Below are 57,671 nucleotides of genomic sequence, written 5' to 3'. Positions count from 1 at the left end.
TTCTGTCATGAACGGGATCATCGGAGCTGCTGTCTTGGCGATGGTTACCAGTGCATGGTACAGAGTCATGTAAGCATTGATCTTATCCTGCTCCATTCCCTTTGCCCAGAAACGTTCACGGCTTCTTCTTACATACCAGTTACTCATCTCATCTACAAATTCCTGAAGTGCTCTTGCTGCTTCCGGGATCTTGTAGTTAGCCAGGTCATTGTCAACTGCCTGAACTGTTGTGTTTAATCTGCTGAGGAGCCATTTGTCCATAACAGGAAGCTGGTCATAGTTCAGTTCATATTTGGTCGGGTCGAAGTTGTCGATGTCTGCATATAATACGAAGAATGCGTAAGTATTCCACAGTGTACTCATGAATTTACGCTGTCCTTCCACAACTGCCTTGCCATGGAAACGGTTCGGAAGCCATGGAGCACTGTTGATGTAGAAGTACCATCTGATGGCATCTGCGCCGTATTTGTTCAGTGCATCGAATGGATCAACTGCATTTCCTTTGGACTTACTCATCTTCTGTCCGTTCTCATCCTGAACATGTCCCAGAACGATTACGTTCTTGTATGGTGCTTTGTTGAAGAGCAGTGTGGATTCTGCAAGGAGTGAGTAGAACCATCCACGGGTCTGGTCTACTGCCTCGGAGATAAAGTTTGCAGGGAACTGCTGCTCAAATAATTCTTTGTTTTCAAAAGGATAATGATGCTGTGCGAAAGGCATTGCTCCTGAGTCGAACCAGCAGTCAATAACCTCCGGTACACGATGCATTTCTCCACCGCACTCCGGACACTTCAGTGTGATCTCATCGATGTATGGGCGGTGAAGCTCTACTGTCTTGGCTCTCTCATCACCGCTCATCTCGAATAATTCCTGACGGCTTCCGATGGAATGCATATGTCCGCATTCACACTGCCAGATGTTCAGTGGTGTTCCCCAGTAACGGTTACGGCTGATACCCCAGTCCTGAACGTTTTCAAGCCAGTCGCCGAAACGTCCTTTACCGATGCTCTCAGGGATCCAGTTGATTGTATTGTTATTTCTGATCAGGTCATCCTTAACTGCTGTCATCTTGATGAACCAGGATTCTCTTGCATAGTAGATCAGTGGTGTGTCACATCTCCAGCAGTGTGGATAATCATGCTCGAATTTCGGAGCATCGAAGAGCTTGCCTTCTTTGTCCAGATCTGTGAGAACCATAGGATCTGCTTTCTTTACAAAAACGCCTGCGTATGGTGTCTCTTTTGTCAGGTTACCCTGTCCGTCTACGAACTGTACGAATGGCAGTTCATAGTTACGTCCGATTCTGCTGTCGTCTTCACCGAATGCAGGTGCGATGTGAACGATACCTGTACCATCACTCATAGTAACGTAGTTATCACAGGTTACGAAATGAGCTTTCTTTTTCTGTTTTGCTGCTGCCTCTCCTGCACATGCAAAAAGCGGCTCGTATGCTTTGTATTCCAGGTCTGTTCCTTTGTAGGTTTCCAGAACTTCATATGCTTTCTCGCCTTCTTCTTTTGCAAGTTTGCCAAGGACTTTGTCAAGGAGTGCTTCTGCCATATAATAGGTATATCCGTCTGCTGCCTTTACTTTGCAGTAAGTCTCATCCGGGTTTACGCAGAGTGCAACGTTGGACGGAAGTGTCCATGGTGTTGTTGTCCATGCAAGGAAGTAAGCATCTTCACCAACAACCTTGAATCTTACAACTGCGGAGCGCTCTTTTACAGTTTTGTATCCCTGGGATACTTCCTGTGCGGAAAGAGGGGTACCACATCTTGGACAGTAAGGAACGATCTTGAAGCCTTTATACAGAAGCTTCTTGTTCCAGATTTCTTTTAATGCCCACCATTCGGATTCAATATAATCGTCATAGTAAGTTACGTATGGATGTTCCATATCAGCCCAGAAACCAACAGTAGAGGAGAAATCCTCCCACATTCCTTTATATTTCCAGACGCTTTCCTTACACTGTTTGATGAATGGCTCCATACCGTATTCTTCGATCTGCTCTTTGCCATCCAGACCAAGTTTCTTCTCTACTTCCAGCTCTACCGGAAGTCCGTGGGTATCCCATCCTGCTTTACGCGGAACCATGTAGCCCTTCATTGTACGGTATCTCGGAATCATATCCTTGATTACACGGGTAAGTACATGACCGATGTGCGGTTTGCCGTTTGCAGTGGGCGGTCCATCATAGAATGTATAGGTTTCTCCTTCTTTTCTGTTCTCCATACTTTTCTCAAAGATATGGTTTTCTTTCCAGAATTCTTCTACTTTTTTCTCACGGTCTACAAAGTTTAAGTTCGTATCAACTTTCTGGTACACAGTAATTTACCTCCTGTTTAAATTATTTGTATCAGACACCTGAAAATATGCAGGACGTTTATATACGCTGAAAAATATTTCCAGTGTCCTTTAAGAACGAAAATAAGCCCATAAAAAAATCGCCCTTTTGTAAAAGGACGAAGGTTTATTGACGTTCGCTATACCACCTGTTACATTGTACGGGCATCCTCTGCCGATACATGAATCTTTTAACGGGGATTTCCGTCAGCTCTTACCTGTCTGTACACCCTTCAGAGCTGCAACTCCGGAGTGATCTTCACTGCATTTACTCACCACCGGGCTCACACCCTCCCCGGTTCGCTGTCTGCTTTCCCCTGCAGTTACTCTCTCCATCAACGTTTTTGTGGACATATCATTTATTTAACTATGCGGATTCATTATAAGGTCACAAAATTCACTGTGTCAAGTATTTTTTTGAATATTAGGGTAATCCTGTTACTGTTTAATAACACTGGTTACTGTCAAACTCCCGAACAGTAACACACTGTTAACATACTATCATATAAATTTTACACAGGCATTGTAATTAATGATATAATAAGGTAGAATATTTTGTCCGAACGTCATTCAAAACAATGGACCAGGATATGGAAAGCAACTACTATGTATATTTAATGAAGGGTAATTTCAAATGTTTAAAACAAAATTTCATAAATTAATGAAACGTTTCCTCACCGGAATGCTTTGTGCAGGGATTCTGACCTCCCAGCCTGCAGTCACTTACGCTGCCGAAACCTCTGCCACTCCTGAAGCCGGTCATTCAGAAACCTATTCACAGGCCTCAGATATCGATTCTGTCAAAGGATGGCCCACAGGTCCTAATATCGAGGGACAGTCCGCAGTGCTGATGGATGCAGTCACTGATACTATTCTTTATTCCAAGAATGCCAAAGATAAGCTATATCCCGCCAGTATCACTAAGATCATGACCGCTCTTCTGGCCTGTGAATATCTGGATATGAACGATACGATCACCATGTCGCAGGAAGCGGCTTATGGGATTGAGTCCGGAAGCTCCAGCATTTACGCAGAAACAGGAGAGGTTTTCACAGTAGAGCAGGCCCTGATGGCTCTGATGCTGGAATCCGCCAATGAGATGGCTCTTGCTCTGGCAGAAAAAACAAGCGGTTCTGTAAAGAAGTTTGTTGAACTGATGAACCAGAGGGCAGCTCAGCTTGGCTGTAAGAACACCCATTTTAATAATCCAAATGGTCTTCCGGATGAGACGCATTATACCACCGCAGGTGATATGATGAAGATTGCTAAGGCAGCCTGGTATAATCCCAGATTCCGTAAATTTGTGACCACACAGGTTTATGAGATTCCTCCGACTAATAAGCAGTCTGAAACCCGTTATCTTCTCAATCACCATAAGATGATGCCCGGACAGTCTTATGCATACGATGGGGTTCTGGGAGGAAAGACCGGATACACCGATGCAGCGGGAAGTACGCTTGTCACCTATGCCAAGAGAGGAAATTCCATTCTCATTGCAGTTGTGCTGAATTCTACAAACGGTGCTTTTCCTGACACAACTTCTCTGCTGGATTACGGCTTCGACAATTTTGAAAAAGTAGACTTGAATATAGATACCGATCCGGTACCGGCAGTATTTCTCCCATGCGAAAAGCACCTGTTAAAGGACTGGAATAATCTGTGTTCCTTCTATTATATGAGGCATGTGTACGTAACTGTCCCCACAGGAACCGATGTGAGCCAGCTTGTAAAGAAGCAGAAACTTCTGAACAATTCTGTCGGTCCAAAGAGAATTAAAAGTAAATATTATTTAGACGGCCATATGGTCGGATATGGAATGCAATATGAAAAGGAGATCCTTTCAGATCTCCTTCTCAACGCTTCTTTTTAGTTTTCGCCTGAGGCGGAGGACTTCTTTTCTTTCACGAAGTTCCTCCGCTTCTTCTGTATCTGTGAAACGCAATGTCTTCACAGCGAAATATTTCTCATCTTCTGTTTTTCGGATGCGGATCTTGCCTCTTATCAGTCCATGTTCTTCACAATTGGATATGCTGTAATAAACCTTTGGATTATTCATAAACCATCGGAGTTTGCGCTTTGCAGGCAGATGACAGACCGGACATCTGGTGCTGGTCACCTCGCGGTCTTTCATGATTCGCTCTCTTGTGGCAAATTCTCTGGATACATATTTGTCATGATCCGGATAGGAAATATGTATCTCGTCTTTTTTCTTCTTTGGATTCTGGTAAACATCCAGTGACGGATGATTGATGATGATTATGTTATTTATTTTCTCCAGGACTTTCGCTGTATACCAGGCATCTGCAAGCGCCCGGTGAAATCCCCTGGATTTCTCTATTTTCAGCTCATCGATCGCATGCTCCAATGCACACCTGTGTGTACCGTCATCATAACTGATACTGTATAGTTTCTGCACATCATAATAGGTCACAGGTCCGGGAAGCAGATCCAGCAGGCCATAGAACTTCATATTTCTCTGAAGTTCCATCACGTCCTGATTTCCCCAGGTAAAAAAGTACCAGTCTTCTCCGCACCAGTCAATAAATTCCCTGACTGCCTGCTCAAAGGGCACGCCTTTCATAAGATCTTTATAATCTACATGAATTACCTCATGGATGCTGTCATGAATCCATTTATAGACCTGTGGTTTGATCAGTCGGTGAAAATGATCCGTTATTTCTTTTTTGCTGTTTACTTTTACAGCCCCAATCTCGATAATCTCAAATGGAAGCCTGTCGTTACGTGTTTTCTTTCCCGAAGGATTCTGATTCCATTCCAGGTCAAAGACAATATAGTTCATTCATCCGGTCCTTTTTGTTTATTACTTTTTCGCATTTATTTTCCATTGCTGATAAATATATTATTTCACGATCTTCAGTTCATACTGTCTGGTTCCCAAACCAATCTTCTCTGCCTGATCCAATGTTGCCTGCCATTCAATGTTCGGGTTGGAATCTTTGAAATGGTCATGGTGGCAATGCCAGTCAGGTTTTGCCAGGTGTTCTCCAAGCTGGCTGTTCTCGATCGGAGTTGCTTTCAGACAGGCATCTGCGCAAGCCTGATCCAGAGCAACCGGGTCGAAGCTCGCAAACATTCCGATATCAGGAAGGATTGGTGCATCATTTTCGCCATGGCAGTCGCAGTTCGGGCTGATATCCTGAACAAGTGCTACATGGAAATGCGGACGTCCATGACAGACTGCCTGTGCATATTCTGCCATCTTACGGTCAAGAAGTTCATTCGCACTGCTGTTTGGATTGTATACTGCATCAAAACCACAGGCTCCGATACAACGGCCGCAGCCTTTACATTTATCATAATCAATGACTGCTTTTTTATTCGGATATGTAATCGCATCACTTCCGCACTCTTTTGCGCAGCGACGGCATCCGCGGCAGAGTTCTTCGTTTACTGCAGGTTTTCCGCTAGCATGCTGTTTCATCTTACCTGCGCGGCTTCCGCATCCCATTCCGATATTCTTCAGAGCACCGCCGAAGCCGGTTGCTTCATGTCCTTTGAAGTGGCTTAAGCTGATAAAAATATCTGCATCCATGATCGCATGTCCGATCAGTGCAGTCTGACAATATTCACCGTTAACTACCGGTACTTCTACTTCGTCTGTACCGCGTAAGCCATCACCGATGATGATCTGGCATCCTGTTGAAATGCTGTTAAATCCATTGAGATTTGCGCACTCCAGATGCTCCAGTGCATTCTTGCGGCTTCCCGGATAAAGAGTGTTGCAGTCTGTGAGGAACGGAAGTCCTCCCTGCTCTTTACAGAGATCAGCTACTGCTTTTGCGTAATTTGGACGCAGGAAAGCCAGATTGCCAAGTTCTCCGAAATGCATTTTAATAGCCACGAATTTTCCATCCATATCAATGTCTTTGATTCCGGCTGTAACGCAGAGTTTCTTCAGTTTATCAAGCTGGCTGGTGCCAACCGGACATCTGAAATCAGTAAAATAAACGGTTGATTTTTCCATCGTTTTTTCCTCCTGTTTTTATTGATCAAAATTTGATTTTTTTATTTTACCACAAGATGCAGGTTCTTTTCGAGATATTTTTTTTGCTTACATCTGTTCGTAAAATTTTGTCACCTTTTTGTATTCTGCAGGCAAAGTGATCTGCTCTACCACAACATCTCCATCTTCTGCATTGTGGTAACGGTAAATGTAAACGCCCTCCTGGATCTCATCTCCTTCGATCAGAGAAACTGCCAGATATCCCTGTCCTTCAAATTCAAAGGTATCCATGATTGCAAAATCCCGTTCTGTTCCGTCAGATACCGGAATGCTGATTACTTCATATTCTTCCATAGTATATTTTCCTTTCATTCATAAGCAGTCTTATTCTTATTTTCGCTGTTTTTTATTGTAGCAAAGAGTGTTAATTATATCAATCCTATTTAACCGAATCAAGTAAGTCGTTACTGCTCACTCCGTTCACAGTAACAGTAAGGCCCCTGCGGGTTACAAAAAGAAAGACTGCACCTCCAATGAGCACAGCCTTTCCGGTTTGGTATATTTTATTCAGTTCTGCTTACAATTGCTTATGCCATGATCGGTTTTAATGCTTCTGCAAGCTTCTCTTTCTCAGCTTCTGCATCTTCCAGGTTCTTGCCGAGAGTTGTGTAATAGATCTTGATCTTTGGTTCTGTTCCGGATGGGCGGACAACTACTGTCTCGCCGTTATCCAGCTTGTAGATCAGTACGTTTGCTGCAGGAAGTCCTGTTTCTTCCGGTTTCTGGTAATCTGTTACTTTTACAATTGCATGACCTGCAATCTCTGTGAGAGGTTTGTCACGAAGTCCCTGCATCAGAGCTGACATCTTATCCATTCCGCTTAATCCCGGGAATTCAAAGCTGTCTACTTTGTTCAGGTAACGTCCGTACTGTGCATAGATCTCTTCCATTCTCTGTTTCAGGGAACTTCCGATGCTTCTGTAATATGCAGCCATTTCACAGATCAGCATAGATCCGATAACAGCATCCTTGTCACGTACATATGGTCCTGCAAGGTATCCGTAGCTCTCTTCAAATCCGAAGATAAATCTGTCTACTTCATCTGCTGCTTCAAGCTGTGCGATCTGATCGCCGATCCACTTGAATCCTGTAAGTACGCTTCTGAGTTCTACTCCATAGTGCTCTGCCACTGCATCTGCAAGTGGTGTGGAAACAATGGATTTCACTGCTACCGGGTTCTTTGGCATTGTGCCTTTTTCAATGCGGCCTGCACAGATATAGTCAAGAAGGAGTACACCTACCTCATTACCTGTTACCAGCTCATAGGAACCATCCGGGCATTTCATTGCGATACCAACACGGTCTGCATCCGGGTCAGTTGCAAGCATTAAGTCTGCACCTGTTTCTTTTGCGAGATTTAATCCAAGCTCCAGAGCTGCAAAGATTTCCGGGTTCGGATAGCTGCAGGTTGTGAAGTATCCGTTCGGATATTCCTGTTCCGGAACGATTGTGATATCTGTAATTCCGATATCTTTTAATACCTGAGTTACAGGTACAAGTCCTGATCCGTTTAACGGGCTGTAAACCAGTTTCAGTCCTGCTGTCTTGCAGAGACCCGGACGAACCTGACGGGATTCGATAGCTTCATAGAGAGCCTGCTTGCAGTCATCTCCTACAAAACGGATCTTTCCCTGTTCTACGCCTTCTGCGAAGGACATATATTTCGCACCTGTAAGTACGTCTGTTTTCTGGATCTCTTCATATACAATGGCAGCTGCATCGTCTGTCATCTGGCATCCGTCAGGACCGTATGCTTTGTATCCGTTGTACTTAGCCGGGTTGTGGGATGCTGTTACCATAATACCTGCATTGCAGTCATAGTAACGTGTTGCAAAGGAAAGTGCCGGTACAGGCATCAGTGCGTCATAAATTCTGACATTGATATCATTTGCCGCCAGTACGCCTGCTGCTGTTTTTGCAAATACATCACTCTTAAGACGGCTGTCATAGCTGATGGCTACTGTCTGATTACCGCCCTGTGTTTTTACCCAGTTCGCAAGTCCCTGTGTTGCCTGGCGAACTACATAAATATTCATACGGTTGGTTCCGGCTCCGAGAACTCCGCGAAGTCCGGCTGTTCCAAATTTCAGCGCTACTGCGAAACGATCTTTGATCTCTTCATCATTTCCTTCGATTTTGGATAATTCCGGATTAAGATCCGCATCCTGCAGATCTGCTGCCAACCAACGTTTGTATTCTTCCTGATACATTTTGACCACTCCTGCCTTATTTTTTAGATTTTTTAAGATATTTCCATAATATCATAAATCAGACAAATCAGCAACAAAACAGCGAGATTTCGGTCAAATTTTAAAAGTTACTTTCTTTTCTGTTTGTCTGCTCTCTGCAGGCATTTCCTATATTGGTCAGGCAGAGCACTGTGGCGATCAGGAAAATTCCGGGGATCAGAATGATCCACCAGGAACCTGTCATTAATGCCTTATCTGACAGAGACAGCATACTTCCCCATGTGATAACCTCTATCGGAAGTCCAATGCCCATAAAGCTTAAAGTAGCTTCAGAAATCATTGCAGTTCTTACATTCATGACTACCATAAACATAATGGATGAGAAAAAGTTCGGCACCAGATGCTTCCACAAAATACGGAAGAATCCCGCTCCCATACATCTTGCAGCGATGATATACTCACTGTTTCGTATCTGCCGTACCTCTGTGCGTACTACTTTCGCAATACTGGTCCAGCTGGTCACACCGATCACAAAGGACAGACTCAGGATATTTGCATCTCCCATAATAGCCTGCAGCAAAATGATCAGGAGCAGAGTTGGTATACTTAAGAATATTTCTGTAAATCTCATGATCAGTTCATCAAGCCAGGCAGGTGCCACTCCACTGAAGGCACCGACTACCACTGCAATAAAAGTAGAAATAACTGTGGCTAATCCACCGATCAGGATCGAGATTCTTCCTCCATACCAGATCATGGAAAAAATATCCCTTCCCATAGTATCTGTTCCAAAAAGGAACTCCCTGTCAGGAGCTTTATTATAGTTTAACAGATCCATATAAGTAGGATCCTTTGTCATGATCAGTTCCGCACACAGGCAGCCCAGTACGATAAGAATCAGGATTGCTGCCGAAACAACGGGTTTTCCCTGATACCACTTTTTCTTTGATTTGGGAATTACGGTTTCTGTCTTTCTGTTTCCTGCCAGTTCAAATAAATGATTGGTCATCCTTCTACTACCTCCGATTTCTCGGTTATTACTTCATCCTTCATACGGGGATCTATCTGTTCATTAATAGTCTGACTGACGATATTACAGAAAATAACCAGGATTCCTGACATCATACAAAGCAGCATCAGCAGATTGTAATCATGATATCTGGCACTCTCATAGGACAGAGCTCCGATTCCGGGATAAGAGAATACACTTTCTACCACATAGGTTCCTCCAAGTACATGGGGGACTGCAATGGCCATAATACTCAGATAAGCAGGCATTACATTTCGGACACAATGTCTGAACATAAGCTTTTTCTTATCCAGGCCTTTTGCCTTTGCCAAAAGTACATAATCTGCGCGAACCTCTTCAAGGATCTTATTTCGGATCATGTAAGCATAATACCATAAATGCTCCATGACCACGATGGTCAGAGGCATGATCAGATGCAGCACTCTGTCACCGATATCTCCTGCATTTCCTGTACTGTAAGCTCCACTGCTTGGCAGGATCTTAAGATTTACGGAAAAAACAAGGATCAGGACCAGAGCCATCCAAAACTCAGGAATACAACTGGATATGGTTCCCAGCTTACACAGGATCCGGTCTGCCAGCCGGTTTTCGTACCAGGCACACAGGATTCCCAGGAGCAAGGCTCCGGCAAACATAATGATAAATCCGATTCCTCCAAGCACAAGTGTATTACCGATACGGCCGCCGATCACGTCCACTACATCCTGTTTATATTTAAATGAAATTCCAAATTCTCCATGAAAGGCATTTTTTACCCACTTCACATACTGCACAGAAATCGGTTCGTTCAATCCCAGTTTTCCCATAGCCCATTCACGTTCTTCCGGACTCATCTTCTCTGTACGGTCACCATAATAGGAAATCAGCGGATCTCCCGGTGCAAGACGGGCTACATAAAATACAGCTACAGACAATATAAATACTGAGATCAGGAATATCAGGCATTTTTTACCATAGTAGACTAACTTTTTTTGTCTCATTATATACTGCACCCCTTTCCTTCAGCCGGAAGCATTGCAAAATGTCCGGGTGACACTTCTGTCCACACGCTGTTTTCCATTCCTTCGCCATCATAATACTGCAGGACTCTTTTTCTTTCCCTGATGGGGTCAGGAACAGGAATTGCAGACAGCAATGTTTTTGTATAAGGGTGCACCGGATTGGAATACAATTCTTCTGATGGCGCCAGTTCTACCAGTTTTCCATGATACATAACTCCCACACGGTCACAGAGATACTCAACCATAGCCAGGTCATGAGCTATAAACAGAAATGTAAATCCATGCTCCTCCTGCAGATGACGGAACAGATTGACGATCTGGGCCTGTATGGACACATCCAGAGAAGCTATCGGTTCATCAGCCACCAGAAATTCCGGTTCCATACACAGAGATCTGGCTATGGCCACTCGCTGTCTCTGTCCCCCTGATAATTCAGATGGATAACGGTCCAGGAAACTGTTCTCAAGTCCTACATATTCCATCTGAAAAGCAGCTTCCTTCACAAAGCTTCCTCTCGGAGGTGTGATATGCTGGATTCTCATTGGTTCCGTAATAATATCTGACACCTTCATTTTCTGGTTCAGACTGGATGCGGAATCCTGGAATATCATCTGGCGGCGGGTCTGCAGCATTTTTTTATGCTTTTTGAATTCCTTTTTGTCGCAGATATTTACATCTTTATACCAGATTTCTCCCTGAGCCGGCTGATATATATTCATCAGACATCTGGCAACTGTGGACTTTCCTGAACCGGATTCCCCTACCAGACCAAAGATCTCACCTTTATGGATCTGAAATGAAACATCATCTACAGCCTTTACCTTGATCTTTTTTGTCAGATGAAACTGCTGAGTCAGATGCCTGACATCCAATAAAACTTCTTTACTCATGCGCTGTTCCTCCCATAGGTGATTTGATCTGCGGTGCTCTTGGATCCAGCAGCCAGGTTGCCGCATAATGAGTATCTGTTATCTTAAACATAGGCGGCATTTCTTCATAATCAATATTCAGGGCATATTCATTTCGACATGCAAAAGCATCACCTTTCGGCGGATCTATCAAAGTAGGAGGCATGCCGGGGATGGTGTACAGGCTTTCTTTTCCATTTGCAAATGCAGGCAGTGATCTCATCAGTCCCCATGTGTATGGATGTCTGGGATCATAATACACTTCCTCTGCTGTACCGATCTCTACGATCTTGCCTGCATACATGACTGCCACTCTGTCTGCCACACGTGCAACAACTCCCAGATCATGGGATACCAGTATGGTAGCTGTTCCAAGCTTCATCTGTATTTCCCGCAGAAGATCCAGGATCTGTGCCTGTATGGTCACATCCAGTGCAGTAGTTGGTTCATCTGCAAATAAAATATCCGGATCTGCTGCCAGAGCGATGGCCATGACACATCTCTGACGCATTCCTCCGGAGAACTGCCAGGGATACTGATGATATCGTTCCTTTGGATGGGAGATACCTACCAGTTCCATAAGCTCCAGAACCTTCTTATTTACCTGTTCCTTCGTGTAGTTCTTATTGTGGATCACCACTGCTTCCCCAATCTGTTTTCCAATTTTAATAGTTGGATTCAGGGATGTCATAGGATCCTGAAAGATCATAGAAAAAACTCTTCCACGCAGTTTCTGCATCTCCTTTTCCCTGTAACAGGTGATATCCTGTCCGTTCACACAGATGCTTCCCTCTTTTATTTTTGCGCTTGGTGGCAAAAGCTTCATGATACTTTTGCAAAGCACACTCTTCCCGCATCCGGATTCTCCAACTATAGCCAGCACCTCTCCCTTTTTTAATGAAAAAGATACATCTCTTACTGCCTGGACTTCTCCGGCAGGACCGTTAATGCTGACTGAAAGATTTTTAACCTCTAATAAATGTTCCATTTTTAATCCTTTTTCCACTCGTGTAAAAAGGGGGCACCTCTAGTGCCCCCGTCACAACCTTTATCTCTTTTTATTATTCAATAGTCCAGTCTGCTACATTCCAGAAGATTCCAACTCCATGATGTCCCATAATTGTATCAGGATCGATTCCTTTAATATTGCTGTCAGCAACATAGTTGGCATCAATATAGCAGATCATTGCATAAGCCGGATCCTCTGCCAGAGCTTTCTGGAAATTAGCATAGGCTTCTGCACGAACTTCCGGATCAGCTGACTGTCTTGCTTCTGTCAGATACTTGTCAACGTCTGCATTAGAATAGCCGGAGTAGTTTGCTCCCTTATCTGTTCCGAATACTTTGTATGTATGGTCGTCAGCGTCAAATGGGCTTCCCCATCCGATGAGAAATGCCATCTGTCCTGCCCAGTCTGTCTGTGCAGGGATCTCTACTGATACATCCATGCCGATCTCTTTCAGTTCCTGTGCTGCGATCTGAGCCATATCAATACGTACCTGATCTCCTGCACTTACGCTGATTACAAATCCCACTTTTTCGCCGTCACGATAATAGAATCCGTCATCACCCATCTCGCATCCTGCAGCTTCCAGAATTTCTTTTGCTTTTTCAGGATTGTAATCATAATGCTCTACATCTTCATAATTGTAGATATTTCTCTGAAGAGGTCCATAAGCCGGCATTCCCTGTCCAAGGAGAACTGCGTCGATGATCGCCTGACGATCAAGTCCATAGCACACTGCCGGGATCAGATCACGGTTTTTCTGCCAGTATTCATTTCCAAAGTTAAACATGATTCCACGATAGTCAGAAGTCTTCATATCGTAGCATGTATATGCCTCATCATCTGCAAAAGCAGCTGCATCCTTTGGTGTTAATAACGCCAGATCAAGTTCTCCGGATTTTAACTGAAGTGCTTTCGCATTGTCATCCGGTACGATCTTGAATACAACTTTATCAATGGAAGGCTCACCCTTAAAATAGTCTTCGTTCTTAACCAGTGTGATCGCCTGTCCCTCATCCCAGGATTCGATCTTGTATGGACCTGTTCCTACCGGATTACGGAAGAAATCAGAGGTCTGCATATCTTCTCCCTCAAGCAAATGCTTAGGAAGAACTGCCATTGTCATATAGTCAAGGAATGCAACGTTTTTGTCCTCAAGCTTGAACGCAACCGTATGATCATCAATAACATTGATCTCTTCTACGTCCTCGTAGTTGGGTGCATTCTCAGAACCATTTTCCGGATCCATGATCGCTTCAATAGTAAATTTAACATCCTCTGCTGTCACAGGTTCGCCGTCCTGCCACTTGGCATCTTCTGCCATATGGAATGTATAAGTATTGGTTTCATCATCAAAATCCCAGCTCTCTGCCAGTCCCGGAACTACCTGATTATCTCCGTCATGTGCAGTTAAACCGTTGAAGATCAGAATATTGATCTCTCCATGTTCATCCATAGCAGGATTGATCCTGGTATAATCTCCGCTTCCGTATACCAGTGTTGTTTCTTCCTCTGCCAGTACAGGCACTGTTGTTCCGGCACTGACCAGTGATACAGTCAGAAGCACTCCGGCCATTGTCAATAAACCCTTTTTCATTTCATGTTCCCTCGCTTTTTCTTTATTGGTAACTGGCTTTTATGATATCAGACAATTCTGACATCAGTAAGCCCTGCGGGGGGATATTGACATATTCCTTTTTGTGCCTTATATATGCCATATATGGCATACCTGCAGCAGTATCATTACTCTCCATCGCAGTGCGATCCTGCCCGGAGTGTTATTTATGTTATAGGAACATTACAGAGTAATTTCCTATAATATAAATAACACTCCGCCTTTAGTATTTCACTAAAAGCGAAGTGTCCTGATATTAATATAATTTTGCACCAGCCGGAATATGGTCATCTACCATCAGAAGATGAAGTTTTTCTTCGCCCTCTTCTTCATGGATTGCACTAAGTAACATTCCACAAGATTCAATTCCCATCATTGCTCTAGGTGGCAGATTTGTGATAGCTATAAGTGTCTTACCTACCAGTTCTTCTGGTTCGTAGAATGCGTGAATACCGCTTAAAATGGTACGTTCTACGCCTGTTCCATCATCCAGAGTAAACTGTAAAAGTTTCTTTGACTTCGGCACTGCGACACACTCTTTTACCTTTACTGCACGGAAATCGGACTTGCTGAAAGTCTCAAAATCTACCTCATCTTTGAACAATGGTTCGATTTCTACCTTTGAAAAATCAATCTTCTCAACTGGCTTTTCTGAAACCGTTTTAGCCTGCGCAACGTTGTTTGCTTCGTTCTTAGCAGCGCCCTGGGACTTCATTGTCGGGAAATTATACCTTATTTTTTATAAGACTTTATATTTCTTTATTTCCCTGTTTTTAAAGCACCTATATCTATCTCTCCATTTAAGGTTCTTCATAACTCTGCATAACTTGTCGTATGTTTGTCGTAAAGCTGTCGTAAATACTTTTTTACTATTTTAAGCAGGCTTCATATTTTCAAAATATGTATTAAATTTGCTAATCTCTGTCTGCTTCAAATCGTCAGTTGCTTCTGCATACACATCTAACGTCGTTTCCACATCTGAATGTCCCAGAATCTCCTGCATCGCTTTGACGTTGACACCAGCTTCACACATTCGGGTTGTAAACGTATGTCTCAACGAATGATTACTAAATGGAGGAAGCATGACCTCTCCACCTTTATCCATCACCTCATAGTTACAGTCCCGAATAATTCTTTTGAGAGCCTTATTAAGTGTTCCTTGATGTTGCGCACTGCCAAATCGATTAATAAAAATAAAATTCGTATATCCATCGATAGTAACGTTACAAGTCAATCCACATTCTTTTTGATATTCTTTTTCCATCAAAAATGCCTGTTTTACTTTTGGCAACATAGGAATTGTTCTTTGACCAGCTTTGGTTTTTGGTGTATTAATGGAAAATCCACATCCTTTATCAGTTCCCTTGTCATAATAAACTAATGTATGATTTACATTAATAGTACCCTCATCCAAATTAATGTCATCCCATCGAAGTCCTGTAATTTCCCCCACTCGCATACCAGTCCATAAAAGAGCCTCGAAAATAGGGTACCATTTATGGTACTGTCCTTGTTTTTCCAAAAATGATTCAAAAACTTTCTGCTCTGCAAATGTTAAGGCTCTTCTCTTGCTGGAATCTTTGTTATGCGCTCTCTTTAATTCCTTTAAAGCATTGTCAGATGGATTATATCTCAGATAGTCATCTTCAACACCCAGTTCTAATACCTGATGCATAACTGTATGAACAGCATCTATTGTAGATACCTTCAAATGTCTGCTATCCAGCAAAGAATTATAAAAAGCTCTTACATCAGTTCTCTTCAAATCAACAACTTTGATTTTTCCGAAATCTTCCTCGACAAATTGCCGATACATATACTGATAATTCTGAAAGGTATTATCCTTCAACCCCTTTTTCAGATTAACCCATCTATAGTATAAGTCATTAATTGTAAGGCTATTTTTATCTGCTTTTATACCATCTAAAATATCTCTTAAAACATCATTCTCCTTCTCTCTCAACTCTTCAAGAATCTTTGCATAGGTTGAATGACGTTTTCCCTTTTTATCTGTCCATTTATACTCAAAGGTTCCATTTGCTCTTTGATATTCGCCCTCTTTCAGAACTCGATTTTTATTGTCTTTTCTCCTGACCATTATAATTCTCCTCTTCATTTATACCAAAGAGGATGCAGGTTCATATTCATTATAATATTTCCCCATCCTCTTTGTCCAGTTCTAAATTTATATAGAGTATAATTTCTCTAAATGGGCTTCCATTTTTTTCCTTTTAATAAGCCTTTTGCTTCCACACCACAAAACTTCCTGACAATCTTCACCATTAGTCAAATCACGTAACTTATTTACTCCAATTCCAAAATATGCAGAAGCCTCTTCTAAAGTCAGATTTGCCTTTTCCCATGTCGGAACTAAAATTTCTCTCATAATATAGCTCTCACCTTATTTTCTATTAAAAATTATTACTCTTCAAATGGGTTACTGTCAGTTTCTATAAATCCATCTACATTATCTTTTCCATGTGCCCTTTTTTTCAAATCTTCATAATTGGTATATTCTGATGTTGGAATTTCAAATGATTTATACTCTGCTCCATCTTTATACCGATACTGAATTTTATCCAAACGCCTTAAAAGCTGTTCTATCTTATCTCTCCCCCTGTCACCTTCTTCAACTAATGATTCATAAATTTCATCTGGTGGATATACAGAAGTAATAATCACTTTATTCCACAAACAGTAACAATTGGCATATCTACAATGAATTTGTGCTCTGGAATATTGGTCTAATATAACCAGCAACTCAGAGAACCGTATATTGCCCTTAAATTCATCCATGAAAAGAATTTCCGGTGCTCCCTGATCTATATAATAGTCCATCCCCCCATTATCAAAATCTGTTGCAAAATATACGTTTTCCTCTCCATATTTTTCGCACAGTTCTTTATAATAATAACTTTTTCCTGTTCCACTTTCCCCAACAATCCAAATACATTCCTTGTCAGTTTTTATCAGAGGTGTTTCTCTCATACGTATATCAATAAATTCTGAACGTATCATCTTCTCATACTTTCGATAAGAAAAATTACTTCTCATAATCTCAGATGGAGTTCTTCCTTGTTTGAGCAATTCTTCTATTGCCTTTAAATCCGACCTTGTTCCCCGAACGTCTTGTATGCAGTCCATATCCAGAGTATATAAAACCTCTTCGCCTTTTTCCTCATGTTCACCTAACTTCAGCATATAATTGGTTAATTCTTTTTTCCCTCCACATTGAGGTTCTACATGAGAATTAAACATTGTTTTTGATACCTTCCTCAAGGTAGTTGTATTTCCATATAAAGCCACATGCGCATGATAACATCCATCTGCACTCAAACATACTGCAACTGCGGCTTCTCTGTCATCTTTGTCTCCTACCCATGCATCCTGTAACATTTCTGCTAATTTTTCTGGATTTTTATAATCCTCTTCTTTCCATCCCGCATTTTGCATATTTGCAATATGTACTGTTGCAATCCAGCACCGACCTCTGACATTTGTTGAAAAATTCCCCATTATTATTCACACTCCTGTTCTTAATCACAATTTACTTGTGACTAAACTCTCCCGTAAACTTCAATAAAACTAACCAAATTCACAATCACATAAGAAAATTGGTAATACTAGAAATTTTCTTATAGAAGCGAATTGCTTATGGCTTCGCCAACGCAATCCGCTTCACCCACCATTAATTTTGTAACAAACCTAATATCTTTTTCTTTGAAATTTTAGGCAAAACCAACGCTCGCAGATTTTGTCCATCAATAAGTACAATTCCCTTTCCCATACCAAATTGTAAATTTTCTTCACCTTCCATATGTTCGCCTGCAAATAACCCTTTTCTACCATCAACTGTCAATCTTCCCAAACCGACATATATATGAAAATTATCTGCACTTCCGCTTGATGCAGGAAAAATACTTGCTGTATATCTTTGCATAGAAAGCCACAAAAAACATTTTCTGGAACGTCCAAGCATTAAAATTGAGGACATAATATTTCTAATTTTATCCGCTTTTGCTTTCCCATCCTTTGACATTGAGTAATGTGTCAATAAACCAGCGATTTCATCAATAAGAAGAATTTTATAGCATTCCTCTCCACCTTCTGGTGTATTCATAAATTCATCATAGAATCGCAAAATTACATCATATGCATCCTCAAATTCGCCAAAACGCTCTTTATCTGTAATTTCTTCAAATTCATGGCTTGCTTTAAAATCAACAATATACAACTTACAATATTGGCTTTTCAGCTTATAAATCCAATAAAGAATAGACGTGCTTTTACCCGACCCAGACCCACCCACAACAATTAAATGCCCTATCGGCGCATAAATAGGGATTTTCACACCTACATCTGAATAGAATTTATAATCATAACCCAACATCAACCTATCCATCTGAGTTTTATCCGTCTAAATCGTTTTCATCCATGTCGTCGATAGGATTCTCATTTGTGATAGTTAATTTTTGCTGTCTTTGATTCTGGATTATATTCAATATACTGTTTTCTTTTTCATTTCGAGCATATTTTATTTCCAAATAAGGTATATTGAGATCGAACCGAACATTCCAGTCTACAATAACGTTCTGCTTATATTCGTAAATTTCCAGATACCTCTTCACAACATTCAGAATCATATGTTCCAGTACATCCTTCTCATTTTCGTCTGCATATGGCACAACAATTTGAACACAAGGCAATCGCGAAATTTTAGTAAAACACATCATTGGAGCAGTTGGTGTTTCCGACAGTTCGACTATTCTCTTAAAACGTTTTTCCCCAATTATATTTTTCACAGTATTCCAAATATCTACTTTAATGCCAGCATCCATCGAAAAATCTTCCTGTTCGCGATCATTGACAGCCTCTCTAAGTTTAATGACAGCTTCATTAAAACTGCAACCTGTCCAAATCATAATCGCCAAACAAAAAATACCAAATACCCCTGCAAATGTAATTCCAAGTAACATTGCACTTGAAATAATCCATAGTACAAACTTAATCATTTTGCTTACTCCCCTTTCTATCAGCGGGGGTAATCCCCCCACTCACTAATTTAATTTTTCAATTTTTTTAATTGTCTGAAATGTTTTTCCAGACTTTAACGTCATCGCTTTATCATAGTAAATTTCAATTTCGTCTCCAACCTTCAATTGAGAACAATCATAATATCCGGCATAAATACTTTCTGCCCTTTTTCCAACAAAACCTTTTGTCCCATCTTCGTCCTTGTAAAACGGTTCAAAATCCTGCTCCACATATAATGTTGTAACTTTTCCATTTGCTTTTACAGAATAGTTCATTCCTACTACTTTCATTTTTATAACTCTCCTTTCTCAATAACCATATTTTTGTTTTTAAATGCCTTGCTCGTAATCTTATCCCATAGTTTTTCTCCTCCTCTCTGCCTTCTTTTTATCTTACACTTGAATTATAACAAACCCTTTTATCGTTCAGGTACGAACTTAAATTCTCGTATAAAAAAAGAACAGGATCAATTCCTGCTCTCTCCTTTTTCCTGACTCTCTCTCTTTTCTTTTTCCTCTCTCCTTTTTCTTGCCTCTATCTCTTTTTCCCGACTCTTAACCATTTCTTCCAATAAGATGTCTATAAATTCTGCAACTTTTTTATCCGTGCCACTTCGTGGCTCTACAATCTGTAGAAAAACTTTTCCAATATCCTCATCTTCTACTCCCATTTTTTCCTTCATCATTTCTTCGATGTTTAAATCTTTTCCGTGACTTTCACATTCTTTACAGTAATCCACAACATCAACTATGCTAAGCATCTCAGGATGTTTCTGCATATTAATAACATACATATAACCCTTTCCAGTTCTAAGAATATCCTGAGTAATCCCAAACCAAAGACAAACTACTTTTATTATTTTTTCTGCCATATCCCTTAATGTTTTTTTATTGGAGCGCATTTTATCCAAAACATCATAATAAAGTTTTCTTGTCTCTTTTACATCGGACAGATTCTTTTTATCCAAAGGAATCTCCATAATATATTCTGATACTTCCAATAATTCTCCAGCTATATCATTCAATGACAATCCAAAAGTACAGTATATAAAATCCGCTAGAATCATCCAATACTTTCCAACAAATTTTATTTTTTCTAGTTCCCGTGTATTCCACCGTTCCATCGCATTATAAAAAGCGGTTCTATCATAAGTATCTAATTTAGGAAAATTTTCATTAACTATTCCCATTTCCATACCAATATTATCTTCCTTAAATAATAAATCTAAATGTTCTTCCATCGGAACATTTATCGAGTCATTCACATTTTTCCCTGCGCTTCTATCCATATCTTCCTCTGCATTCTTTTTTGGAAAACCAAGCAAAATAGTATTATATTCTTCAAACAGATAATGGCAAAATAATTTTTCACTTTTTCTCATAAAAATAACCCTTCCTAATATTTATACTCAACATAGATTTTGTATTGTCATTGTACCCGACAGCGAAGAATTTATCAAGGTTGCTTCGCACCGTTCCACGGCTTTGACCTTGACAAATCCTTCCCTGCCGAAAAACCAGTAGACAACAAAATCAATGTCGCCCTTCGGTTGCTACGCTCCCCCAGCGGATATTCTGCATATTTTAATGCATTATATAATATATTTTAAAATACAAGCTAAATTTTATCGTAAAAATAATTCTATAATTATTTAATCTTATCCTATAAGATATACATATAGGAGGAAAAATCATGTCCAAATTTGAATTAAAATCAAATAAATCACGAGAATACAAATCCAAAACTTTTCGACTTCCTGCCGATTTACTAAACGATCTGGAGCAACGCGCTCAGGAAAAAGAATTATCTTTAAATCAGGCTGTTATCCAGTGCTTAGAATACGCCGTCAAAGCTATGGACAGTGAAGAATAACCACAACCATTAAAAATATCAAAAAGGACTGCCCTTATTGAAAATTAATTCAACTGGCAGTCCTTTTTGTTGGTTAATATTTTATAGGCTCAGTAGAAAGAAGCTTACTGAATTTTGTACTACATAATATTTACAGATTATTTTTCGCTGGCATGAAAATAATTCCCCTTTTTTCCATAGCTTGTGCATATGCCTGCAAATGCCACCTAACCCCATCAATTTTTACATGGCATTCATCAATTCTTCGACAAAGAGCATAATATCTGTCTCCATTTTCTGAAATCAGCTTTATTGCATCCCCATCTGGAATTTCAAAAATTTTTTCATTCTTACCATTCACAAAGCTAATAGACTCTCCCTTTTCTTCCATCCATCCCATTCCCTTCAAATGATTTAAAATAATTCAATATATACTATTAAGTACATTTTCAATGTATCATATTTTATTGTATTTTGCAATATAATTTGCAATTAAAATTATATTGCACATTGTGTTTTAAGGCAAAATAATAAGACGACTAAATCTTATGTTTAGTCGCCTTATTTAAACCTTGCATCCTCTTCCTAATCTTCTGTCGTAAGTTTGTCGTAAGTCGTATATTTTTGTCGTTTTATACGACTGATATTAATATAATTTTGCACCAGCCGGAATATGGTCATCTACCATCAGAAGATGAAGTTTTTCTTCGCCCTCTTCTTCATGGATTGCACTAAGTAACATTCCACAAGATTCAATTCCCATCATTGCTCTAGGTGGCAGATTTGTGATAGCTATAAGTGTCTTACCTACCAGTTCTTCTGGTTCGTAGAATGCGTGAATACCGCTTAAAATGGTACGTTCTACGCCTGTTCCATCATCCAGAGTAAACTGTAAAAGTTTCTTTGACTTCGGCACTGCGACACACTCTTTTACCTTTACTGCACGGAAATCGGACTTGCTGAAAGTCTCAAAATCTACCTCATCTTTGAACAATGGTTCGATTTCTACCTTTGAAAAATCAATCTTCTCAACTGGCTTTTCTGAAACCGTTTTAGCCTGCGCAACGTTGTTTGCTTCGTTCTTAGCAGCACCCTGTGACTTCATTGTCGGGAACAGCAGTACGTCACGGATTGCCTGGCTGTCTGTAAGCAGCATAACCAGACGGTCGATTCCGTATCCGATACCACCTGTAGGCGGCATACCGATCTCCAGTGCATTCAGGAAGTCTTCATCTGTGTGGTTTGCTTCCTCATCTCCTGCGTCAGCAAGAGCATCCTGTGCTTTGAAACGCTCTCTCTGGTCAATCGGGTCATTGAGCTCGGAATATGCGTTACACATTTCCCATGTATTAATGAACAGTTCGAAACGCTCTACCTTATTCGGATCAGAAGGTTTCTTCTTTGTCAGCGGAGAAATCTCGATCGGATGATCCATGATAAATGTTGGCTGGATCAGTTCTTTTTCACAATATTCCTCGAAGAACAGGTTGATGATATCACCCTTCTTATGACGTTCTTCATATTCAATATGATGCTCATCTGCAAGCTTCTTAGCTGCTTCATCATCTGCAACTTCATCAAAGTCAATTCCTGCATATTTCTTGATCGCATCATTCATGGTCAGACGTTCAAAAGGTTTGCTGAGGTCGATCTCGATACCATTGTAGGAAATCTTCGCAGAACCACAAACCTTCTCTGCCAGATAACGGAACATAGACTCAGTCAGTTCCATCATGCCTTCATAATCTGTATATGCCTGATAAAGCTCCATCAGAGTAAACTCCGGATTATGACGGGTATCTACACCTTCATTACGGAATACACGTCCGATCTCATAAACTCTCTCAAGACCACCAACGATCAGTCTCTTCAGATAAAGTTCAAGAGAAATACGAAGCTTAACATCTTCGTTCAGTGCATTATAATGAGTTTCAAACGGTCTTGCTGCAGCACCGCCTGCATTTGCAACCAGCATCGGAGTTTCCACTTCCATGAAGTCACGGTCTGCAAGGAAGTTGCGGATTTCTTTCAGAATCTGGGAACGTTTGATAAATACGTTCTTGCTGTCCTGATTCATGATAAGGTCTACATATCTCTGACGATAACGCATATCTGTATCTGTCAGTCCATGGAATTTCTCAGGAAGGATCTGTAAGCTCTTGGAAAGAAGAGTCATGCTTTCTGCATGGATAGAAATCTCACCTGTTCTTGTTCTGAATGCAAAACCTTCCAGTCCGAAGATATCACCGATATCGGATTTCTTAAAATCTGCATAAGAATCTGCTCCGATCGCATCTCTTGCTACATATACCTGAATATTTCCCTGTAAATCCTGGATATTGCAGAAAGAAGCCTTACCCATAACTCTCTTGAACATCATACGGCCTGCGATCGCTACGTGGATCGGGCTTGCGTCCATGATTTCTCTTCTCTCTTCATAATCTTTCTTAACAGCTTCCTTTGCCTGTTCTTCATCAAGACCTGTTACATCTACTTCTGCACGATCTTTGAGAAGTTCTGCCTCATGTGCTTCATAAAGACTCTTCACTTCCATTGAGTGATGAGTCTGGTTAAACTTTGTGATCTGAAATGGGTCTTTTCCATTAGCCTGAAGATCTGCCAGTTTATCGCGACGTACCTTCAGTAACTGGTTTAAATCCTGTTCCTGCTTCTGCTGTGCCACCTTGGTTCCTCCTTATATACTTGTATAATTATTATTTGTTCATAACTGTTCAGTACCTTCACAGTTACGAGCCAAAATGCATTAAAAATCACCTGCGGTGATGGCATTTGGGCTTGTATGTCTCGGGATTTTGGTACTTACGTGCCAAAACACCTCGCGGGATAGTAGACTACTGAATAGTTACATTTATTCTACATTTCCATGTGATATCAGATGTAACAGAAGATTCCATTCAACAGAATCCTGTATTTTCAAATATCAATTTATCAGATATACAGACAAAAATAAGAAATAACAAACTTCTTATTGTCTTCTTATTATCTGCTTATATAGTCAGAGAAAGGTGCGCGTTATGCCTTTGCATGATAAATCTCTACGCGCACCTCAGTCATCTGTCTCTTATACGTTTCTCTGGATCTCCAGAACTTTGTATTTCATGATTCCTGCCGGCATCTCTACTTCTACTACATCGCCTGTATGCGCACCGATAAGTGCTTTTCCTACGGGAGATTCGTTGGAGATTTTGCCTTCAAGGCTGTTAGCCTCTGTGGAACCTACGATCTTCAGCTCGATGTCTTCTTCGAATTCAAAATCGTGTACTTTAACCTTACATCCAACGCTGATCTTGTCCAGATCTACTTCGTCCTCTACAACAACTTCAGCATTCTTTAAGATCTTCTCGATTTCTTCGATACGTGCTTCAATGTCTCTCTGTTCGTCTTTCGCTGCATCGTATTCCGCATTCTCAGATAAGTCGCCCTGTTCTCTGGCTTCCTTAATTTTCTCTGCTACTTCTTTTCTCTTTACTACCTTTAAATCATGCAGCTCTTCTTCTAATTTTTTAAGTCCTGCATAAGTTAGTAAGTTTTTCTTTTCTTCCATAATAACCTTACTCCCTTTCAACATCCGGTATAGTCTTCTGCGTTTCTTTTCGCCCCGGATCACTACATGGATTTATGTGCTTCCTGATACATCATACCTGAAAAAGGGCAGACTTATTCTAGGATATTCACAATTTCTGTATTATACAAAAAAGCACCCGGATTGTCAAGCATTCCGAGCGCCTTTGCTATTGTTTATATTTTTCATTTCACATGGTTTTAACTTTTATGCTAATCTTGATAAAAGCGCCTCCAGAGCTTCATAACTTTCTATGGTGTTTGACTCTCTTCTGAGCCCTGCGCTGTGACGCATGCCTGCAGTATACCAGGCAACGTGTTTACGCATCTCACGTATTCCTACGAATTCCCCTTTTAATTCAATCTGTTTTCTGGCATGACGCAGGATCATTTCACGTATTTCCTCTACAGACGGGCGTTCCAACAGTTCTCCTGTCCGGAAATAATGGTTCAGTTCGCGGAACAACCAGGGATTTCCCCTTACTGCACGTCCCACCATAACAGCATCACATCCGGTCTGTTTTACCAGTGCTTCTGCTTTCAGCGGAGAATCTACATCTCCGTTTCCAATTACAGGAATGGTAATCGCTTCTTTTACCCTGCGGATCGTATCCCAGTCTGCAGTGCCGGAATAGTACTGCTGTCTGGTGCGCCCATGCACTGCAAGTGCTGCTGCTCCCGCATCCTCAATACGTTTCGCGATTTCAACAATATCTACCGGTTCATTCTCAAATCCGATTCGCACCTTGACAGTCAACGGTTTACTGATTGCAGATGATACTTTTCGAACGATCTCTTCAATCAGATTCGGGTTCTTTAACAATGCAGATCCCTCGCCGTTATTGACAACCTTCGGCACAGGGCATCCCATATTGATGTCCAGGATATCGAAATCTCTGTCCTCAATGGATTTCGCAACCTCTGCCATAAGATCCGGTTCACTGCCAAAAAGCTGCATGGAAACCGGGTGCTCACATGGATCAATCTCCATCAGGGCAATAGTGTTTTTATTGTGAAAAGAAATCGCTTTTGCACTGATCATTTCCATACAGATCAGTCCGGCCCCCTGCTCTTTACAGAGCGTTCGAAATGGCAGGTCTGTGACACCTGCCATTGGTGCAAGAACAAACGGATTATCAATCTGTACGTTTCCTATTTTCCACTGCATCTCCATGAATGGTTCTCTTGCCCGTACCGGCTCATTCCTTGTCTGCATGGATTCAGCCCTCACTGCCCGATGTTTTCTTCAGTTCTTCTTCCGGGATGTCTCCGAGAAAGAATACTTTATAATACATTTCCAGAGATTCCAGAAGTTCTTTCTTGTCCTGCTGAAGCTGTTTGATCTTCAGTCCGCTTCCGATCTCATCGTAGCGGGCATCTGCTTCCAGAGCTTCTGTTTTAAACTGAAGTCTGCCGTTTTCGTCAAATTCCAGAGTCAGGATTCCTCCTACATCCTCTGTGTAAAGAACACACATGATCTGAAGTTCTTTCTTCACATGATCCGGAAGTGCATTGAAATCCTGATTAAAATAAAATTTCTTCTCATAGGCACTTGCGCCGCAGAGAGTAATGTTGTCCTGATACATAAATTACTGTTTCCCTCTTTCGAAATTATTCAGAATCTTTATACATAGCTGTAAAGTCCACGCACCGAAACCTCTCCTGCGCTGACTTTCACAACTTCTTTATTCTGCCTTTCCACAAGCAGTTCACCTTTTTCATCAATCCCCCTGCAGATTCCTTCGAAACTTCTGTCACCATCGATCACTCTGACCGGCTGGTTCAGATTTGCAAGGATTCTGTGGTAATCATCCAGCAGATGAGTAAAATCACAGGTCTGGATAAATTTCTCATAGTTGATCTCGAAATATTTCATCACCTGTGCAATCACCTGATTTCTGTCATATTCATGACCGCCCTCCAGAATCAGTGAAGTCGCTTTGTCCTGCATCTCTTCCGGAAATTCTTTCAGGTTTACATTGATTCCTACTCCGATGAGAACATAATTGATCTTCACACCATTTGTTCCCATCTCGGTCAGGATACCACAGATTTTCTTCTTAGAGATCACAATATCATTGGGCCATTTAATACTTACGTTAAACCCCAGTTCCTCTGCTGCCTGTGCCACTGCCATTCCCATAACCAGTGTCAGCATAGACGCATACTGCGGTGAAAATTCCGGACGTAAGAGCAGTGTCATCATAATAGAGCTGCCCTCCGGCGCTTCCCATCTTCTGTCAAAACGCCCTCTTCCCGCAGACTGAAATTCCGCAACTGCCAGAGTTCCATGCTCTGCACCATCTTTTGCCAGACGCTTGATCCATGAATTGGTAGAATCTGTTTCTTTTGCAAAATGGACGGTTTTGCCCGCCCATTTTGTGTCTATCGCCTGTGAAATTGTTTCTTCATTATACAGATGTGCCATTATTTGTTCTCCGGCTCTCCTAATGTTGCTACCATAACAGCTTTGATGGTATGCATACGGTTCTCTGCCTCATCAAATACTTTGGACTGCTCAGATTCAAATACTTCGTCTGTTACTTCCATGTCTGTCAGATTGAATCTCTCGCCCATTTCCTTGCCGATCTTTGTCTTAAGGTCATGGAATGCAGGCAGACAGTGAAGGAAGATTGCTTTCTCTCCTGCGTTCTTCATAACGTCCTTTGTTACTTTATAAGGTGTCAGATCATGGATTCTCTCTGTCCATACCTCATCCGGCTCACCCATAGATACCCATACGTCTGTATAGATAACGTCTGCATCCTTTGTTCCTTCCTGAACATCCTCTGTCAGAGTGATGCTTCCGCCGGATGCTTTTGCATATTCCTCGCACTGAGCAACTAACTCTGCATTCGGGAAATATTTCTTAGTTGTGCAGGCTACGAAATGCATGCCAAGTTTTGTGCAGGCAATCATCAGGGAATTACCCATATTGTAACGGGCATCACCCATGTATACAAGCTTACGTCCTTTTAAATCTCCGAAATGCTCACGGATTGTCAGCATATCAGCGATCATCTGTGTCGGATGATATTCGTTCGTAAGGCCATTCCATACCGGAACACCTGCATGTTTTGCAAGCTCTTCTACGACTTCCTGACCAAATCCACGATATTCGATACCATCATACATTCTTCCCAGAACTCTTGCTGTATCTGCAATGCTTTCTTTCTTACCGATCTGAGAACCTGTCGGATCCAGGTATGTGCTTCCCATTCCAAGATCATGGGCAGCTACCTCAAAAGAGCAGCGGGTTCTTGTACTTGTTTTTTCAAAAATAAGTGCAATATTTTTGCCTCTGTAATATTCGTGAAGCTCGCCGGCTTTCTTCTTTGCTTTAAGTTCTGCGGATAAATCAATAAGATATGTGATCTCCTCCGGTGTAAAGTCTTTCAGTGTCAGAAAGTTTCTTCCTTTTAAGTTCATAATAATTCTCTCCCCGATGTCATTTATTCTCTTTTGTTATTTGTCTGTCTCCGCTTTCGGATCAGTGACGATCTCTTTCAGCGAACTTGCCAGACCTGCGATTCCCTGAATATCCGACGGAATAATGATCTTGGTTGCCTTACCGTCTGCTGCCCTGGCAAATGCTTCCAGACTCTTCAGTGTCAGAACTGCCTCATCTGCTCCTGCCTCTCTGATCATGCGGATACCCTCTGCATTGGCATTCTGAACTTTCAGAACTGCCTCAGCCTGTCCTTCTGCCTCCTTGATCATACGCTCTTTCTGAGCCTCTGCGCGGAGGATTGCTGCCTGTTTCTCAGCTTCTGCATCCAGAATTGCGGATTGTTTCTTACCTTCTGCAACAAGGATCGTAGATTTCTTCTGACCTTCTGCGATCAGGATTGCTTCACGACGTTCACGCTCAGCTTTCATCTGTTTCTCCATTGCATCCTGAATAGCTGCCGGAGGAATAATGTTCTTCAGTTCCACACGATTGACCTTGATTCCCCATGGATCAGTAGCTTCATCAAGAGAAGCTCTCATCTTGGTATTGATCGTCTCACGTGATGTAAGTGTCTCATCCAGTTCCATGTCACCGATAATATTTCTTAAGGTTGTTGCGGACAGATTCTCGATTGCCATGATCGGATTCTCCACACCGTAAGTATAAAGCTTCGGATCTGTAATCTGAAAGAATACGACAGTATCGATCTGCATGGTTACATTATCCTTTGTGATAACCGGCTGCGGTGGAAAATCCACTACCTGTTCCTTCAGATTTACCTTTCTGGCCACTCGTTCAATAAACGGAACCTTGAAGTGAATTCCTGTACTCCAGGTTGCCTGATAAGCTCCCAGACGTTCCAGGATTACTGCATATGCCTGTGGTACAATGCGGACGCAGGATGCAAGGACCCATACCGCAATAACGATAATAACTATCAGAAAAACCACGCCCATAACTAATCCTCCTTATTCTGTTTTACGATAAGTTTCACACCTCGGATCTCTTCGATCGTTACAACGGTGCCTTCGCCGATTTTTTCGTCATCAGCAGAACGTGCAGTCCATTCAATGTCATTGATACGAACCTGGCCTGTCTGCGCCAGATTGTCAATCTCCTGAATCACAACTGCTTTCTTTCCAATCAGACTGTTTGCATTGGTCTGTATGGTTTCTTTGTTGAAGTACTTCATTGCCAGTGGTCTGGTAAAGATGAGAAGTACCAATGAAACACACAGAAACAGCAATATCTGTACAGTGAGGTTCGCTCCTGCATAACATGCAATAGCAGCGACCAGTGCGCCGCCGGCAAACCAGATGGTGGTCAGTCCTGCCGTAATTGCCTCTACAACAAGCAATAACGCAAGAATCCCAAGCCAGATCAAAGGCTGCATGAAACTCCTCCTTTCGTCTGCTATCGTCTCTGACGAGCAGCTTCATACATGAGAATTCCGGATGCCATGGCAGCATTCAGAGATTCTACTTTTCCACACATAGGAATCCGTATCAGACAATCAGCACTGTCTGCCGCTTCATCTGTCAGTCCTTTTCCCTCGTTGCCGATCAGGAAAGCAGTTCCTCCTGTGTAGGATTCCTGATCATAAGAGTTCTTACCATGCAGATGCGCCGCAAATGTGCGGATATTTCTGTCTTTCAGTTCCTGTGCTAATGATACCACACTTTCCACATATAGGAAAGGCATTCTGTAGACAGAACCCATGGTTGATCGTATAACCTTCGGGTTTGTGATATCCACGCAGGTCTTTGTCAGAAGAACTCCGCTTACTCCGGCACCCTCTCCTGTACGGAGAATAGTTCCCGCATTTCCCGGATCCTGCAGATCTTCCAGAATCATAACCAGCGGATTTTTCCCGCCGAGAATATCTTCCATTATATAAGAAGGTTTCTTAAGCACTGTCATAATTCCCTGCGGCGTCTGCGTATCGCTCATCTGTCGAAAAACAGAATCTGTTACTATTTCATATGGAAGTTTCTCCACCTGAGCCATCAGTTCTGCATCACCGCTGAGAGCTTCTGATACATACACCTTCGAAATCCAATCCCTAGGTGCTTCGCCGAACATTTTTCTTCCTTCTGCAACAAAAAGCCCTTGTTCTCTGCGGGCTTTTGTTTTCTGGTTCAGCTGTATGATATTTTTTACCTGTCCGTTATTTACACTGGTGATCATATCTTATCCTCAATTTTCCGAAACCTTATTCAGGTCACTGTTTGCTCCTGCTGCAACAACTGTGCAGTCTGCCGGAAACACTTCATCCGGCGCCACATTCATATTCATCTTATCGCCATGCTTCAGACCGATCAGATTGATGTTATACTTTTCCCTGACCTTCAGCTCCCGAAGTGTTTTTCCTATCCATTCCCGCGGGATCTTAAATTCTGCCATACTGAAATCAGAAGAAAGCTCAAACATATCGACAAATCCACTGGAGAGAAGATTTCTTGCAACTCTGATACCCATGGAATGTTCAGGATAAATCACCTTATCTGCCCCTATTTTCTCCAGTATCCTGCCATGAAGAGAATTCATTGCCTTCGCCATGACAAAAGGAACTCCAAGTTCTTTCACCTGCATCGTTGCTGTAATACTGGCCTCCATATTCTCGGCTACTGCGATGACCGCAACATCTACGTTCTGAACTCCAAGCGATTCCAGAATTCCCGGATCACGCACATCTGCCTTGACAGCATAGGAAACTTTCTCTGCGATATCCTGCACATTATCATCTTTCTCGTCAATGGCAAGTACATCGCAGTTCGCCTCTGCCAGAGTAAGGGCTACCGTCATCCCGAACTGCCCAAGACCGATCACTGCATAAGATTTGTTCTTCATTTTCTTCCTCATTTCTCTTTCTGAACATGTATTCGTTATCCTCTGCGAATATCCGCCTGACTGCCGAACCGTTACTATCCAATCATAATATCTTCTTCTGCCAGATGTGAATCTGCCGGCATTTTCTGTACACGTACAGTCACTGCAGTTCCCAGAGTCAGCGGACCGATTCTTCCCAGATACATAGTCAGGATCACGATCCATTTGCCTGCTGTATTCAGGCAGGGTGTCAGCCCTCTGCTAAGTCCTACCGTTGCAACCGCAGATGTAATTTCATAAACAACATCTTCTATAGGTGCTTCCGGCATGGCTGCACACAACAGCATACTCATGAGAATAAGTACTGTAAGTACCATACCTGTCACTACGATCGCAGAACGGATGTAGCTGTCTCTGATTCTCCTGTGGTGTACTTCCACATCCCGTTTTCCCTGAAGATTGGATTTCAAACTCAGCAGAAGGACCGCAACTGTTGTTGTCTTAATTCCACCTGCTGTTCCCATAGGGGAACCGCCGATCAACATCAATATCAGGCACAGCATATAAGTTGCATTGGAAAATCTCTCCTGACTTACAGTGAAAAATCCGGCTGTTCTTGTGGTAACTGACTGGAACAAAGATGCCATCCACTTCGTTTCCGGCGAATATGTCCCAATACTTTCCGGATTTCCATGATCAAACAGAAAGATCAGTACTGTACCGCCCACAACAAGTATCAGCGTCATCATCAACACGATCTTACTGTGAAGACGGAGATTTTTAAATATACGTCCCACAGGAAGTTTCCCTCTGATGACTCGTTTAATCTTATCCCAGATATCCCACCAGACCACAAACCCAAGACCTGACATAATGATCAGTCCTACACTTGTAAAGTTTACGATCGGATCAGCAACATACTGAGCCATGCTGTCCTCTCCCAGCAGATCAATACCAGCATTACAGAATGCAGATACTGCCGTAAAAACAGAATATCCCAGACCTTTTGCCAGACCAAACTGCGGAATAAATCGAACTGCATAACACACTGCACCGATTCCTTCTGCTCCAAACACACAGATCAGAACTTTCTTCACCAGCCTGACCATCCCACCCATTCTGTCCATATTATAGGACTCCTGGATAACACGCCGGTTCCTCAGCGATATTTTCTTTCTCAGACTTATAAAAATAATACTGCCCAGAGAAATCAGTCCCACACCTCCGATCTGGATCAGGACAAGAATAATAATCTTGCCTGCCAGAGTCCAGTGAGTTGCCGTAACAACTGTCACAAGCCCTGTTACACATATACTTGTGGTTGCGGTAAACATGGCATCTGTAAAAGATGTGTGGTATCCGGGTGCCGTACAAAACGGCAGCCACAGAAGTAATCCCCCTAAGATAATCACTCCCGCAAAACCGAGGGTAATTATCTGAGCAGTATTTAATTTATGCAGTCTGTTATATAACTGCATCTTTTTATTCATTTGTTATTTGTTGTTTTTATCATAGTTATGAGAAAGTGACTGGCATACTTCCCACTGATAGTCAGAGATACCTTTCTGCATAGCAAGTGCTTCATTGATATCGAAGTCTACGAATTCACCGTGACGATATCCGACAACGCGGCATGTCTTGCCTGCAATAAGAAGGTCTACAGCCAGAGCACCCATCATAGATGCATATACACGGTCTTTACATGTCGGGCTTCCACCACGCTGCATGTGTCCAAGGATTGTAGCACGTGTTTCGATACCTGTGGCAGCTTCGATACGTTTTGCCATTGCTTCAGAATGACCGATACCTTCTGCATTGATGATGATGTGATGCTTTTTGCCTTTCTTACGACTCTCGATAATGTTATTGATCAGCTTCTGCTCATCATAGTCATATTTCTCAGGAACCAGAACGTCCTCAGCACCGTTGGCAATACCGCACCACAGAGCAATATATCCTGCACCACGTCCCATAACCTCGATGATACTGCATCTCTCATGAGAAGTGGAAGTATCACGTACTTTATCAATTGCTTCCATTGCTGTGTTTACAGCTGTATCAAATCCGATGGTATATTCTGTACATGCAATGTCAAGGTCGATTGTTCCGGGAAGACCGATTGTATTGATTCCGAGATTCGCAAGCTTCTGAGCACCTGCGAAAAATCCGTCACCACCGATGACAACAAGTCCGTCAATTCCATGTTTTCTGCAGATCTCTGCTCCACGTTTCTGGCCTTCTTCTGTACGGAATTCTGCACAACGTGCTGTATAAAGGATTGTACCTCCACGCTCGATTGTATCAGATACATCTTTTGCGCTCATGTCAATAATCTCTTCGTTTAACAGACCATTGTATCCTTTCAGAATACCTTTTACATTTAATCCATTGCTTAAACCTCTTCTGACAACTGCACGAATTGCAGCATTCATTCCAGGTGCGTCACCACCGCTGGTAAGGACACCAATGGTTTTTATCTTGTTTTCTGCCATCTTTTCTTCCTCCATCTTCTGAATCTATCTCATTTTTACTATACACATATTCGGGTATAGTTTAGCGCATTTCTATAAGTTTTTCAATCCTCTTTCTACAACTTTAACATTGGTTTTACCATATTTTTCGTACATATAGTTCAGCCATGAGTCCTGAATTTGTGCATGATATCCAACCGGAAGCTTCTTTATGGCCTTTACGTCTTTCAGGTAGATCACAACAGCACTGTCACCCGGTGAACGTCTGAGGTCTGCAAGCAATTCCTGAGATTGCTGTGTGTAGCTTTCTTTATTGTCAAACTGTATCCAGATTTCCCTTGGCATATTGTCAAAGGGACGGATTTTTTCAAGGATCAGTTTACTGGCGCGATCGTCCTCTGCAGATACTCTGCCCTGAATAAATACTCTGCCTTCTTCATTCAGGAACTGCTGACTTTTCTCATAATCTCTGGGGAACACAACTACCTCCACTGTTCCTACCAGATCCTCCACTGTGAGGAATGCCATAACCTTATTATTCTTTGTATATTTGATGGTTTTATCCGTAATCATTCCACCGATAATTACTTTCTGACCATCCATGACTTTCGGAAGATTTGTTTCTTCATCCTGCTGAAAATCAGAGGTTTTCGCAGAAATGGTTTTCTCCATCATTCCCCGGTAATTTTCCAGAGGATGACCACTGAGGTAGATTCCCAGAACTTCCTTCTCATATCCCAGAAGTTCCTCTTTTCCGAATTCCTCCACATCGGGCATACGGATTTCAAATTCTTTTTTGTCCTCCTCGCTTACCAGATCAAAAAGGCTCATCTGGCCTGCCAGTGAATTCTTCTTATCCTGACTGATACTGTCTGAAATCTTCTGATAAACCAGCATTTTCTGGCGGCGGTTACCATCCAGGCAATCCAGCGCACCTGCTTTGATAAAGTTTTCTACTGCTCGCTTATTCATCTGCGGAGAGTTTCGTTCCATAAAATCCTTCAGGGAACGATATTGTCCGTTCTCGTCCCTCTCTTTTACCAGGCTTTCAATAACCGGACGTCCCACACTCTTTATAGCGGACAGGCCATATCGGATTGCACCGTTATCTACAGAAAATCCGTACATTCCACAGTTCACATCCGGCGGCAGGATCTTAATCCCCATCTGTCTGCAGACCAAAATATATTCTGCAACCTTATTGGGAAAATCAATAACCGACGTCATAAGTGCAGCCATAAATTCTACAGGATAATAGTACTTCAGATAGGCTGTCTGGTAGGAAACAACTGCATAGGCTGCTGCATGGGACTTATTAAAGGCATATTTGGCGAAATCAATCATTTCATCATATATTTTATTTGCCGTTGCCTCATCAATTCCATTTGCAATACAGCCTGGAACTCCCTCTGCTTCATTTCCGTAAACAAAGTTCTGGCGCTCCTTTTCCATGACAGAGGCCTTCTTTTTGGACATTGCTCGACGTACCAGGTCGCTTCGGCCCAGAGTATAACCTGCCAGGTTCCGAACAATCTGCATAACCTGCTCCTGATAGACAATACACCCATACGTAGGCTTCAGGATCGGCTCCAGCTGAGGGCAGTCGTAACGGATGGTATCCGGACGGTTTTTGCCCCGGATATACTGAGGGATAAAATCCATGGGGCCCGGGCGGTAAAGAGAAATTCCTGCGATCACATCTTCCAGACTCTGAGGCTTCAGTTCCTTCATGAAGTTTTTCATTCCCGCACTTTCAAGCTGAAATACACCATCAGAACGACCGGTGCCAAGGGAATCCAAAACCTTTTTATCATCATAATTAATCTTCTGCATATCCAAAGTCACTCCTGCATCCTTCTGGATCAGCTTTACTGCATTCTGGATCACAGTCAGAGTACGAAGTCCCAGGAAGTCCATTTTTAAAAGTCCCAATTCTTCCAGTGTTGTCATAGTAAACTGAGTGACAATAGACCCGTCTGATGCTCTGGAAAGCGGTACATATTCTGATACGTCCTTCTGGCTGATAACAACACCTGCCGCATGCATGGAGGTATGTCTGGGAAGTCCCTCCAGACGTCTTGCCATATCGATCAGATAATGAATTTCATCCTGCTCTTCATATGCTTTTTTCAGCTCAGGGTTCATAGTAAGGGCTTTATCTATAGTAATATTTAATTCCTGCGGGATCATTTTCGCAATGGAATCCACCTGTGCATAAGGCATATCCAGTACACGGCCCACATCCCGGATCACACCACGGGCTGCCAGCGTACCAAAAGTAACGATCTGAACCACACAATCATCCCCATATTTACGGCGGACATATTCAATAACCTCCTGCCTTCTTTCGAAGCAGAAGTCAACGTCAATATCAGGCATAGATACTCGTTCCGGATTCAGAAATCGCTCAAAGAGCAGATCATAGCGAATAGGATCAAGCTGTGTGATGCCCAAGGTATAAGCAACCAGACTTCCCGCTGCAGAGCCACGTCCCGGTCCTACCATAATGTCATGATCGCGGGCATATTTAATAAAATCCCATACTATAAGGAAGTAATCCACGTAGCCCATATTTTTTATAGTAGATAATTCGTAATTCAGACGAGCTTTTAATTCCTCTGTAACCGGCTGATAACGTTCCTCCAGTCCCTCGAAGCATAGCTTGTTCAGATATTCCCAGGATGTAAGACCATCCGGCACATCGAATCTTGGAAGCTTGGTCACGCCAAATTCAATCTCAACATGACATCTCTGTGCAATCTTATGAGTATTCTCCAGGGCCTCCAAAGCATATGGGAAAAGTTCTGCCATTTCTTCCGGGGATTTCACATAATACTGGCCGCCCTCATAACGCATTCTGTCCTCATCTGCCAGTTTCTTGTTTGTCTGCAGACAGAGAAGAATATCATGAGGATCAGCATCCTCCGCCCTTGTATAATGCACATCATTGGTTACCACAAGGTCAATCCCTGTTTCTTCGTGCATACGGAGAAGTTCCTGATTTACCAGTCTCTGCGCAGGAATTCCATGATCCTGTAATTCCAGGAAGAAATTCCCTTTGCCAAAAATATCCTGATAACGAAGAGCTGCTGCCTTTGCATCCTCATACATGCCTCTCTGAAGATATCTGGCAACCTCACCTGCAAGGCAGGCACTTAAGGCAATAATCCCTTCATGGTACTCTTTTAATACCGCAAGATCTACTCGCGGTTTATAATAGAATCCTTCTGTGAAACCCTTTGATACTATCTTCATCAGGTTGGCATACCCCTGATTATTTTCTGCCAGAAGAACCAGATGGTAATATCTGTCCTCGCCACTTCCTGCTTCACGGTCAAATCGGGAGCCGGGGGCTACATAAACCTCACATCCCAGAATCGGATTGATTCCCTCGGCTCTTGCTGCACGATAAAAATCAATCACACCATACATAACTCCATGATCTGTGATCGCCGCACTGTCCATGCCAAGTTCTTTGACACGGGCTACATATTCTTTTATCTTATTGGAACCATCCAGCAGACTGTATTCTGTATGGACGTGAAGATGTGTAAACTCCAACTCTATTTCTCTCCTGTTCTAATATCTGCAATTTTATCGCAGCATATTTTTATAAATTTAACTGAATCAGGTAAGTCCCATGCTTCAATTGCGAAAAGCAATAATCATTGGGTGGGAACTTGCTTGTCTGTTACTATTTCGCGTAGATTCTCTTGTCCTTAATCTCTACTTTGCCTTCCTTCATCAGATGGCCAATGGCACGTTTAAACGCTCCCTTACTCAGACCAAATTCTCTCTGGATCACTTCTGGTGATGCCTTGTCATCAAATGGAAGAACACCTGCAAATTCATTGATCACTTCAAGGACATTCTCCGCATCCTCATTGATCTGAAGATATGCTTTCTGACGATCTGTGACGTTCATTTTTCCGTCTTCTTTTACTTCGCTGACACGCAGCTCAAGGATCTTGCCCGGACGGTATTTTCCCTTGGCTTCTCTTGCAGGGATCAGTGCAGAATATTTATCATCAACTGCCACAAATACACCGAATCTGTCGCTGATCTCATAAACACGGCCCTTCACCATATCTCCCACTACATAAGGAGTTCTGGTGGAAAGATAATGATAAACCTTCATAGTTGCGCAGAGACGACTGCTCTTGTCAATATAGAGTGCTACCAGCACATCTTCTCCCTCTCTTACTTTCAGAGTCTGCTCATGATATGGAAGCAGAAGGTCTTTCTCCAGTCCCCAGTCAAGGAATGCACCAATCCTTGTTACCTGAGAGACTTTCAGAACTGCTGTCTGACCTACCTGAAGCTTCGGTTCTTTTGTTGTTGCAATAAGACGATCCTGAGAATCCTTGTAGATAAATGCTTCAATGCTGTCGCCTTCCTTTGTTCCTTCCGGAACCTGTCTGGACGGAAGAAGGACACGGTTCTTTGCATCTGCCTGCATATCCTCACCCAGATATACACCGAAATCTACGGACTTCACTACTGTTAATTTCTGTTTTTTTCCTAACTCTATCATATAATCTCCATTTCTGTTGTGGTAGTATCTTTTTAAAAAAATTAAAAATATACTATACTTTCATCATCCTCTGACATTAGCTTTATATTTCAGTATAACATAAATAATAAAGGCGGCACAATGCCGCCTTATTATTTTTTATTATCTTATTTTACGTTACTGTTCACTATAGATCAGAATGTATTTTATTCCAACTCGATTTCACATACACTCAGACAGATTCTTTATCGTGTATTATATATTCTGCATCCACTTGCACGCCAGTTCCATCCAGGACTGGCACTCTTTCTGTACACAGCCGCCGTCTTCGTGGCTTGTCTCTTCGTTTGCAAGACTTAAACCATGTCCGCCAACCGGATAAAGATGCATTTCTACCGGAATTTCAAATTTGCGCAACGCATTGAAGAACAACAGAGAATTCTCTACAGGAACACAATCATCTGTCACTGTATGCCACAGGAATGTGGTTGGTGTATCTTTAGATACCTGGAATTCCAGAGACTGTTCTTTTCTCTTATCAAGATCATTATAATCCTCTCCAAGCAAGCATTCAAAGGAACCTGTATGTGCAAACTCACCGGAAGTGATCACCGGATAACTTAAGATCATACCATTTGGTTTCACCATATCAGAAGTTACCCCAAGTGTCTGTGCAATAAAATCTTTCTTCCAGAAAACGCCAAGACTTGCTGCCAGATGACCACCTGCGGAAAAGCCCTGCAGAACAATTTTATTCGTATCAATATGAAACTCTGCAGCATTTTTTCTTAAAAAAGCAACAGACTTCGCAAGCTGCAAGAGTGCCAGTGGATATCTGGCAGGTTCTACGCTATAGCGCAGGATCACTGCATGATATCCCCTTACCAGATACTGCATGGCGATCGGTTCTGCTTCTCTGTCAGAAGTCATAGCATACCCGCCTCCCGGGCAGATCACAACTACCGGACGCTTTCTGTTGATATGCATTTCAATGGAATTATCCAGAAAATAAGTGTATAAATCTGCAGTTTCTTTATATCCGTCTACTGCAATTTCAATCTTCTTATAAATCATAAGTTCCTCCTGTATATTTCATCATTTTTTCCATTTCTACTCCCCATTCCGCTAATTTTTGGGGAATATTTACAGCTACTTTTCTCAGTTTTGTTTTGCCATCCTTTGCTGCCAGACGCTTATATAAATGTATATTTCCATCTGCATCAAGAACAATATAAAAACACTCTAAAATATGACCTGATCCTACAATTTCCCGTGTTGTATATATATATCCTGCTTTATTCTTTTTTCTTTTAGAAAAAACAATCCCTCTGCTTCTCCTGTCTCGGAAACTTGGAAAATAATCTTCACGTATAATTTCAAGTTCTTCCCATTTATACATTTTTTTGAAAAACAGATACGATATTTTGCAGCCTTCTTTACTTAATGTTACGACTTTTGAAGAGAAAAACAATAATGGTGCATCAATCAAAAACTCAAGAATCAATATTGGAATTCTTTCTCCCTCTTCAGCAGACAGCCCTGTCCAAATAAGCAGTACCGTAATAAGTATTACCATGGTTATCTGCAAAAAATCTCTGATCTTTATTACTTCTTGCTGATATTCTTTTAAATTTGTACAGTCTGCTCCTTTGCTTTGAATTTTTTTTCTTTGTTGCCTCCTCAATTCTATCATTTCATCATATTGTCTTTGTTTTTCTTCTTCTTTTATTCCCTCTCCTTTTTCTGCCTCCACTCCCCATTCCTTCATTTTTTCACGAACATTTACGTACATTTTTCTAATAACTTGCTTTTTTCCTTTTTCTAATTTATAAGAAAAAACATTGCCATGTTCATCAAAAGTAATGTAAAAACAATCTGAAAGCGGAAACGCATCAACGATCATCCTGGTAGTATATTTCTTTTTCTTCTTATTTACTGCATATTTGGAAAATACAATCCCCTGATAACGTATGCTCCCTCCCTTACCATATGTATACCAGACATCCTCTCTGATAACAGCAAGCTCTTCCCATTTATAATTTCTCTTCCAAAACAGCCAGGATACCGTACAGCCTTCTCTGCTCAGCACAACAGTTCTCATATAATACAAGATTAACAGCAACATTAATATTTCCACACTAAAAATTATAAATTCATATCCCTCTGTTCTTATTTCCTTTCTTTCCAGGAAAATCATCAGAATTCCTATGCCGAATACAAACGCTGATATAAATAATATCAGTATTATATGTGGATCTAATACTCTTATTTTTTCCTGCTGCTCTTTCATATGCATTTCCTCCGGTTGTCTGAAATCCTTACTGTTACTATTCCGGTATATCAACCTAATTTCTTGCATTTTCTTATGAGTTCATTATAAGGTAAATATATGTAATTGTTAAGGTGCAAAATAAAATGTTGCTGTCCCGTTTACTGCAAATTAAACGAACCATACAATATTAAAGTTCGGCTGTTATTATCTTTCAAGGATCATGACATCTTTTGCATTCATGCTAACGGTCTGCCCTGAAACGTTCTCCTCCTTCGATAAAGTTGCAGAAAATTGCCCGGACTTTCTGCAATATGGCAGAAGAATTTTCCTTGTTTCTTCTGCTACAAAAAATCTCCCGGATAAGAGAAGCGCTTACTCTTATCCGGGAGATTTTTTATATCTTTAACAAGTTCATATCTTTTATTTTCAGATCAGCAATTATTTATTTTCCTGTCCATAATATGCATTTGCACCATGTTTTCTGAAGTAGTGCTTATCCTGCAGATCCTGTGGTGCAGGTTTTACCTGTGGATTGATCAGCTCACAGCGGGATGCCATCTTGGCAACTTCCTCAAGAACAACTGCATTATGTACTGCTTCATGAGCATCCTTACCCCATGCAAATGGTCCATGATTTTTGCAAAGTACTGCAGGTACTGCTTCATAATCTTTGTCCTTAAACAGGTCTACGATCAGAAGTCCTGTATTTTTCTCATATTCTTCAAATTCCTTGCCTTCCAGGCAGCGTGCGCATGGAACTTCACCATAAATATAATCTGCATGTGTGGTTCCATAACATGGGATTGCTCTTCCGGCCTGTGCCCAGCTTGTTGCCCATGAAGAATGTGTATGTACAACTCCTCCGATATTCGGGAATGCTTTGTACAATTCTACATGAGTTGCTGTATCAGAAGATGGATTGTATTTTCCTTCTACCTTATTTCCATTCAGGTCTACAACAACCATATCATCCGGTGTCAGCAGATCATAATCAACTCCACTTGGTTTGATGACAAAAAGTCCTGATTCTCTGTCGATTCCGCTTACATTTCCCCATGTAAATGTAACAAGTCCGTATTTTGGAAGATCCATGTTTGCTTTGTAAACTTCCTCTTTTAATTTCTCCAGCATGATTCGTACCTCTCCTTTTGCTTTTCAGATATTCTTTTACAACAGCTTTCAGATGTTCCGGCTTTTTTCTGCATATCCCACCCGGAAAATCTCTTAATATCTGTATTATAGCACTTGTACGGTACATGTACCAACTTGTATGTTGATTATTTTACTGTTTCTCATACAGAAACTCTTCAGGCAGACTTACCTTGAAATCTTTTGCAAGTGAACGGAAATTGTCCGGTGTAATAGTCTGAAGTTTATTTGGAGTCATAGAAAGAATCTTCACCAGGATCTCTGCAGATTTTTCTACCGTATGGAGCAGACCAAATGTCAGGTCAAAATCTTCACCTGAGCAGAACATTCCATGATGTGCCCAGATAACAACATCATATTTCTTCATTAATTCTGCTGTTCTTATGGCAATTTCTCTTCCACCCGGTACCATCCAGCCGACAACACCTACGCCGTCCGGGAATACAACCGGACACTCTGTAGCAGATTCCCATAACTCTCTTGTAAAGATCTTATCATCCAGTGGCAGAACAAATGTCAGAGCAATTGTATTTGTCGTATGTGCATGATAAATAACACGATGTTTTCCGTTTGTCAGTTTCTTCTTCACTTCATGATTCATCAGATGAGTCGGAAGCTCACTGGTAGGTCTGCCGCCCTCAACCAGGCCCCAGCGGATTCTGTAATTTGTTCCTGTCTCATCCAGTTCAATGATTGCAAGACATACTTCGGGATCCACGATAATATTTCTGAAATATTTACCGCTTCCTGTTACAAGGAAAAACTCCCCTGCCAGACCAGGAACCTCTACCCCGATCGGTGTCCATTCTCCAGGTGTATTCAGACGGGGGCGGATCATCTCTACTTCCTCCGGTTTCAGACGATAGCTTAAGTTTCCGCCGTTTCTCTCATGCCATCCCTGAAGATAACCATCATTTGCCATTTTGATAAATCCCTGTACGAATTTAGATTCCAAAATTTTCATAATATATATTTCCTCCGCTCTTTGTGGTTTTATGTTGTTTATTTTTAGCAATACGTTGTTTCTTGTTGTTTACAAGTGCATTATATATTGTTTTATGTGGTTTGTAAACAATTTCTCAGAAAAATCTCTCACAAAACCACTTCTTGTTTCAGAAATATATTTGTCAATTCTGTCCTGCTATTCATCCTGTCCGGAGGATTTTTACCGTTATTTTTGCTGAAATTCTATAATTGCGTATGCTTTTCCGTCTGTATCATCAAGCGATACAATCACTTTTCCCGTTTCTGTTTTTGCTTTCGGACAGATTATATCCCCAAGCTTTGCCTGCATCTTATACTCTGCACGCATCTGGTATACTTTGAGATCTTCCGGCAGGAAATCTTCTGCCATACAGATATACTGACAGTTGTTTACATGATGATTGGTATCAAGATGATGCTTCTGCACTGTGAAGGATTCCTGCGAAATCATGTCATCCGGAAGTTTGATTTTCCTCGGTGCATAAGCCATTTCCAGCTTTTCACCGAGTATGTAATTGTCTGTATCTGCAGGTGTCAGTCTCGCCGGAATTCCTGTACTGATGGCCAGATGTGTCCAGTTGGAGTTCGCCCAGGCAAGCTTCTTCCCATCCATTGTCTCTATGGTGAAATTACGCATACCCATGAATCCTTTGAAATCATAAGGTGCTGTCGTGATCCTGATTTCCGTTCCCATAGCAGGATATTCCTCCACTATCACCTGCCAGGAAGAAAGAACCCACGCTCTGTCTCTTGCCTTCAGCACGTCTCCTCCAAGCCCGACTGATTCCGCATGAAATGTACAGCAATCCTGAAAATAATTCAAGACCCCTGGTAATGTCAGTTTTCCGTTCTCACCTGTCTCACTGTATCTGACTCTGCTGTTAAAACTGTAATTCATTTTTTATGTCCTCTTTTCTTATGTCGCTATGATTTTTTAATATAATTCGCTTCTGTTATCTAAAAGTCATATAAACGCATTTTTATATCTTTTGCTTTGGAACAAATTCGATCTTAAGATTCATTCCCATTCCTTCTGCCAGACGTTTTAAAAGATTTATAGATGGATTTCTCGTTCCATTTTCCAGTTTACTGATATCTGCCTGATTAATTCCAGTTCTTTTGGCCAGTTCATTTTGTGTCAGATTCTGAGAAGTCCTTGCATTAACAATAGCCCTGATTACGTCCATCTCCGGCTGGATTGCTTCATATTCCCTGCCCAATTCCGTATCCTGCATTTGCTGCTTTTTATAGTCTTTAAACGTTTTCATTCTGCTCCATCCTTTCTAAAAAATCTTTTCACCTTACTTTTGTTGTCTGAATTTGTTCTATTGGTATTTTTCTGGTCTTGTTTATAAAACCATCTGTCAATATTGTCTTTCTCTCATAAATAAAAAATATAAAACTCTTGTGATATCATTCTCAAATTCACATCTTAATTTGAAAATTCCTTCTCCCAGAGATTTACTGTAGGGTTCTCTTAGCATATTTCCCTTTTCTTCCGGAATTTCCAGCATTCCTATTAACTTTACACGCATTTTCTTATCAAGAGAGTCCTGAAACTCTTCTATAGGACATTCCCCAGTTATCGCCTCATAAAAAATCATTTTAAAATTTTTCATCCAATACCTCTTTTATTTTATGGTATATATGCCATAATGTCAATATCATTTACTAACCCATATTTTTTACAAATCGTTATATAAACTGGAATTTTTTTGCAGAACTGCCAAGAATATTTATCTGTAAATAATTCGAAAATATAGTTTTTATTATACTCTCAGGCATAGCAAACCATAAGCCTATAGCAATTCTATAAATTACTGCAAACAATTCAGTCCATCATAGTGTGAAGTCCTGCGTCAGATATCTTTGCCGTGCGTCAGCACGACTGCAGGTATCTTCCTTGTCCTTCGCACTCTGCTGAACTGTCTCGATTGCATTATTTTATGGAATTGCTATAATCTTTCGACAAAATAAAGAAAACAGACAGCTGCATATCCAGCATCTGCCTGTTCTGTTCTTTTCTTATTCTGTTTTATTAAAATCCTGCATCCCCAGTTTTCCTTTCACTTCATCCATTGCCGGGATGGAAGGAGTTGCCCCCGGTCTGGAGACTGCAATGGAAGAAGCCTTGGCAGCCATCCTCAGAGCCTCCTGAACACTTCTGTCTTCAATAACTGCTGCAATGAAATATCCGGTAAACGTATCACCTGCGGCTGTGGTATCCACAGCTTTTACCTCGAAGATATCCTGGAAGACTTTTTCCTTTCCGTCATAATAAACAGCTCCGTCGCTGCCCAGTGTCAGCACAAAACGGGCATTCGGAAATTTCTCTGCCATGGCATACAGGATCTGATCCTTATCCTTGTATCCTGTAATCTGCTCACCTTCAATTTCATTCAGCAAAAACAGATATATTTTACCCAAATCACAGGTGTTCAGCTTATCATCAAATGGAGATGGATTCATGATAATCTTCATTTTTTTCTCATATGCCTGATCAATAATATAATCCAGCATATTGATTTCATTCTGGAGAAGCAGATAATCTCCCTCACCAAAATCTGCAAGCACTTCGTCTACAAATTCCCTGGTCTGCATCTGATTTGTTCCGCCATAAAGAATGATACAGTTCTGTGCATTCTTATCTACCTGGATCATGGTATGTCCACCCTTAACCGGCAGTCTGCGGATATATTTGGTATTCACTCCCGCTTCCTTACATGCATCCAGAAGAATATCCCCATCTGATCCTACAATTCCCGCATGATAAACCGGCACGCCCGCCTTCGCCAGAGCTATAGACTGATTCAGTCCCTTTCCCCCACTGAAAACCTCCAACTTGGAGGAGTGCTGTGTTTCTCCTCCTACAATAATGTGATCCACAGAATATACATAATCCACGTTCAATGAACCATAATTTAATACCTTCATGTAAAAACCTCCCTGTTATAAATATGTCGATACTATAACTTACATCTACAAACTATTCTGTATATTTTCCCACACTTTAAATCTGCTATTATATTTATTTTATCAGACACATCCTATATTTACCAGAGAATTTTTCCAATATATTTCCCTTACTTTTATTTTTTCGCCGCAAATGTAATCATCACCTTAAACAGATCCCCATCCAGATACAGCTTAAACTCACCGCCCTGCAGCTCTGTCAGGCTCTTTGCAATAGAAAGACCCAGTCCACTTCCTTCTGTATTTCTCGCCACATCTCCTCTGATAAATCGTTCTGTCAGTTCATCTGCAGAGATATTCAAAGGCTGTGCTGAAATATTTTTCAGAGAAAAGGTTACTTTTTTATTTCTGTTGCTGATCTCTGCATAAACTCTGGTGCCTTCCATTGCGTACTTCACAACATTGCCGAATACGTTTTCCAGAACACGCCACATTCTCTGACCATCTGCGTAGATAATGGACGGTTCGTCTGTGAAATGTACCATCATAGTCAGGTTCTTCTCCTGGAATTTCTCTTCAAATTCTCCGATCACCTGCTGCACCATTTCCACAAAATCAATATCATTCATCTCCAGTTTGATGTTTCCGGTGCTTGCCTTGGATGCCTCTACCACATCCTCTGTGAGCACCTTCAGTCTCTGGGATTTCTCATCCAGGATGCGAAGATATTCCTGTATTTTCGGATCTGTCGGGTTCTCACGTTTCATCAAATCTACATAATTAATAATGGAAGTCAAAGGTGTTTTCAGATCATGGGAAACATTTGTGATCAGCTCTGTCTGCATTCTTTCCTTTTTCAGGCTGTTCTCCACAGCAGCATCCAGACCACTGCCAATATTGTTGATATATTCTGCCATCACCTTCTGTTTTCCTGTAAGTGTATCTGTTTTGATCTTATATTGCAGTTCTCCATCGCTTATTTTCTTCAGACCATCCATAATAAGATCCAGCCCATCCGCTTTTCTGATGATAAAAATCACCGCAGCCGCATCTACGATCAGTAATATTATCAGGAATACTCCTGCACCTGTGAATCCGCAACCAATGATCAGGAACTGCAAGAATAAAAATGCTCCTCCCACAAGCAGAACTTTTATTTTTTCTGCTGTATTTCTGGAAAAAGCTCTGGCAAAATCGGAAAGCTTCCCACTGCATTTTCCAATCCATTTCAGAACTGTTCTAATCAGACTGTTTTTCCATAAGGTTCCTGCTTTTATTCTTCTTACCAGACTGAGATATCCGATCAGGAACCATGCCATTGTATAAGTCCCACATATGAGACAGGTAACAATCACTGTCACCACTGCATGACTGTAACCCAATGATGAGTTGGCGATCAACGTTCCCGATATGATCGTTCCTGCCAGCCATATACCGATCACTGCTCCTGCCGCAATTTCTGTATACCATCTGTCAAATCCATTCAGATGGATTTCTTCATCCTTCGGTTTCCTTCCTGCTGTCACAGTCAGCCACACCATACCGATCAGCCAGAGCACACTTCCGAAGATTGCTCCTGCCAGCATCGGAAACATAAGCTTTGAATATGTCTCATAGTTCTCTGCCTCATCAGCCATGGAATCTGCCACAGAAAATTTCGTATCAACCGAAACTGCAAACACAAAATCCTTTGTGTCAAAGCTCTGATCAATGGTATGATTCCACACCTGCAGATCTGCATCCGGAATATTTGTAACACACTCACTTAATTCCGGGTAAACAACTGCATATGCTTTTTCCTTAAATATTTTCTCAAGGTTCTGCTCCAGCTGTGCGTAACTGCTGTACGCTTTTTTATTTGTATAGATTGTCTGTGTTTCTTTATCTGCGAAAAGATATGTGAGGTTGGTACTCCCTTCGGTATAGTCTCCCACGCTGTGAAAGACGGATGCCAGTGATGTTTCATAATCATTGAACTGTTCATCTGACTGTATGGCACGGATGCAGTCCAGAAGTGTGAATAACTCCTTATATGCATCCTCCAGTCTCCCATTCCATTCCGTGCTTTTGTTTACCGCATCCAGGATATTCTCAGCTCCCTGTGGTGCAAATTTCTCGTCCAGCTGACTCAGTTCTACGAAAAAACATCCCGGATATTCTGTGTTTGTTCTGGTATCCGTAACGTTGCCGATATTCTCTGATTGTGAGGTATATCTGTAATAAAGTTCATCTGCTACGGTATCCAGTTTCTCGGACTCGGTCTTTGATTCGAAATCATCTTCTTCAAGAAAATCTGTATTGTAATTAATTTTCAGTGTTCCATCTGCCACCATCTTTTTAAAGTCAGTCCGATAAAAATAGTGGCTGGTTCCGTCAGAAGATTCACATCTTATGACCTGTGAATCTTCGTCATAAACACCTTCATAATAGTTTGCCTCCCAGTCTTTTCCCCACTCCAGAAGATCACTTACAGAGTACGCAAGCCCGGAAGTATTTTTCAGAGAAAGGTCTCTGATGGAATCACGGGTGTTTCCTTTTTCCTCAAATTCTGCCAGATCGATCACTGCCGATGAACCAGCATTTTTCAGATAGTTAATGTCATCCTGCGCTGCCAGACTGACCAGAATATCTGATCCTCTGTTGCTGACCTGTTTCTCAAATGCTTCTGATTCTGTGTAACTTTTGCCTCTGTCATCCAGGCGGATTCCAGTCTGATAGATCATCACAAACATAGCTACACAGACTGCTGCTGCAACTGCTGCCAGATGCGCGATCACGATCCAGATTGCCTTGACAGAACTGCTTCTGTATCCTTTTCCCTTCATAATGTTTGTCCCTTTCCTTTTTTATTTAATTTATTGCTTTGTCAAGCGGATATTCGCAATCCGCTTTGCTACTTGCTCATAACCAAATAACTGCTTCACAGTTTATCAGAATGTGCTTGCACACCTCCTGATACAAGCAAGTCCCCACCCACTGCTTATTGCTTTTCGCAATTGAAGCAGGGGACTTACTTGATTTGGTTAAATTTTTTCCACCTTATATCCAAGTCCCCACACAACCTTCAGGTATCTTGGCTCCCTTGGATTAATCTCAATTTTTTCTCTGATATGCCGGATATGCACTGCCACCGTATTATCTGCAGCAACTGCTTCCTCATTCCAGATATTTTCATAAATCTGATTAATAGAAAATACCCTTCCCTGATTCTTCATCAGAAGAAACAGGATATTGTACTCAATAGGTGTCAGCTTTACCACATCACCGTCTACCCTGACTTCCTTCAGATCATCGTTTATACTCAGACCTCCTGTCTCGTAGATATGAGCATTCTCCACAGGTATTGCTGCTCCCAGCCTTGTATATCTGCGAAGCTGTGATTTCACCCTCGCCACCAGTTCCAGCGGATTAAAAGGTTTTGTCACATAATCATCTGCTCCTACATTTAATCCAAGGATCTTATCTGCATCTTCTGATTTTGCAGAAAGAATAATGATCGGAAGAGGATTCTCTTCCCTTATCTTCAAAGTAGCCCGGATGCCATCCAACTTCGGCATCATAATATCTATGATCAGCAGATCCACCGGCTGACTGCGCAATACGTTAATCGCCTCCACACCGTCGTATGCCTTCAGGACCGTATAGCCTTCCTGCTCCAGATAAATACTGATTGCCTCTACAATGTCTTTATCATCATCACAGACCAGAATATTCGCCACTTTACACACCTCCCTCATCATCCGAAATGCCTGTCTGAAATCTCTCATTACAGACACTCCGGCTTCTTATTTTGTGTTTCTGCTATTAGAATAATCGAAGCATCTTAATATGAAAGGGACAAATTCTTAAGATTTTCTTATGATTATTCACTTTTCGCAGTCAAAATATCAGGCTGTTAATCTGTCACTTTTATCAGGCTCCTATTTTCATCCAATTCTTCTATTCGTTCTGCTGTATACATTTTTTATCTCATCTTTTCTCTTTTTCTGACAGTCAATAATAGACTGAAAATCATTATATCATTTCACATATATTACTTCTATAGAATATTCTCTTCTGTTTCCCATTTCCACACCCATCACTGTTTATTCCATTCTCCATAACTCACAACCAATCTATAGCAACCCTCGTAAATAATACTTCCATCAACGCACCAGGGGATCATCGTTATATGTTTTTTGGTATTTTATTAACAATCTTCATACATATCGCATAATTTTTTATTGATTTTGTACAATATTATTTATTTTTCGGCAAAACAATGCTACAATGTTTTACAAGATTAGAGCGTGTCTGAAAAAGGCTTTCTGCAAGATGTGCGTCACAATTTGTGGTATATTTTGCCCGGATGAGGGCGCCGTAGCGGGCTACGGCAACTGAATTTGGGTGAAATATCCCGCAAAGTGGGGCGTGCAGATTGCGGGAATGATTTTTCAGACACACTCTAGTGTACTGATTTATAACTGTTCAATGGTCTGCTAACCGCAAAGCTACTGAACAGTTACACGTTTTTTTTCAACGAGGGAGGTATTCTTATGAATCTGGAAAACATGACAAAAATCTACGCCCGTGGTGACAGCCGCATTCAGCTGAAGGTAATTCCCGGACATTTCGTCACATCTCAGTCACATATCACTCACTATCTGGATCTTACAACTATGAAATCCAGAACTGCCGAAGCACAGAATATTGCTCACGAACTGGCTGCTAATTATGAAGTATCTACTCCTGTTGATACCATTATCTGTATGGACGGACTGGAAGTAATTGGCGCATATCTTTCTGAAGAACTTACCAAAGCCGGCATTTTTTCCCTGAATGCTCATCAGACGATCTACGTGATTACTCCTGAATCCAGCAATTCCGGACAGATTATCTTCCGTGATAATTTTCAGCCAATGATCAAGGGCAAAAATGTACTGATCCTCAATGGTTCGATTACCACAGGCTCTACTTTGTCCAAAGCAATCGAGAGCATTCTGTATTACGGAGGCACTATCAGAGGTATCGCAGCCATATTCAGCAGAGTAGACAGCGTGGCTTCTCTCCCTGTATATTCTATTTTTAACACCAAAGATATACCGGACTATCATTCCTATTCATCTACAAAATGTCCAATGTGTCAGAGGCAGCAAAAAATCGATGCCATTGTCAGCAGCTACGGATATTCAGCTCTGTAAATCTTCGAAGTATTTTATAAAGAAATTGTTACCAGAATTGATGACTTTGTCTGGGGACCGGTGATGCTGATCCTGTTGGTCGGAACCGGTATCTTCCTGACTGTGCGCACCAGATTTCTTACATGGCGTAACCTTGGCTATGCACTGAAAAGCACACTCAGCAAGGAAGCCCGCACCAAGAGCCGCGGACAGGGAGATGTATCTCCTTTTTCCGCACTGACAACCGCACTGGCAGCCACCATCGGTACCGGAAATATCGTCGGTGTTGCCACAGCCATGGTTTCCGGTGGTCCCGGAGCTCTGGTATGGAACTTCTCCGATATCGCCAACGCACTGATGGCTATCCCGAACCTGATCTGCATGCTCCTGTTAAGCGGCGAGATTGCCAAAGATGTAAAAGAATTCCAGCCGGAGATTAAAAAATAGTTACCCACATCATTCTTTTTATCATCCTGAAGTAAAATGCAGCCAGAACCTTGTTCCGTCAGGTTCTGGCTGCATTTTACAGAAATCTTGTACGCCGGGTACAAATAAACACTTACTTTATTGATGGCATACTTCCATATACTGTTTTACATCTGAAGCAATTGATATATATGGTGTTCCATATGGGATCCAGGTTGACTGAAAAGCATGATATACATCTGATTTTCCCGGCCATACTGTTCCTATCACATTATTATTTTCATCTAACTGATGAAACCAGGAACCATTTTTATGATCCAATACCTTATCATCCAGGTATCTCATAAACTCTTCATAATCTTTTGCATATTTCTGCTTATGAGTTATATGACATAAGACTGCTGATGTATTGATTGCCTCTGCCAATGTCCAATGCATTCTGTCATGAACAACAGGTTTTCCATCCCAGTCAGTCGTATACACAATTCCAGGATTTCCATCCACATTCCAGGAATCTTCAACTGCTCTGTTGTAGAGTTTCTCTGCAGCTTTTAAATATACTTCTGCAGAATCAGGGGTATCTTTATAAGAAGAATATGCCCACTGCACGATCAATCTGGCCCACTCAATTCCATGGCCCGGTGTTGCTCCATAAGGTTTAAAACGATCAGCAGGACATTCCTTATTGCAATCAAGATCAGCTTTCCATTCCTTTGTAAAATGTTCAGGTATTCTCCAGTCATTTGCGCTTGCCCATCCAATAACATGATCTATAATTCTTCCTGCACGTATTCTGTACTTTTCTTCTTTTATTGCATCTGCTACTGCCAGAAACGCTTCTACTGTATGCATATTTGCGTTAAGACCGCGATAATCATCAAGAACTGTAAATTCTGTATTCCAGGTATCATAAGTAAGTCCCTGTTTCTCATCCCAGAACCGTTTATCAAATAATTCCAATGCATCTTTAAGCAGAGTTTCTGCATCTTTTTCTCCTGCCAGCAAAGCAGAAGAAGCAGCCAGAAGAACAAATGCATGAGCATAACACTGTTTATCTGGCAGGAATTTATTATCCGGTGTAATTCCCGGATACCATCCTCCATTTTCACGATCTTTCAGTTCTTCCAGTAATCCATGTACAGCACCATGGACCAGTGCCGGACTTTCTTTATCCCCAAGCATGATTCCCATACTATATACATGAACCATACGGCATGTGATCCATGTTTCTCTGTTTCTGTCTTTCCATGGTGTTCCATCATCCCCAAGGAAATAAGCACTTCCTCCCGGTGATAAAAATCCTTTTCCAAAATTTAAAAGATTTTTCTGCAATTCACCTAAGAACATTTTATTTTCTTCTGTATCTATCTGATATTTTTTACCCGAATTTTCCATCTTAATCTTACCTTTCACTTCCAAAAAATTTCAGTTTCTCTTATAGCACAAAAAAGCACCTCATACCGAGGTGCCTCATGTAGCAGGGCTACAAGGATTCGAACCTTGAACTGACGGAGTCAGAGTCCGTCAGAACATGCGTCAGAATCCCTGTAAATTCAGGCTTCCTCGCCTTATAATTTTTTAAATTGACCTATAAATTGACCTATAAGATTTCTTATACTGATACAGGTGTTTTCATCTGTTCTGCAATTTCCTTGATTCTGTCAATTCCATATCCTGTATATTTCGCAATCTTATCTATTGGTTCGTTACCTTCAATCATCATTTTTGCCAATGATAAATTTTTCTGTTCGATTCCTTTTCCAATACCTTGTTCGATTCCCCGTTCAATGCCTTGTTCAATGCCCTGCTCAACAAGTGCTTTACTTAAATTACACATATCACGCACCTCACTTTCAAACTCTGCTGTCATTGCAATATCAAACTCATCATTTAAACGTTTCTTCTTTTCTTCTGGTGTTGCAGTTGTTGAAAACAGCACATTTAACAAATCCAGAATTTCCAGATCACTGCTTTCATCCGCATCACCAAGATTAAGTATGACAACTTCCATAAGGTCATATGCTTCTGATTTCACAAACGAGTTACCACGAACAGAATCTTCAACGGTATGATATCTGAATATTCCATTCTTCCTTTTCTTCGCCGGATCAGGACATATCCAGATACTATATACCTTCTGTATCTTCTCATAATGTTCATCTGTAAAGACCGTTCCATACTGCTCTGAAATCATTCTGGCACAATAGTAGAAACCTCTTGTTACCAGTGGATATCCCGGTGTATCATTTAACTGAATCTCCAGATTTATAATAAGCTGTACCGGCTCTTTGCTCTCTGGCAGGGTTGCTTTAAAACGAATATCATAATACACTGTCTGGTCTTTGACAGCATTTGCCTCTGTGTTTAAACCATCCAAACGTTTATCGCCATTTAGTCTTTCATCACGATTCAGCTGATCCTGATGGACTGCATGTTCCGATAACTCCACATTTTCATTCAGACAATTATCGCAGATAAATTTTACGCTATACTGCGAAAACTCTTTTGTACAAGACTTCAAAATCCAGGCAATAACTGCTTTATACGTCAGCAATTTTTTCGCACATTCATCATATCGTGCTCTGTCTGCCGCCAGTTCTATTGTCTGGGCTATATCTGTTTGCCGTTCCATAATCATCATCTCCCGCAAGCATGTCTTCTACTTCTTCTATTTTTATGTTACCACAAGCATCTATTTTCAGCAAGTTTCCCTCGAAAAAACATTTCGACAAAAGCTCCTATGCTGAGCAAATCTTTTACGCTACAGTTGTCTCTTCTTTTATTCCGGGAAGTTTAACAACCTGTCGTACCTCTCCATTTGAAACTACCTTTTTACGGATAGCAATATAATATTTTTGAGTTGTTGACTCAAGATCACCAATATAGGCAGCTATCTCCTCTACTCGTGCACCACTTTCATACATTCTGGTTGCAAATGTTTTTCTGAAAATATGCAATCCACCTTTAACTCCCTGTAATTCTGCATTTTTCATAATAACTTTCATGCGGTGTTCTAAATTAGAAGCTGTATTAATCTTTCCCGTTTTTGTGGTCACTATAAATTCATCTGGCAGACTGCTGTCCCGACTGTATTTTATTTTCTGTAAGATATATTTTGCTTCTTTATTCAGTTCTATCGTTCTTGCCTTTTGATTCTTAGTGCTACCTTCCAGAGATACATAGTTGTTTTCTTCATCAGATTCTTTATTTCGATTTTTTACCATGGATATACTTTTCTCAATTACCAGATAAGCTCCTTACAACTAAAAATCCCCATTTTTTCCATAGTTTCACCTGTGACAAAAATATTTGCTGAATTTTTATGTGATCCAATATCAGCTCCTGCAAGATATCCTTGAAACTTTCTTTCAGAAGCGTGTATATATCTGCAACGCTATTACTGTTGTTTTCTGAGATGATCTGTCGAATTTGTTCCTTTGCAACTGCCATAAAAAATACAAACTATTTTACACTACCTATCTTTTAGTAACTGTTCAGCATCCTTGCAAGATAATAGACTGCTGAATGGTTACTTAAGATCTATATATGTTGGTTCACCAGCACCACCAATAATTTTATCAGCAATATCTAAATCTTCATCTATTTGGATTCGAAACTTCTCCCCAACCGGTTCCCATCCATAATTATTTTCTTTTGAATATATCTCGTCAGAATCAGTTTTTTCCTGTACATAATATTCATCATCCAGTTGTTCTGCTGATTGTAAATCCCACCGGATTTTTCTCTGATACAATTGTAAATCGAGATATTGACAGTTTTTGTCTGGCAGCGACATCTGGAAGTTATCCTCATCAACTACATCGCCTTCTTCATAGTCACCAAAAACACTGGTTTCGAACCTCAATTCATTTTCCGGTCCAAATCCTGCACCTTCAAAACTCACTGGATTGCCAAAACTATCTGTGCCTTTCAGTTTCAATTCATATTCATTAAGCCATTTATCATCCGGAGTCACCCCAAGTGCCGTAATCCTGGAATGTAAATCGTTCATCGCAAGTTCCTTTAAAATCAGATTACCTCCATCTCCACCTGAAATTTCCATATTCATTTTCTTTCGTATCGTCTGCTCTTTTAATTGCTCTGCTGTAATAGTAAAGTCATAAACAAACTCCGTAATATTCTCAGAACGATTTTTCTCAGAAATTGGCGCGCTACTTCCCACATCCAAAACAAGATGTATCTCTGTTTCTCCAGCTGGCAGTTCCACACCATCATACTCCTGCATCAGAACCATTTCTGTATCCATCTCATATTTTGTATAAGAGTCCAAATCCATTAGCCTTGTCGTGCTGCTAAAACTCTGATATCGCTTACCATTAATCAATGTTTTTTCATCATTAATCCATAAATATAGAGATTCTTTCTTTTTTTCTTCATAGTCAGGTTTTACTGATACAATCAAACTATAATTATCCAAAATTACTTCGTTGATTGTTAATGATATCCCACTCTTTGTCTGTACCTGATTTATCACTTCTGTATAGGCAGACAAATCTTTGGAAAATCCCATCAGCTCTCCTATTTTTGTAGTAAATTCTTTAACTGCCGCCTGAACATGCGAATTACCAGCCACTGTGATAAAAGCCAAAAGGATTGCTGCTGCCTGACCGATTTTTCGCCTGTACAGCCTGAAAATATCGCCTCTCTTTATTGTCCATGGTTTTCCTGCTTCTGCTATCAGTTCTTCATCAACCTTTCCAAACTCTTGTGAAAAGTCTAAGTATTTTTTCATATCAACACCTCACGTTTCAAAATACGATATAGTTTTTTTCGATTACGGCATAAATTTGTTTTAATACACCCTTGGGATACGCCATGTCTTTTCGCAATATCCTTTATGGAATCCAGATACCAATAACGCCTGATAAAAATATCCCTGTCTGAATCTGACAGTTTTCTCAGAAAATTTTCTATGATTTTTATCAGTTCTTTTTCCGCGATTTTTTCATCCACTACATAAGAAAAGCTTAATTCATCCATTTCACCACAAACGTCAGCAACATGCCCATCCATGCGCTTCGCAGCCTGCTTTTTACGAAAACAATCAATTGCAAATCCTCGTGCAATTTTTCCAACATATGCAGATAATACAGACGGCCTCCTGGGTGGTATATATTCCCACGCAGCAAGCCACGTATCATTTAAACATTCTTCCACATCCTCATGATTATTTAAAAGATTCCATACAATTTTATAACAATAACCCGAATACTTATTGCTTAACTCCTGAATTGTCGTTTCATCTCTGTTAAAAAACAACTCGATAATTTTTATATCCTCCACCGCATTTCTCCTTTTATTGTTTCAATAAGATATGATTATTCCTGCAGGATATCATCTTCTTATTATATAAGTCGAAAAAATTATACATAGGTTACAAAATTTTTCAATAAAAAAGGAAAAAGACCCACACTCCTTCAAGTCACACAAAAAAAAGACACCTCATACCGAGATGTCTCATTTAGCAGGGCTACAAGGATTCGAACCTTGAACTGACGGAGTCAGAGTCCGTTGCCTTACCGTTTGGCGATAGCCCTTTATGTTTTGTTTTCGCTACTTCGTTCGCGACAATTGGTATTATATAATAGTCTTCCGGAAAATGCAACCCCTTTTTTGAAATTTTTTTAATTTTTTTTATTTTTCTTCAAAAACATGAAAATACCGCCTATTTCCGGGACTTTTTTTATGTACTCAGAGTGAAATTATGCTATAATCAATAAAAACTTATTGCTGTTTATAATAATGTCTTTCGCAGAACTCTAAAACAGCAGGAAATATTTTTACGAGGAAATTTTAATAATAATTTTGTTCTCATAATGAGATATTATTATTAACCAAAAAGGAGAGCTATATATGAGAGCTAATAATCTTACTCTGCTCACAGACCTTTATGAACTTACTATGATGCAGGGCTATTTTAAGAACCCAACAAACCAGACTGTTATCTTCGATATGTTTTACCGTACCAATCCATGCGGAGGTGCATTTGCCATCACTGCCGGACTGGAACAGATGATTGAATATATTGAGAATCTTAAATTCACAGATGAAGATATCGAATATCTCAGAAGTCTGAATACTTTTGAAGAGGACTTCCTTGAATATTTAAGCAACTTCCGTTTCACAGGTGATATCTATGCAATTCCTGAGGGAACAGTTGTCTTCCCAAGAGAACCGCTTGTCAAAGTTGTAGCACCTATCATGGAAGCTCAGCTTGTAGAGACAGCAATCCTGAATATCATCAATCACCAGAGCCTCATTGCTACCAAAGCAGCCCGTGTTTGCTATGCTGCAAAAGGTGATGCGATCATGGAATTTGGTCTGCGTCGTGCCCAGGGACCGGATGCAGGTATCTTTGGCGCACGTGCCGCAGTCATCGGTGGATGTGCCGGTACTTCCTGTGTTCTCACAGGCAAAATGTTCGACGTACCGGTCCTTGGAACTCACGCACACAGCTGGATCATGAGCTTCCCGGATGAATATACCGCATTCAAAACCTATGCCAAACTTTATCCCAATGCCTGCACCTTACTGGTAGATACCTATGATGTCCTGAAATCCGGTGTTCCAAATGCAATTCGTGTATTTGAGGAAATGCGCGAAGAAGGTATTCCGCTTACCAAATACGGTATCCGTATCGACAGTGGTGATCTTGCCTACCTTTCCAAAGAAGCATATAAGATGCTTGCTGCTGCCGGATTTGACGATGCAGTTATTTCCGCTTCCAGCGATCTGGACGAATATCTCATTGAGAGCCTGAAGGCTCAGGATGCCAAGATTAATTCCTGGGGTGTCGGAACACGGCTGATCACCGCCAACGATAATCCTGCATTCGGCGGTGTATACAAACTTGCTGCTGTCAAAGATGCAGACAGTACCGAATTTACACCTAAGATCAAG

General features: G+C 41.1%; 52 protein-coding genes, 1 tRNA gene, 3 pseudogenes and 1 other annotated feature (1 of these 57 running past the window's edge). Of the genes and pseudogenes, 6 read left to right on the top strand and 50 right to left on the bottom strand.

Translation table 11 applies throughout. From position 1 onward, the window contains the following. Positions 1-2,325: the 5' portion of an isoleucine--tRNA ligase gene (gene ileS / locus AC075L_RS04160; RefSeq protein ID WP_118593300.1), read on the bottom strand. The gene continues 831 nt to the left of window position 1, outside the view; 2,325 of the gene's 3,156 nt are visible here — the first part of the coding sequence; its start codon is at positions 2,323-2,325; the stop codon falls past the left edge of the window. Between the two features lie 130 nt (positions 2,326-2,455). Continuing rightward, positions 2,456-2,691, bottom strand: a binding site (T-box leader). 286 nt (positions 2,692-2,977) lie between these two features. Here ileS and AC075L_RS04155 point away from each other — a divergent pair. Next, positions 2,978-4,213, top strand: a complete 1,236-nt coding sequence (locus AC075L_RS04155; RefSeq protein WP_118593301.1) for a D-alanyl-D-alanine carboxypeptidase family protein — start codon at positions 2,978-2,980, stop codon at positions 4,211-4,213. Here the strand turns inward: AC075L_RS04155 and AC075L_RS04150 are convergent. The 17 genes and pseudogenes from AC075L_RS04150 to AC075L_RS04070 form a co-directional block, all read right to left on the bottom strand. Beyond that, positions 4,184-5,143, bottom strand: coding sequence for a 3'-5' exonuclease (locus AC075L_RS04150; RefSeq protein WP_008707772.1), 960 nt, complete (start codon positions 5,141-5,143; stop codon positions 4,184-4,186). The two genes, AC075L_RS04155 and AC075L_RS04150, sit on opposite strands and share 30 nt — an antisense overlap. A gap of 60 nt (positions 5,144-5,203) precedes the next feature. Further along, the gene (locus AC075L_RS04145; RefSeq protein ID WP_055060107.1) at positions 5,204-6,328 is read right to left on the bottom strand and encodes a DUF362 domain-containing protein; all 1,125 of its coding nucleotides are present in this window, start codon (positions 6,326-6,328) and stop codon (positions 5,204-5,206) included. Positions 6,329-6,415: 87 nt separating this feature from the next. Continuing rightward, positions 6,416-6,661 (bottom strand): DUF1292 domain-containing protein, encoded by a 246-nt coding sequence (locus AC075L_RS04140; RefSeq protein ID WP_026649908.1) that lies wholly within the window; start codon positions 6,659-6,661, stop codon positions 6,416-6,418. Between the two features lie 233 nt (positions 6,662-6,894). Then, the gene (locus AC075L_RS04135) at positions 6,895-8,577 is read right to left on the bottom strand and encodes a phospho-sugar mutase (protein ID WP_476387173.1); all 1,683 of its coding nucleotides are present in this window, start codon (positions 8,575-8,577) and stop codon (positions 6,895-6,897) included. A 100-nt stretch (positions 8,578-8,677) separates the two neighbouring features. Beyond that, complete coding sequence (locus AC075L_RS04130) at positions 8,678-9,565, bottom strand: ABC transporter permease (protein ID WP_118593303.1); 888 nt, start codon at positions 9,563-9,565, stop codon at positions 8,678-8,680. Then, positions 9,562-10,566: an ABC transporter permease gene (locus tag AC075L_RS04125; protein WP_118593304.1), complete on the bottom strand. Its 1,005-nt coding sequence runs from the start codon at positions 10,564-10,566 to the stop codon at positions 9,562-9,564. Before AC075L_RS04125 ends, AC075L_RS04130 begins: the two co-directional genes overlap by 4 nt. Beyond that, positions 10,566-11,477, bottom strand: a complete 912-nt coding sequence (locus tag AC075L_RS04120) for an ATP-binding cassette domain-containing protein (RefSeq protein WP_118593305.1) — start codon at positions 11,475-11,477, stop codon at positions 10,566-10,568. Before AC075L_RS04120 ends, AC075L_RS04125 begins: the two co-directional genes overlap by 1 nt. After that, positions 11,470-12,483, bottom strand: a complete 1,014-nt coding sequence (locus AC075L_RS04115; RefSeq protein WP_118569711.1) for an ABC transporter ATP-binding protein — start codon at positions 12,481-12,483, stop codon at positions 11,470-11,472. The genes AC075L_RS04120 and AC075L_RS04115 overlap by 8 nt, the downstream gene beginning before the upstream one ends. 73 nt (positions 12,484-12,556) lie before the next feature. Beyond that, the gene (locus AC075L_RS04110) at positions 12,557-14,098 is read right to left on the bottom strand and encodes an ABC transporter substrate-binding protein (protein WP_008707786.1); all 1,542 of its coding nucleotides are present in this window, start codon (positions 14,096-14,098) and stop codon (positions 12,557-12,559) included. A 274-nt stretch (positions 14,099-14,372) separates the two neighbouring features. Beyond that, positions 14,373-14,840, bottom strand: a pseudogene (locus AC075L_RS04105) (lysine--tRNA ligase); the annotation flags it as partial. Positions 14,841-14,990: 150 nt separating this feature from the next. Continuing rightward, positions 14,991-16,214: a tyrosine-type recombinase/integrase gene (locus AC075L_RS04100; RefSeq protein WP_476387172.1), complete on the bottom strand. Its 1,224-nt coding sequence runs from the start codon at positions 16,212-16,214 to the stop codon at positions 14,991-14,993. Positions 16,215-16,301: 87 nt separating this feature from the next. Next, positions 16,302-16,502, bottom strand: coding sequence for an excisionase (locus AC075L_RS04095; RefSeq protein WP_120062770.1), 201 nt, complete (start codon positions 16,500-16,502; stop codon positions 16,302-16,304). A gap of 35 nt (positions 16,503-16,537) precedes the next feature. Beyond that, positions 16,538-17,452, bottom strand: a complete 915-nt coding sequence (locus AC075L_RS04090; protein ID WP_147420177.1) for a hypothetical protein — start codon at positions 17,450-17,452, stop codon at positions 16,538-16,540. Positions 17,453-17,804: 352 nt separating this feature from the next. Beyond that, positions 17,805-18,518: a hypothetical protein gene (locus AC075L_RS04085; protein ID WP_118611131.1), complete on the bottom strand. Its 714-nt coding sequence runs from the start codon at positions 18,516-18,518 to the stop codon at positions 17,805-17,807. Positions 18,519-18,525: 7 nt separating this feature from the next. Next, on the bottom strand, positions 18,526-19,128 hold the full coding sequence (locus AC075L_RS04080) for a hypothetical protein (protein ID WP_118611130.1): 603 nt from the start codon (positions 19,126-19,128) through the stop codon (positions 18,526-18,528). A gap of 45 nt (positions 19,129-19,173) precedes the next feature. After that, positions 19,174-19,440: a hypothetical protein gene (locus AC075L_RS04075; RefSeq protein WP_118593746.1), complete on the bottom strand. Its 267-nt coding sequence runs from the start codon at positions 19,438-19,440 to the stop codon at positions 19,174-19,176. 176 nt (positions 19,441-19,616) lie between these two features. Further along, positions 19,617-20,531 carry a hypothetical protein gene (locus AC075L_RS04070; RefSeq protein WP_118593745.1) on the bottom strand — a complete coding sequence of 305 codons (915 nt, stop codon included), beginning with the start codon at positions 20,529-20,531 and terminating at the stop codon, positions 19,617-19,619. Between the two features lie 311 nt (positions 20,532-20,842). On the opposite strand from AC075L_RS04070, the gene AC075L_RS04065 reads away from it, so the two are divergent. Then, positions 20,843-21,022: a hypothetical protein gene (locus tag AC075L_RS04065; RefSeq protein WP_118593744.1), complete on the top strand. Its 180-nt coding sequence runs from the start codon at positions 20,843-20,845 to the stop codon at positions 21,020-21,022. A gap of 130 nt (positions 21,023-21,152) precedes the next feature. Here AC075L_RS04065 and AC075L_RS04060 read toward each other — a convergent pair whose 3' ends face one another. The 26 genes and pseudogenes from AC075L_RS04060 to AC075L_RS03935 form a co-directional block, all read right to left on the bottom strand. Beyond that, positions 21,153-21,392, bottom strand: coding sequence for a hypothetical protein (locus tag AC075L_RS04060; protein ID WP_118593743.1), 240 nt, complete (start codon positions 21,390-21,392; stop codon positions 21,153-21,155). A 255-nt stretch (positions 21,393-21,647) separates the two neighbouring features. After that, positions 21,648-23,684, bottom strand: coding sequence for a lysine--tRNA ligase (gene lysS, locus AC075L_RS04055; protein ID WP_008707788.1), 2,037 nt, complete (start codon positions 23,682-23,684; stop codon positions 21,648-21,650). 399 nt (positions 23,685-24,083) lie between these two features. Next, positions 24,084-24,566, bottom strand: coding sequence for a transcription elongation factor GreA (gene greA / locus AC075L_RS04050; protein WP_008707789.1), 483 nt, complete (start codon positions 24,564-24,566; stop codon positions 24,084-24,086). Positions 24,567-24,791: 225 nt separating this feature from the next. Then, complete coding sequence (gene dusB / locus AC075L_RS04045; protein WP_044951790.1) at positions 24,792-25,751, bottom strand: tRNA dihydrouridine synthase DusB; 960 nt, start codon at positions 25,749-25,751, stop codon at positions 24,792-24,794. A 52-nt stretch (positions 25,752-25,803) separates the two neighbouring features. Further along, positions 25,804-26,169: a DUF6145 family protein gene (locus tag AC075L_RS04040; protein ID WP_118593549.1), complete on the bottom strand. Its 366-nt coding sequence runs from the start codon at positions 26,167-26,169 to the stop codon at positions 25,804-25,806. A gap of 38 nt (positions 26,170-26,207) precedes the next feature. Beyond that, the gene (locus tag AC075L_RS04035) at positions 26,208-27,011 is read right to left on the bottom strand and encodes a biotin--[acetyl-CoA-carboxylase] ligase (RefSeq protein ID WP_022380136.1); all 804 of its coding nucleotides are present in this window, start codon (positions 27,009-27,011) and stop codon (positions 26,208-26,210) included. Continuing rightward, a complete protein-coding gene (gene argF / locus AC075L_RS04030) occupies positions 27,011-28,012 on the bottom strand; it encodes an ornithine carbamoyltransferase (RefSeq protein WP_008707793.1) in 1,002 nt (333 codons plus the stop codon). Before argF ends, AC075L_RS04035 begins: the two co-directional genes overlap by 1 nt. Before the next feature lie 36 nt (positions 28,013-28,048). Then, positions 28,049-28,990: an SPFH domain-containing protein gene (locus AC075L_RS04025; RefSeq protein WP_008707794.1), complete on the bottom strand. Its 942-nt coding sequence runs from the start codon at positions 28,988-28,990 to the stop codon at positions 28,049-28,051. A gap of 2 nt (positions 28,991-28,992) precedes the next feature. Continuing rightward, positions 28,993-29,427, bottom strand: coding sequence for an NfeD family protein (locus AC075L_RS04020; RefSeq protein WP_008707795.1), 435 nt, complete (start codon positions 29,425-29,427; stop codon positions 28,993-28,995). A gap of 20 nt (positions 29,428-29,447) precedes the next feature. Continuing rightward, positions 29,448-30,221, bottom strand: coding sequence for a TrmH family RNA methyltransferase (locus AC075L_RS04015; RefSeq protein WP_025579019.1), 774 nt, complete (start codon positions 30,219-30,221; stop codon positions 29,448-29,450). Between the two features lie 9 nt (positions 30,222-30,230). After that, positions 30,231-30,884 carry a potassium channel family protein gene (locus tag AC075L_RS04010; RefSeq protein WP_118569714.1) on the bottom strand — a complete coding sequence of 218 codons (654 nt, stop codon included), beginning with the start codon at positions 30,882-30,884 and terminating at the stop codon, positions 30,231-30,233. A 74-nt stretch (positions 30,885-30,958) separates the two neighbouring features. Continuing rightward, a complete protein-coding gene (locus tag AC075L_RS04005) occupies positions 30,959-32,353 on the bottom strand; it encodes a TrkH family potassium uptake protein (RefSeq protein WP_227194698.1) in 1,395 nt (464 codons plus the stop codon). 3 nt (positions 32,354-32,356) lie between these two features. Continuing rightward, entirely contained in the window at positions 32,357-33,355 is a 999-nt protein-coding gene (gene pfkA, locus AC075L_RS04000) for a 6-phosphofructokinase (protein ID WP_476387171.1), read from the bottom strand. Positions 33,356-33,427: 72 nt separating this feature from the next. Beyond that, on the bottom strand, positions 33,428-36,895 hold the full coding sequence (locus AC075L_RS03995) for a DNA polymerase III subunit alpha (RefSeq protein ID WP_118593548.1): 3,468 nt from the start codon (positions 36,893-36,895) through the stop codon (positions 33,428-33,430). A gap of 133 nt (positions 36,896-37,028) precedes the next feature. Further along, positions 37,029-37,868 carry a CvfB family protein gene (locus AC075L_RS03990; RefSeq protein ID WP_008707806.1) on the bottom strand — a complete coding sequence of 280 codons (840 nt, stop codon included), beginning with the start codon at positions 37,866-37,868 and terminating at the stop codon, positions 37,029-37,031. Between the two features lie 234 nt (positions 37,869-38,102). Further along, positions 38,103-38,921: an alpha/beta hydrolase gene (locus AC075L_RS03985; RefSeq protein WP_022380130.1), complete on the bottom strand. Its 819-nt coding sequence runs from the start codon at positions 38,919-38,921 to the stop codon at positions 38,103-38,105. After that, a complete protein-coding gene (locus AC075L_RS03980) occupies positions 38,911-40,137 on the bottom strand; it encodes a hypothetical protein (protein WP_173721327.1) in 1,227 nt (408 codons plus the stop codon). The genes AC075L_RS03985 and AC075L_RS03980 overlap by 11 nt, the downstream gene beginning before the upstream one ends. A 420-nt stretch (positions 40,138-40,557) precedes the next feature. Continuing rightward, positions 40,558-41,250 (bottom strand): L-ribulose-5-phosphate 4-epimerase, encoded by a 693-nt coding sequence (locus AC075L_RS03975; RefSeq protein WP_118593546.1) that lies wholly within the window; start codon positions 41,248-41,250, stop codon positions 40,558-40,560. A 151-nt stretch (positions 41,251-41,401) separates the two neighbouring features. Next, the gene (gene rhaD, locus AC075L_RS03970; RefSeq protein WP_118593545.1) at positions 41,402-42,232 is read right to left on the bottom strand and encodes a rhamnulose-1-phosphate aldolase; all 831 of its coding nucleotides are present in this window, start codon (positions 42,230-42,232) and stop codon (positions 41,402-41,404) included. 207 nt (positions 42,233-42,439) lie between these two features. Continuing rightward, positions 42,440-43,150, bottom strand: coding sequence for an acyl-[acyl-carrier-protein] thioesterase (locus AC075L_RS03965; RefSeq protein ID WP_118593544.1), 711 nt, complete (start codon positions 43,148-43,150; stop codon positions 42,440-42,442). Positions 43,151-43,232: 82 nt separating this feature from the next. Then, positions 43,233-43,520: a helix-turn-helix domain-containing protein gene (locus AC075L_RS03960; protein ID WP_118593543.1), complete on the bottom strand. Its 288-nt coding sequence runs from the start codon at positions 43,518-43,520 to the stop codon at positions 43,233-43,235. A 96-nt stretch (positions 43,521-43,616) separates the two neighbouring features. After that, complete coding sequence (locus AC075L_RS03955) at positions 43,617-43,871, bottom strand: type II toxin-antitoxin system RelE/ParE family toxin (RefSeq protein WP_320055378.1); 255 nt, start codon at positions 43,869-43,871, stop codon at positions 43,617-43,619. A 406-nt stretch (positions 43,872-44,277) separates the two neighbouring features. Further along, on the bottom strand, positions 44,278-45,186 hold the full coding sequence (locus AC075L_RS03950) for a ribokinase (RefSeq protein ID WP_118593542.1): 909 nt from the start codon (positions 45,184-45,186) through the stop codon (positions 44,278-44,280). A gap of 155 nt (positions 45,187-45,341) precedes the next feature. Beyond that, positions 45,342-47,990, bottom strand: a complete 2,649-nt coding sequence (locus tag AC075L_RS03945; protein ID WP_118593541.1) for a sensor histidine kinase — start codon at positions 47,988-47,990, stop codon at positions 45,342-45,344. 198 nt (positions 47,991-48,188) lie between these two features. After that, positions 48,189-48,884 carry a response regulator transcription factor gene (locus tag AC075L_RS03940; RefSeq protein WP_118593552.1) on the bottom strand — a complete coding sequence of 232 codons (696 nt, stop codon included), beginning with the start codon at positions 48,882-48,884 and terminating at the stop codon, positions 48,189-48,191. A 520-nt stretch (positions 48,885-49,404) separates the two neighbouring features. Continuing rightward, positions 49,405-49,542, bottom strand: a pseudogene (locus AC075L_RS03935) (DUF6783 domain-containing protein); the annotation flags it as partial. On the opposite strand from AC075L_RS03935, the pseudogene AC075L_RS03930 reads away from it, so the two are divergent. From AC075L_RS03930 to AC075L_RS03920, 3 genes and pseudogenes are all read left to right on the top strand, one after another. Further along, a pseudogene (locus tag AC075L_RS03930) lies at positions 49,480-49,647 on the top strand (DUF6783 domain-containing protein). The pseudogenes AC075L_RS03935 and AC075L_RS03930 sit on opposite strands and share 63 nt — an antisense overlap. Before the next feature lie 53 nt (positions 49,648-49,700). After that, the gene (locus AC075L_RS03925; protein ID WP_008707815.1) at positions 49,701-50,345 is read left to right on the top strand and encodes a phosphoribosyltransferase; all 645 of its coding nucleotides are present in this window, start codon (positions 49,701-49,703) and stop codon (positions 50,343-50,345) included. 63 nt (positions 50,346-50,408) lie between these two features. Further along, positions 50,409-50,771 (top strand): alanine:cation symporter family protein, encoded by a 363-nt coding sequence (locus tag AC075L_RS03920; RefSeq protein ID WP_025579005.1) that lies wholly within the window; start codon positions 50,409-50,411, stop codon positions 50,769-50,771. Positions 50,772-50,888: 117 nt separating this feature from the next. Here AC075L_RS03920 and AC075L_RS03915 read toward each other — a convergent pair whose 3' ends face one another. From AC075L_RS03915 to AC075L_RS03890, 6 genes are all read right to left on the bottom strand, one after another. Then, the gene (locus AC075L_RS03915) at positions 50,889-52,163 is read right to left on the bottom strand and encodes an AGE family epimerase/isomerase (protein ID WP_155512376.1); all 1,275 of its coding nucleotides are present in this window, start codon (positions 52,161-52,163) and stop codon (positions 50,889-50,891) included. Positions 52,164-52,362: 199 nt separating this feature from the next. Beyond that, positions 52,363-53,382 (bottom strand): PD-(D/E)XK nuclease family transposase, encoded by a 1,020-nt coding sequence (locus AC075L_RS03910; RefSeq protein ID WP_055058289.1) that lies wholly within the window; start codon positions 53,380-53,382, stop codon positions 52,363-52,365. A gap of 124 nt (positions 53,383-53,506) precedes the next feature. Next, complete coding sequence (locus tag AC075L_RS03905) at positions 53,507-53,974, bottom strand: tyrosine-type recombinase/integrase (RefSeq protein WP_055058288.1); 468 nt, start codon at positions 53,972-53,974, stop codon at positions 53,507-53,509. 305 nt (positions 53,975-54,279) lie between these two features. Next, positions 54,280-55,503 (bottom strand): DUF4179 domain-containing protein, encoded by a 1,224-nt coding sequence (locus AC075L_RS03900; RefSeq protein WP_025578996.1) that lies wholly within the window; start codon positions 55,501-55,503, stop codon positions 54,280-54,282. Then, a complete protein-coding gene (locus tag AC075L_RS03895) occupies positions 55,500-56,054 on the bottom strand; it encodes an RNA polymerase sigma factor (protein WP_476387170.1) in 555 nt (184 codons plus the stop codon). The genes AC075L_RS03900 and AC075L_RS03895 overlap by 4 nt, the downstream gene beginning before the upstream one ends. 182 nt (positions 56,055-56,236) lie before the next feature. After that, positions 56,237-56,308 (bottom strand) — tRNA-Gln (locus tag AC075L_RS03890). A 316-nt stretch (positions 56,309-56,624) separates the two neighbouring features. On the opposite strand from AC075L_RS03890, the gene AC075L_RS03885 reads away from it, so the two are divergent. Continuing rightward, a partial coding sequence (locus tag AC075L_RS03885) for a nicotinate phosphoribosyltransferase (RefSeq protein ID WP_476387169.1) occupies positions 56,625-57,671 on the top strand: 1,047 nt, incomplete at its 3' end.

This window comes from Blautia sp. ZXY-1-B12, assembly GCF_056339915.1.
The sequence above is the reverse complement of the archived record's forward strand: the minus strand, read 5'-3'. Positions and strand labels throughout refer to the sequence as shown.

Bases quoted from the DNA above. Each gene is read 5' to 3' on its own strand.
- AC075L_RS04155 (WP_118593301.1), top strand. From the start codon at position 2,978: ATGTTTAAAACAAAATTTCATAAATTAATGAAACGTTTCCTCACCGGA.
- AC075L_RS04150 (WP_008707772.1), bottom strand. From the start codon at position 5,143: ATGAACTATATTGTCTTTGACCTGGAATGGAATCAGAATCCTTCGGGA.
- AC075L_RS04145 (WP_055060107.1), bottom strand. From the start codon at position 6,328: ATGGAAAAATCAACCGTTTATTTTACTGATTTCAGATGTCCGGTTGGC.
- AC075L_RS04140 (WP_026649908.1), bottom strand. From the start codon at position 6,661: ATGGAAGAATATGAAGTAATCAGCATTCCGGTATCTGACGGAACAGAA.
- AC075L_RS04135 (WP_476387173.1), bottom strand. From the start codon at position 8,577: ATGTATCAGGAAGAATACAAACGTTGGTTGGCAGCAGATCTGCAGGAT.
- AC075L_RS04130 (WP_118593303.1), bottom strand. From the start codon at position 9,565: ATGACCAATCATTTATTTGAACTGGCAGGAAACAGAAAGACAGAAACC.
- AC075L_RS04125 (WP_118593304.1), bottom strand. From the start codon at position 10,566: ATGAGACAAAAAAAGTTAGTCTACTATGGTAAAAAATGCCTGATATTC.
- AC075L_RS04120 (WP_118593305.1), bottom strand. From the start codon at position 11,477: ATGAGTAAAGAAGTTTTATTGGATGTCAGGCATCTGACTCAGCAGTTT.
- AC075L_RS04115 (WP_118569711.1), bottom strand. From the start codon at position 12,483: ATGGAACATTTATTAGAGGTTAAAAATCTTTCAGTCAGCATTAACGGT.
- AC075L_RS04110 (WP_008707786.1), bottom strand. From the start codon at position 14,098: ATGAAAAAGGGTTTATTGACAATGGCCGGAGTGCTTCTGACTGTATCA.
- AC075L_RS04100 (WP_476387172.1), bottom strand. From the start codon at position 16,214: ATGGTCAGGAGAAAAGACAATAAAAATCGAGTTCTGAAAGAGGGCGAA.
- AC075L_RS04095 (WP_120062770.1), bottom strand. From the start codon at position 16,502: ATGAGAGAAATTTTAGTTCCGACATGGGAAAAGGCAAATCTGACTTTA.
- AC075L_RS04085 (WP_118611131.1), bottom strand. From the start codon at position 18,518: ATGGATAGGTTGATGTTGGGTTATGATTATAAATTCTATTCAGATGTA.
- AC075L_RS04080 (WP_118611130.1), bottom strand. From the start codon at position 19,128: ATGATTAAGTTTGTACTATGGATTATTTCAAGTGCAATGTTACTTGGA.
- AC075L_RS04075 (WP_118593746.1), bottom strand. From the start codon at position 19,440: ATGAAAGTAGTAGGAATGAACTATTCTGTAAAAGCAAATGGAAAAGTT.
- AC075L_RS04070 (WP_118593745.1), bottom strand. From the start codon at position 20,531: ATGAGAAAAAGTGAAAAATTATTTTGCCATTATCTGTTTGAAGAATAT.
- AC075L_RS04065 (WP_118593744.1), top strand. From the start codon at position 20,843: ATGTCCAAATTTGAATTAAAATCAAATAAATCACGAGAATACAAATCC.
- AC075L_RS04060 (WP_118593743.1), bottom strand. From the start codon at position 21,392: ATGGAAGAAAAGGGAGAGTCTATTAGCTTTGTGAATGGTAAGAATGAA.
- greA (WP_008707789.1), bottom strand. From the start codon at position 24,566: ATGGAAGAAAAGAAAAACTTACTAACTTATGCAGGACTTAAAAAATTA.
- dusB (WP_044951790.1), bottom strand. From the start codon at position 25,751: ATGCAGTGGAAAATAGGAAACGTACAGATTGATAATCCGTTTGTTCTT.
- AC075L_RS04040 (WP_118593549.1), bottom strand. From the start codon at position 26,169: ATGTATCAGGACAACATTACTCTCTGCGGCGCAAGTGCCTATGAGAAG.
- AC075L_RS04035 (WP_022380136.1), bottom strand. From the start codon at position 27,011: ATGGCACATCTGTATAATGAAGAAACAATTTCACAGGCGATAGACACA.
- argF (WP_008707793.1), bottom strand. From the start codon at position 28,012: ATGAACTTAAAAGGAAGAAACTTTCTGACACTGAAAGACTTTACACCG.
- AC075L_RS04025 (WP_008707794.1), bottom strand. From the start codon at position 28,990: ATGGGCGTGGTTTTTCTGATAGTTATTATCGTTATTGCGGTATGGGTC.
- AC075L_RS04020 (WP_008707795.1), bottom strand. From the start codon at position 29,427: ATGCAGCCTTTGATCTGGCTTGGGATTCTTGCGTTATTGCTTGTTGTA.
- AC075L_RS04015 (WP_025579019.1), bottom strand. From the start codon at position 30,221: ATGATCACCAGTGTAAATAACGGACAGGTAAAAAATATCATACAGCTG.
- AC075L_RS04010 (WP_118569714.1), bottom strand. From the start codon at position 30,884: ATGAAGAACAAATCTTATGCAGTGATCGGTCTTGGGCAGTTCGGGATG.
- AC075L_RS04005 (WP_227194698.1), bottom strand. From the start codon at position 32,353: ATGAATAAAAAGATGCAGTTATATAACAGACTGCATAAATTAAATACT.
- pfkA (WP_476387171.1), bottom strand. From the start codon at position 33,355: ATGGCAGAAAACAAGATAAAAACCATTGGTGTCCTTACCAGCGGTGGT.
- AC075L_RS03990 (WP_008707806.1), bottom strand. From the start codon at position 37,868: ATGATAGAGTTAGGAAAAAAACAGAAATTAACAGTAGTGAAGTCCGTA.
- AC075L_RS03985 (WP_022380130.1), bottom strand. From the start codon at position 38,921: ATGATTTATAAGAAGATTGAAATTGCAGTAGACGGATATAAAGAAACT.
- AC075L_RS03980 (WP_173721327.1), bottom strand. From the start codon at position 40,137: ATGAAAGAGCAGCAGGAAAAAATAAGAGTATTAGATCCACATATAATA.
- AC075L_RS03975 (WP_118593546.1), bottom strand. From the start codon at position 41,250: ATGCTGGAGAAATTAAAAGAGGAAGTTTACAAAGCAAACATGGATCTT.
- rhaD (WP_118593545.1), bottom strand. From the start codon at position 42,232: ATGAAAATTTTGGAATCTAAATTCGTACAGGGATTTATCAAAATGGCA.
- AC075L_RS03965 (WP_118593544.1), bottom strand. From the start codon at position 43,150: ATGAATTACAGTTTTAACAGCAGAGTCAGATACAGTGAGACAGGTGAG.
- AC075L_RS03960 (WP_118593543.1), bottom strand. From the start codon at position 43,520: ATGAAAACGTTTAAAGACTATAAAAAGCAGCAAATGCAGGATACGGAA.
- AC075L_RS03955 (WP_320055378.1), bottom strand. From the start codon at position 43,871: ATGAAAAATTTTAAAATGATTTTTTATGAGGCGATAACTGGGGAATGT.
- AC075L_RS03950 (WP_118593542.1), bottom strand. From the start codon at position 45,186: ATGAAGGTATTAAATTATGGTTCATTGAACGTGGATTATGTATATTCT.
- AC075L_RS03945 (WP_118593541.1), bottom strand. From the start codon at position 47,990: ATGAAGGGAAAAGGATACAGAAGCAGTTCTGTCAAGGCAATCTGGATC.
- AC075L_RS03925 (WP_008707815.1), top strand. From the start codon at position 49,701: ATGAATCTGGAAAACATGACAAAAATCTACGCCCGTGGTGACAGCCGC.
- AC075L_RS03920 (WP_025579005.1), top strand. From the start codon at position 50,409: ATGCTGATCCTGTTGGTCGGAACCGGTATCTTCCTGACTGTGCGCACC.
- AC075L_RS03910 (WP_055058289.1), bottom strand. From the start codon at position 53,382: ATGGAACGGCAAACAGATATAGCCCAGACAATAGAACTGGCGGCAGAC.
- AC075L_RS03905 (WP_055058288.1), bottom strand. From the start codon at position 53,974: ATGGTAAAAAATCGAAATAAAGAATCTGATGAAGAAAACAACTATGTA.
- AC075L_RS03900 (WP_025578996.1), bottom strand. From the start codon at position 55,503: ATGAAAAAATACTTAGACTTTTCACAAGAGTTTGGAAAGGTTGATGAA.